Here is a 55,805-nt window from a genome sequence, read left to right as displayed (position 1 = left end):
GACGCGACAATCCTTGTCACAGGGTTTTTAATGCTGAATTCTTGCTGAATGAAAAGGTTTTTCTTGTGTTAAAAGAGTGTGATAGGCAAGATCGTCTGCTTGTTACCCTGGAGGTGTAGTGTGTCCGACTGGATTGATCCCGCCATCTTGGCGCTCTTTATTCCCACGTTCTTTTTTGTCTCAGTAACCCCCGGTATGTGCATGACCCTGGCGATGACCCTGGGCATGAGTCTGGGGGTGCGCCGTACCCTGCCCATGATGTGGGGGGAGCTTGTCGGCGTCGGCCTGGTCTCCGTGCTGTCGGTGGTCGGGGTGGCGGCAGTCATGCTCAACTACCCGGCCCTGTTCTCAGCATTCAAATATGTAGGTGGCGCCTACCTGGTCTGGCTTGGCATCCAGATGTGGCAGGCCAAGGGCAAGATGGCCATCCCGGCGGATCTCTCGGCGGGCCAGCAGACCAGCTCCATGGGGCTGGCCGTGCAGGGGTTCGTGACCGCCATCGCCAACCCTAAGGGGTGGGCCTTCATGGTCTCCCTGCTGCCCCCCTTCATCAATGCGGCCAAGCCGATGGCACCCCAGATAGGGGCCCTGGTCGCGCTCATCCTGGTCATCGAGTTCTCCTGCCTGATGCTCTATGCCAGCGGTGGCCGCACCTTGCGCCATTTCCTCGCCAAGAGCGGGAATGTCACTCTGATGAACCGGATCGCGGGCTCTCTCATGCTGTTTGTCGGGGTCTGGCTGGCCTTCGGCTAAACACCCGCTCCATCTGCCGCCCTATGTGACGCCATGGGGCACCTGAAGAGAGATCATGCAAAAAGGCCACCTCCCTGCCCGGGAGGTGGCCTTTTACATGGGCCCGTTTTTCATGGACTCATGGGGTCAGTCGGTCAGGCAGTCCGGATCGAACACGTATTCCCCGGCCAGCCAGCGCAGGATCTCGTTCACGCAGGCCTGATCCTGGAACGGCAGGTAGCGGCTCTTGAGGTGGATGACCTGCTCGGGGGTGAGCTGGGCCAGACCGATGTCCTGGAAGAGCGGCAGGTCGGCCTGGATCATGGCGGAGATCTGCGGCCCGCAGGTGGCGTTGAGAGAGGCGTGCAGCGCCTTGTCAGGATCGTACTGCTTGCCGAGCTTGTAGCTCATGGGCAGGGTGGCGAGCGGCAGGGCCGAGAGGGCCGCCTGCTTCATGGGATTGACCGCATGGCCGCTCACGAGATCCGCCAGCTCTGCCGGACGGTTTTCGAAGGCGCGCAGGTGCAGGAAGCTGCTCGCCTTGCTGCCGTCATTGACCGGATAGTTGTCCCACAGGAAGGGCTTGCGATGGAGCCAGTCGGCGGCCTGTTTGAGGTGGGCAGCCGGATACTCGGTGGAGCAGACTTTGGGGCCGGTCCAGAAGACATCGATGCGCTTGTCGAGCCCCTGACCCAGATCCTGCAGATAGTGGGGGGGCATGGCACCGAACACCTTCTCCAGCACGGGATCCGTGCTGTAGTAGCTGGGGCAGAACAGCAGGCGGCCTGCGTCGGTGTGGGCCGCGATGTCGTGGGCGATGGTGAGCTGCCAGTGGGCGAGATCCGGGGTGTCCCCCTTCATGTCGTCAAACAGGATCGCCAGGATATCGGGCTTGAGCGCCTCCTCGATGAGCCTCACCTTCTCCAGCAGGGCGGGTCGCTGGCGGGCATAGTCGTGATGGGCTCCCATGGGGCTCAGGCCCACCCCGAAGGCCAGACCGTTCTCCCGGCACTGGCGGGCGAGCTGGCACAGGGCTTCAAGCTGGTCGGCGGGCCAGGGTGTGGCCCAGTGCTTGCGCAGGTAGCCGTCTTCCTTGGGGGCGTAGAGGTAGAAGCCATAGCCGTGGCGGGGCAGCCACTGGGCGTAGCGGGCACGGGCTTCCCAGCTCCAGCCCTTGCCAAAGAAACCCTCGATGAGGCCCAGCTTGGGCGAGGGAGGATACAGACCGGACAACAGGGTTTGATAAGGCATGGTTCACTCCCTTCTCACACAAATGCGGGCTACGATGGCCGGCGCCTAGACGGGGTCTTCTTCCAGGAAGCGCACCCCTATCTTGCGGGGTTCACCCTCTTCCATTTCCGCCACCGTCCAGAGCAGTCCCTGCCAGGCGACATGGTCACCGACCACCAGATTATCGCCCAACTGATGGGCAATAAAATCGCCGAGGCTCTGATCCGCCACCTCGCTCACATCCAGCCCGTAGAGCGGGGCGAGATCCACCAGCCTGGCGTTGGCCTCCAGCAGGAAGTCACCGAAGAAGCGCGGGCCCAGATCCTGCTCCGGCGCCTGGCTGAAGAGCTGACCGAGGGCGGGCAGGTCGTGCTCGTGGCCGATGACGCACAGGATGTCATCGGATTGCAGGCAGGTACTGCCCGAGGGATGGAGCAGCTCCTGGCCGCGGAACAGGGCGCAGATGCGGGTGCCCTGGGGCATGCGCAGCTCCCGCAAGGGCGAACCGATGCACCACTTCTCGGCGCTCAGGCGATAGACGAAGGTCTCCCACTGGCTGTCGAGATCGATTTCCAGCCCAGAGCGGTTGATGGGAGAGGGCGGGGCGGGCACCTCCACTCGCGCCAGCTTTGATGCCAGCGGCAGCGAGCTGCCCTGCAGGATGAGCGAAACCAGCACCACGAAGAAGGCGACATTGAAGTAGAGCTGGGCATTGGGCAGCCCCGCCATCATGGGGAAGACCGCCAGGATGATGGGCACGGCGCCGCGCAGCCCCACCCAGGAGATGAACCAGCGCTCGCGGGGCGCGAAGTTCTTGAACGGCAGCAGGCCAATCCAGACCGACACCGGACGGGCAAACAGGATCATCCACATGGCCAGGGCCAGCGCCGGCAGGGCGATGGGCAGCAGCTTGTGCGGCGAGGCGAGCAGCCCCAGCACCAGGAACATGCCGATCTGGCTGAGCCAGGTCAGGCCGTCCAGCACGGAGAGGGTGGTGCTGCGGCTGCGCAGGGAGAGGTTGCCGAGCAGCAGGCCGGTGAGGTAGATGGCCAGGATGCCGCTGCCCCCCACCGCCGTGGTGAGGGCGAAGATGAGCAGGCCGCCGCTCACCGTGAGCAGGGGGTAGAGACCGGGGGCGAGCTTGGCACTGTTGATGAGCTTCCACAGCAGCCAGCCCCCGGCAAGGCCGATGCCAGCGCCCAGCCCGAACTGCTTGACGAGTTGCAACAGCAGGAAGCCAGCATCCAGCCCCTGCTGGGCGGTGGCCAGCACCTCGATCAGGGTGACGGTGAGAAAGACCGCCATGGGGTCGTTGCTGCCCGACTCTATCTCCAGGGTGGCGCTGACCCGCTCGTTGAGGCTGCGCCCGCCGAGCAGGGAGAAGACCGCCGCCGCATCGGTGGAGCCGACGATGGCACCGATGAGCATCCCCTGCATCAGGTTGAGGTCGAACAGCCAGGCGGCGGCGAGGCCCGTGAGGCCGGTGGTGATGGCCACCCCGACCGTGGCCAGCGAGAGCGCGGGCCAGAGCGCGACCCGAAAGGAGGAGACCCGGGTGCGCATGCCGCCGTCCAGCAGAATGATGGCCAGTGCCAGGTTGCCCACCAGGTAGGCGACCGAGTAGTCGGCGAAGTGGATGCCGCCGGGACCATCCTCACCCGCCAGCATGCCGACGGCGAGGAAGATGACCAGGATGGGGATGCCGACTCTGGAGGAGAGCGCGCTCAACAGGACACTGGCGCCCACCAACAGGGCACCGATGAAGAAGAAACTGTTGACGGTGGTGGCATCCAATGGCGAACTCCTTATGGCGGGCTGCAAAACAGGCACATTATATGCAGATTGACCCCCTTTGTGTGGCTTAATTGTGCATTGTTTTGCAGTTTTTTACGTTTGTTGCGCAGTTTTCAAGCAGGGCGAAGGCGAAGTGACCGCGCGGGAAAGCGAAGGGAAAGGGGGCAGTGGATGGGGCTTTCAGGGCCGGCTCAGGGGGCGGCAGAGGGCGGAAAAATGCCGTGGTCGGGAAGGGGGCAGGAGCGCCGAGGGGCTCCTGCGAGGAGGGTCAGTCGTCCTCGTCGTCCTTGACCTCCCGGATCTTGTCCTTGTACTTGGGCAGCTGTTTCTCGAGCTGCTTCATGTCCTTGATGGCGTTGAGAAACAGGCCGAGCAAAAACAGCAGCGGCAAGCCTATCCATAACCACAAGCTCATCAGAATCTCCTTTCGTGGTGTGCCGGGGTGACATAGCGGGCCAGGATCTCGTCGAGATGAGCCAGGATGCACTCCTTGCCTTCAATATCCGCCCGTTCCAGACAAAGCGCCAGCGCCGCCGGATCCAGGGCCAGCCCGTCGGATTCGGGCGCGAAGCTCAGGTGCCAGGGCTCGTAGGCCACCCCCTGATCCGGTTGCTCCCCTTTTGCATAGGGCAGGAAGAAGCCGAAGTCGTTCATGTGATCGTCCAGCCACTCGCGCAAATCGGCAAACCAGCCGCCCGCCTCGTACTCCCAGGGTTCCAGCGCGAGCCGGGTGCCGGCGGGCAGGCAGTCCGGATCGTAGATGTCGAGATCCGTGCCCCAGTGATGGCGGCTGGTGCCGGGCAGGGCACTCCAGTGCAGGATGGCGTGCAGTCGCTCGGTCTCGCCCAGTTGCAGGGCATCGAGGGGCTGGTTGTTCGCATCCAGCAGAGGGCGCTCCCCGCGCCATTTGCCGTTCCAGATGGCGAGCTGGCGCTCGAAGCCGCGCCAGCTGGAGGCCGCCTGCAGGTTGAAACCGGCATGGGCGGCAGCCACCTGCATGTCGTTGAAGGCCGCCGCGGTGGCGGCGGTCAGACGATGGGGGCCGCGCCCCACCAGGATGAGGTGGCTCTCATCCAGCCCAAGCAGTTGATCCTGATTCATGGTCTGGTCTCTCTTGTCCGGAGCGCCGCTCATGCCAGCAGTCGTGCCAGCACCCCTTGGTACATGTCCGCCAGCAGATCCAGATCGTCCGCCTTCACGCACTCGTTCACCTTGTGGATGGTGGCGTTGACCGGGCCGAGCTCGATGACTTCCGCCCCGGTGGGAGCGATGAAGCGCCCATCGGACGTGCCCCCCGTGGTGAGCAGGGCCGGCTGCTGGCCGTTCACTGCCGCCACGGCGGCGACGGTGGCTTCCAGCAGGGCGCCGGTGTCCGTCAGGAAGGGCTGGCCGGAGAGGGTCCACTTCAGCTCGAAGTCCAGGCCGTGACGGGTCAGCAGCGCCTCGACCCGCTCGCGGATAGCCGCATCGGTGAGCTCGGTGCTGAAGCGGAAGTTGAACTGGACCTGCAACTCCCCCGGAATGACGTTGGAGGCGCCGGTGCCGCCCTGGATGTTGGCGATCTGGAAGCTGGTGGGGGGGAAGTAGGCGTTGCCCTTGTCCCACTCGATGGCGGCGAGCTCCGCCAGCGCCGGGGCCGCCTTGTGGATAGGGTTGTCCGCCAGATGGGGGTAGGCGACGTGGCCCTGCACCCCGCGCACCAGCAGATCACCGGTGATGGAGCCGCGACGGCCGTTCTTCACCACGTCCCCGACCTGGGCGGTGGAGGAGGGTTCGCCGACGATGCACCAGCGGATCTTCTCGTTGCGTGCCTCCAGGGTGTCGATGACGCGCACCGTGCCGTTGATGAAGGGCCCCTCTTCATCCGAGGTGATGAGAAACGCGATGGAGCCCTTGTGGTCCGGGTGCTCGGCCACGAAGCGCTCGGTCGCCACCACCATGGCGGCCAGAGACCCCTTCATGTCGGCGGCGCCCCGGCCATGGAGCATGCCGTCCTTGATGGTCGGCTCGAATGGCGGGGTGTCCCACTTCTCCAGGGGGCCGGCGGGTACCACGTCGGTGTGGCCGGCGAAGCAGAAGAGGGGACCCTCGCTGCTACGGCGTGCCCAGAGGTTGGTGGTGTCCTCGAAGACCATGGGTTCGATGACGAACCCCAGGCGCGCGAGGCGCTCCGCCATCAGGGTCTGGCACCCTTCATCCAGGGGGGTCACGGAGGGGCGGCTGATCAGATCCTTGGCCAGTGTGATGACGTCCGACATCGGTGTTCCTTAACAGAAAAAGTTAACGGGAGAAGAGGGATTGATAGAGGTCTGCCTTGAAGCCCAGGGTCAGGGTGCCGTCCTGGTCCAGCAGCGGGCGCTTGATCATGGCCGGGTGGGCCAGCAGCAGGTCACGGGCCTTGGCGGTGTCGAGCCCCTGTTTTTCTGCTTCCGGCAGGGCGCGGAAGGTGGTGCCACGGGTGTTGAGCAGGGCTTCCCAGCCCAGCTTGGCGAGCCAGAGATCGAGCTGCTCCGGGCTCAGACCGTCGGCGCGGTGATCGTGAAAGCGGTAATCGATACCCGCCTCCTCCAGCCACTTGCGGGCCTTCTTGATGGTGTCGCAGTTCTTGATGCCATAGAGGGTGGTGGCCATGGGGGATCCTTTGTCTGCGGGCCTGCGGCCCTGAAATCGTGCAAGGGCCCGATTCTGGCATTGTGGCCCCCCCATGGCAACGCTCATGGCCGGATGGGCTGGTTTTACCAGTCAGGCCGAATGGAGAAGGGAGGGAGCCGCGCGCCAGCACACGCTGGTCTGGGACGGGATGCGCTGCGGTATCAAAGGGGGAGACCGGGGGCAGGAGGCCCTTATGCTGCACGCCTGGCCGGATAGGACGACAGGGGGCAGGGCGCCTCACAGGGACACACACCTGGCCTGGGGCCGGGGAAGAAACGGTGGGGGCCAAAAACCAGAACGCGCCTGCTGGTATGGGCGCGTTCCGGATTCAGGGGGCGGCACTCAGTGCAGGGTGGTCCACTCGTGATCGAAGACCCGTGCCCGCTCCCAGGGGGCATCCGGCAGGCTGGAGGAGAGGCCGGCGTATTTGCCCACGTCATCCATCACGATGGCGGAGAGAATGGGCAGGTGATTTTCGGTGCAATACATGCGGATGCGTTGCAGCAGGGTGCGCAGTTCATCCTGGCACTGCTCCAGCCCGGCCTGCCTGGCCAGTTTGGAGTAACGAATGGTGGTGCGTTCCTTTGCAGACTCGACGAGGATGTCCCACAGCTTGCAGTCGCAGGTCGGGGTGCCTGCGGTGGCTTGGTTTGTCATAACTCTCTCCGGTGCGAAATGGTCGCTCTGTGTCGACGGGCATCTTGGCCAGTTCACCCCGGCGGGATGTTGATCCAACGCAAACAAAGTGGCGGTTGTCGGTCAGGGATACCCTGGGGAGCATTCTAGATCCAGTTTCGTGATGTTAAATGTCGTTTTTAGTTTTATTTTTGGAGTAAAAATCTACAACCGTTTGCTTTTTCCATCTTTATTGATGGTGATCAAGAGGAAAGGGGAGATCCCCCACTAGATTGCGCCTCTCGATAATCTTGTCAGGAGTGCACATTGGAACTCGTCTTCGTCTTGCTCGTGCTGATCGCCGTGGTCTACGGCATCATCAAGGATTACAACCCGCAGGCGGTGCTGGCGCTGGCGGGCATGGCCCTCTTCACCGTCGCCTACTGGCTGGGATTGCACCCCATACTGCCCGCCGACAAGAGCACCGGCTTCGCCCTGTTCGATCTGTTTGAGGTGTTCAAGGGGATCTTCTCCTACCGGGCGGCCGGGCTCGGCCTCACCATCATGGCGGTGGCCGGCTTTGCCACCTACATGTCCCACATCGGCGCCTCCCAGGCCCTGGTGCGGGTGGCGGTCAAGCCGGTGGCGGGCATCCAGTCCAGCTACCTGATGCTGGCCATCTGCTACCTGGTGGCGGTCTTCGTCTCCCTGTTCGTCACCTCTGCCACCGGCCTCGGCCTGCTGTTGATGGTCACCATGTACCCTGTGATGCGCAACCTCGGCATCAGCCCGGCTTCCTCCTGCGGCGTCATCGCCACCTCCCAGGCGTTCGAAATCGGCCCGACCCAGACCAACGCCATCTTCTCCGCCGGTCAATCCGGCATGGATCCCACCAGCTATTTCGTTGACTACCAGATCTGGCTGGTGGCTCCCATGTTGCTGGTGACCATGGTGCTGCACTTCTTCTGGCAGCGGCACTGTGACCGCCAGGAGGGCTGGGATCCGGCCCTGCATCGCGGCGAACACGCGGAGCTTGACGAAAAAGGGGCAGATGAGGTGGCCGCGCCAACCTGGTACGGCCTGCTGCCCATCATCCCCTTCGTGCTGATGATGACCTTCTCCAAGCTGCTGGTGACCACCATCAGCGTCAGTGTGGAGGTGGCCATGCTGCTGTCGGTCTTTATCGGCATGCTGTGCGAGCTGCTGCGCACCCGCTCGGTGCGCACCGCCTTCGCGGGGCTGTCCAGCTTCCTCGACGGCATGGGCAAGGTGTTCGGCCCCGTGGTGGCGCTGATCGTCTGTGCCGAGCTCTTCGCCGAATCCCTCAAGGCCATCGGCGCCATCGACACCCTGCTGCACTCTGCCAGCAATGCCGGCATCGGCAGCGGCCTGATGACCCTGGTGATGGTGGGGCTCATCATGGTGGCGGCGGTCATCATGGGCTCGGGCAACGCGGCCTTCCTCAGTTTCTCCTCCCTGGCCCCCGCCGTGGCGGCCAAGTTTGGCGTGCCGGCGGTGACCATGCTGCTGCCGATGCAGCTCGCCTCCAGCATTGGCCGCACCGTCTCCCCCATCGCGGCGGTGCTCATCGCCTGTGCGGGCATCGCCAAGGTCTCTCCCTTCGTGGTGGTCAAGCGCACCAGCGTGCCCATGGCGGGGGCCCTGGTGACGGCGCTGCTCCTCAACTATCTGCTGTTCATGTAAAGGCTCTGGTGTAGAGGCGGCGGCCAGTCGATCCACGCTGGCCGACCGCCGTTGACGAGGCGGCGCCGAGTGCCCGCCCACTCTTATCGTTGCAAAAACAGTCTGTCTTTTACGCAGATTGTTCCATGGAGAAGACAATGAACGATCTCAAGCGCCCGTTCTCCCTCGATACCTATCTGGCGGATCTGGCCCCGCTCATCAACCTCGACTGCGGCACCCGCACCCCGGCCGGGGTGGCCCGGGTCGCCGACATCATGACGGAGAAATATGAGGCCATCGGCTGGCAGGTGACCCGCCACCAGTTCGCCGCCGAGTGCGGCCCTTGCCTGGAGGCAACCAATGCCCCGGGGGCGGAGCACTACGATGTCATGCTGGTGGGCCACATGGACACCGTCTTTCCCGAGGGGACGGCGGCCAAACGCCCGCTGAAAGTCGAAGGCAATCAGGCCTTTGGCCCCGGCGTCTCGGACATGAAGAGCGGCCTGCTCTCTACCTGGTATGCCTTGAAAGAGCTGGACCCGGCCGTGCTGGCCAGGCTCAAGGTGCTGGTCTGCTGCAACTGCGACGAGGAGATTGGCTCTCCCTGGTCCAAAGATTGGCTGGTGGAGCGGGCCAGACAGAGCGGCTGCGTGCTGGTGGCCGAAGCGGCGCGCCCGAGCGGGGATCTCATCAGCGCCCGCAAGGGCAATGCCAAGTACCGCATCACCTTCCACGGCAAGGCCTCCCATGCGGGCTCGGCCCTGGCACAAGGGATCTCCGCCATCACGGAGCTGGCCCACTGGGTGCTTGCCATCAACGAACAGGTCAACATGGAGACCGGCACCACCATGAACGTGGGGGTGGTGCAGGGGGGCACCGGCGTCAACGTGGTGCCCGACTTTGCCGAGGCGATCGTGGATTTGCGCTTCTGGCGCAACGAAGAGGCGCAGACGGTGCACGACCGGCTCACCTTCATGGCCAACAACCCCTTCCTCGCCGGTTGCCGGGTCGAGGTGGCGCGCCAGAGCTTCAAGCCCGCGATGCGCCCGAGCGGTGACACCGAGGCCCTGATGGCACTGGTGGAGGCGGCAGGCAGGGAGGAGGGCGTCCCCTTCACCTGGCTGGAGGCCGGTGGCGGCTCCGATGCCAACTTCACCGCGGCGGCCGGGGTGCCGTCCCTCGATGGCTTCGGCCCCATGGGGGGCGGCTTCCACTCGGAGGCGGAATTCCTGCTGCTAGACAGCATCGAACCGCGCATCCGCCTGCTTAAGCGGGTGCTGGGCAAGCTGGCCAAATAGGTCAACGTTAAGGACAAGCAAAACGGGAGGCCAACGCCTCCCGTTTTGCTTGTGTCGCCCTCGTGAGACGTCATTCCTCGTCCTCCAGCAGATAGGCGAGGTGCTCCTGGCGCGCCGCCTGCCAGTGGCCGAGCGTCAGCGGCGCCGCAAACCCGGGGCCGTCGGTCACCATGGTGTGGTATTCCCCCTGCTCGCCGCAGGCATCGAAGCCATCCCGATCCGCCAGTTGCTGCAGATCGCTGAGGGTGCCAGCATCGAGCCGGCGCCCCACCCACTCGGGGGCCAGTACCCGGGTATCGACGCAGGAGAGGTGGGCGACGATGCCGCGGGCCAGCATGTCCGCCAGCAACGCCTCGCGGGGTTGTTGCCAGAGCGGGGTGTGAACGGTGAGCCCCAGGGGGCGACAGCGCTCGCGGATCCAGTTCGGCGCGCCCCCCACGCTGTCGATGTCGCCGGTGACGACCCCATCGAGTTGCCACTCCTCTTTCAATGTCGCCAGGGCCCGCTCATAACCGAGATCGAACGGCGCTTCGATGGTGACCAGCCGATGGGGCAGTACGAGGGCCGCCGCCTGACGGCGAACCTGTGACAGGGGATGGGCGAGAAAGCGGGGCGCTGGCGGGGCAAAGGTGATCAGGGCCACCACCTGATGGCCCGCTTCCCGGGCGTGGCAGAGGGCCTGCATGGCATCTTTGCCGCCGCTCCAGAGCAGGATGACGCGAGACATGGGGGATTTCCGCAAAGAAAAGAGGGGTCATGCTACCCAGAGTGGGGGGCGATGGCAAAGCGCGGGTCGGAGATGCGGGGATAAAAAAGCGGCTCCCACGGGGGAGCCGCTCGCACTGGATGCCTGTTACAGCAGGATGCTGGTCAGGATGAAGCCCAGGGTACAGGAGGTCACCACCCCGATGAGGCCCGGAATGATGAAACTGTGGTTGATGATGAACTTGCCAATGCGGGTGGTGCCGGAGCGGTCGAAGCCGATGCAGGCGAGATCGCTCGGGTAGGTCGGCAGCACGAAGTAGCCGTAGCTCGCCGGCAGGAAGGCGATGAGCAGTTTGGGTTCGACCCCCAGCGCCAGCCCCATGGGGGCGATGGCGGTGAGCGCCGCGGCCTGGCTGTTCACCAGCTTGGAGATGAGGAAGAGCACCAGGGCGTAGGTCCAGGGCTGGGCCTGTACCACGTGGGCCAGGGTCTCCTTGAGCAGCGGCATGTGGGCCTGGAAGAAGGTTTCGCTCATCCAGGCGACCCCGAACACGGAGAAGATGGCGACCATGCCCGCCTTGAAGACGGCGCCGTTGGCGATCTCCCCCGGCTTGACCTTGCAGCGCATCAGGATGATGGCGCCGGCGATCAGCATCATCATCTGGATCACCAGGTTCATGGAGAGGGGGCCTGTCTTCTCCTTGATGGTGAAGACGGGGCGCAGCGCCTCATCGGCCCCCAGCAGCACCACGGCAGCGATGGCGGCGAAGAAGATCCAGGTGGACCAGTAGGCCTCTTTCGGGAACTTGGTGTTGAGCAGGGTTTCACCACCGCCGTAGATGAAGTCCCGCTGGGCAGGGTCCTTGATCTTGGCCTGGAACTCCTCGTCCTTGTCCAGATCCTTGCCGCGGCGCAGGCTCCACAGGGCCGCCATCATGACACCCATGAGAGAGGAGGGGATGGCCACCATCAGGATGTCGAGCAGACCGTAGGCCTGACCCACGCCGTGAGCCGCCGCCAGGATGGAGACCATGGAGACCACGGCCACCGAGACCGGCGAGGCGCAGATGGCCATCTGGGAGGCAACGGACGCCACTGCCATGGGGCGCTCCGGGCGGATGTTCTTCTGCAGCGCGATGTCGGCGATGATGGGGAACATGGTGTAGACCACGTGGCCGGTGCCGCACAGGAAGGTGAGGGTCCAGGTCGTGAGCGGCGCCAGCAGGGTGATGTACTGGGGGTGGCGGCGCAGCAGACGCTCGGCCACCTGCATCATCAGGTTGAGACCGCCGGCGGTCTGCAGGGTGGCGGCGCAGCCAATGACCGCCAGTATGGTCAGCATCACTTGCACCGGCGGCTCGCCCGGCACCAGACCGAAGACGAAAGTCAGCAGGAACAGACCGATACCGCTGATAAGACCCAGCCCCATGCCCCCGAAGCGGGTACCCAGCAGCAAGCAGCCGAGTACCACCAAAAATTCCATCAAGATCATTCCATTACCTCGTGTGTTTTATCCATGTCCCCATCGGCCAGCTGCCCGGGATCCGCTGTCATTAATTACCCCTGAAGGGTTAATGGATATTTTGTCACCCCTAAAGGGGTAAAAAATTGCGTTGCTTCAACAACCGGCTTTTTTCCGATTTAAGTGCATAAAAACTACGGTTCAGCCCTTGAACAGGGGGCCGCTTCCTGGCCCACACCAGATAAATGACGGGAAAGATGGGGAGATCACAGGGTTTGGAATGCAAAAGGCGGGAATGACACGTGCGGGAAGAGCGAGGCGGGCATAAAAAAAGCCGACCCCGGGGGTCGGCTTTTGCACGGTGCGAGTGGGCGGGTCGCCTTAGAACTCGGCGGTGCGGGGAGTACGGGGGAAGGGGATCACGTCGCGCACGTTGCCCATGCCGGTCACGTAGACCACCAGGCGTTCGAAGCCCAGACCGAAGCCGGAGTGCGGCACGGTGCCGTAGCGACGCAGATCGCGGTACCACCAGTAGTCTTCCTTGTTCAGGCCCATCTCGGCCAGACGGGCATCCAGCACCTCGAGACGCTCTTCACGCTGGGAGCCGCCGATGATCTCGCCGATCCCCGGAGCCAGTACGTCCATGGCGGCAACGGTCTTGCCGTCGTCGTTGAGGCGCATGTAGAAGGCCTTGATGTCTTTCGGGTAGTTCTTCACCACCACCGGGGACTTGAAGTGCTCCTCGGCCAGGTAGCGCTCGTGCTCGGAGGAGAGATCGATGCCCCAGGAGACCGGGAACTCGAAGCTCTTGCCGCAGTTTTGCAGCACGTCGATGGCGTCGGTGTAGTCAATCTGGGCGAAGTCGGAGGCGACGAAGCGCTCCAGACGGCCGATGGCGTCCTTGTCCACGTGCTGGGCGAAGAACTCCAGATCGTCGCGGCGCTCGGTCAGCACGGCGTTGAAGACGTACTTCAGCATGGCTTCGGCCAGGGCGGCGTTGTCTTCCAGATCGGCGAAGGCCACTTCCGGCTCCACCATCCAGAACTCGGCCAGGTGGCGGCTGGTGTTGGAGTTTTCGGCGCGGAAGGTCGGGCCGAAGGTGTAGACCTTGGACAGGGCGCAGGCGTAGGTTTCGACGTTCAGCTGGCCGGACACGGTCAGGAAGGTCTCCTTGCCGAAGAAGTCCTTGTCGTAGTCCACCTTGCCTTCGGGGGTGCGCGGCAGGTTTTCCATGTCCAGGGTGGAGACGCGGAACATCTCGCCGGCCCCTTCAGTGTCGGAGGCGGTGATGAGGGGCGCCGCGATCCAGAGGTAGCCCTGTTCGTGGAAGAAGCGGTGAATGGCCTGGGAGAGGCAGTTGCGCACCCGGGTCACGGCACCGACGATGTTGGTGCGGGCACGCAGGTGGCCCTGCTCGCGCAGGTACTCGATGCTGTGGCGCTTGGCAGACATGGGGTAGGTGTCCGGATCTTCGACCCAGCCCACCACCTTGACCTCGGTGGCCTGCAGTTCGAACGCCTGGCCGCTGCCCTGGGACTCGACCACGGTGCCGGTCACTTCGACGGAGCAAGCTGTGGTCAGACGTTGCACTTCATTCTCGTAATTGGCCAGGGTATTGGGGGCGACGGCCTGCACCGGATGGAAGCAGGAGCCATCGGAAACGGCCAAAAATGAGATCCCCGCCTTGGAATCGCGGCGGGTCCGGATCCACCCTTTCACAGTCAGGGTGGTGCCGACCGAATACTTACCGGCCAGCACATCAACTACGGATGCGTGCGTCATCGAAATATTGTCTCCAGCTTGTTCTTGCAGCGCTATTTGCAACACTAGGGGTCTGGCCCGGGCGCAGTTGGCCCACCATGGCAGACTAAGCCGTTCATCTTACCCGCGCAGGTTTGATAAACAAGCAAAAATGTCGGACCCTTGCGGGGATTTCCCCATGCATCGTGCATGGATCATGGCGGCTGGACGGGGGTGAGGGTGAAGGAGCGCAGGCGGGGGCCGGATGGCTGGATACGGGTGTTGCAGGGGCTGGTGATCCTCTGCTGGGGCGGCTTTGTCGCCCTGCTCTCCCTCTATCACTTCGCCCGGCCAGAGGTGGCTTACGGCTTTCTGGTCTATGGGGGCGTCAAGGTGCGCCAGAGCTGGGACCCCCTGCTCACCCCCTGGCTGGAGCGCGGGCTCTGGGGTTGCTGCCTGCTGACCCTAGTGGTGCTGGTGCTGGCCCGTGGCCGCAGCCGTCGGCAGGAAGATGCCCGCCACGTCAATCTCTTCATCCTGCTGCTGATCCTGGTGGCCTGCCTGCTGCTTTACTACCGGGGCTGAGGGCCGTCGCCGTCATCCTTCCCCTGAGAGGCGGGGCGCTTGCCTATCTGGCGCTCCACGCTGTCGAGCATCTGGTTGTAGGCGAGCGCCACCCGGCCAATCTCGTCCCCTTCATCCCCCTCCAGCCTGTGGCCGAAGTCGTTGCGATCGGTGGCCTCCTCCATGGAGCGGGTCAGCTGGTTGAGGGGGCGGACTATCCAGGTGCGGATGACCCAGAGGGTGAGCAGGAGTCCCAGCCCGAAGATGAGGGTGAGGCTCAGGGCCGAGGTGAGGATGTTCTGCTCCACCCGGGTAAACAGGGTGTCGAGGGAGTAGTCAAAACGCACCGCCCCCAGCACGGTGTTTTCCGGCACCTGGTGGCAACTGGTGCAGTCGGTACCGCGAAAATCCTTTCTGGCCAGCAGCGGGCGGGTCACCACCAGCCGGCTGTGCATGCCGTCATGCTCTACCTCCAGGCTCCCCTTGCCCGCCAGCGCCAGGGCATCAAACCTGTCCTTCGGGGCTTCGTCGTCACGGCCCGGCCCGTACTGCTTGTTGACCGCCGCCCCGCGCACGATGCGGGCATCTTCCACGTGGGCGTGATCGAGAAACTTGGCGCGCAGGGTGTCGCGGGCGTCCATCTTGCCGGTCAGCATCAGCATGTTGAGGCCGTCGAAGTAGGCCTCGGTCTGCTCGCGGCTCTGTTCCTTGATGAGGGTCAGGATGAGGTCACGCTCGCGCACCGCCTGATAGGCCGCGGAAAACACCAACACCATGGAGAAGATGAAGAGCAGGAAGAAGTTGATCTTGGCAGCAATGGAGAGGCGCATGGGACTGGTACATCTGTTGGGTAAAACCCGCGCAGTCTACTCTCCTCGCCGGACGGGTTTTGGTGTCTTGCTCACATTCTGATGAAAAAGCGCCAAAAGGCCCTGCGTTCTCATGCAGGGCCCGTTCAGCCGGACTCAATATTCGCCGCTGGTGATGGCCTCGTGGATGGCGCCGGTCAATACCCGCAGCTCTTCAGGGGTGATGACGAAGGGGGGCATCAGGTAGATGAGCTTGCCAAAGGGACGGATCCAGGCGCCCAGCTCCACGAACTTGCGCTGGATGCGCGCCACGTCCACCCGCTCCTTCATCTCCACCACCCCGATGGCGCCGAGCACCCGCACATCCGCCACCGCCCGGTGCAGGGTCAGCTCCACCAGTTCGGTTTTGAGTTGGTGTTCGATGGCTTGCACCCGCGCCTGCCACGGGGAGGCGAGCAGCAACTCGATGGAGGCGTTGGCTACCGCACATGCCAATGGATTGCCCATGAAGGTGGGGCCGTGCATGAAGACGCCCGCCTTTCCGTCACACACGGTGCGAGCCACATGCTCTGTAGTGAGCGTGGCCGACAGCGTCAGGTAGCCGCCGGTGAGCGCCTTGCCCAGGCACATGATGTCGGGGCTGATCCCCGCCCAGTCGCAGGCAAAGAGCTGGCCGGTGCGGCCAAAGCCGGTGGCGATTTCATCTGCTATGAGCAGCACGCCGAACTCGTCGCACAGGGCGCGCACCCACTGCAGGTAGCGGGGGTGGTAGAAGCGCATGCCGCCGGCCCCCTGGACGATGGGTTCGAGCACGATGGCGGCAATTTCCTCGTGATGATCCGCCACCAGGGTGGCCAGCTCCACCACGCTCTGCTCGTCCCACTGGGCGTGGAAGCGGCAGCTTGGCGCTTCGACGAAATGGTGCTCGGGCAGGAAGCCCTGGTAGAGCTCGTGCATGCCGCCATCGGGATCGCACACGCTCATGGCGCCGAAGGTGTCGCCGTGATAGCCGCCCCGAAGGGCAACGAATTTGGCGCGGGGCGTCCCTTTGGCATGCCAGTACTGCTGGGCCATCTTGAGGGCCACCTCCACCGCCACCGAGCCGGAATCCGCCAGAAAGACCCGATCCAGCCCCTTCGGGGTGATTTCCACCAGTTTGCGGCAGAGCTCGACCGCCGGGGCATGGGTCAGGCCGCCAAACATCACGTGGGACATCTTGCCGAGCTGGGCGGTGGCGGCCGCGTCCAGTTCCGGCACCTGATAGCCGTGAACGCAGGCCCACCAGGAGCTCATGCCATCCACCAGCTCGCGCCCGTCCGTCAGGGTGAGGGTTACCCCTTTGGCGCTGGCCACTTCATAGCAGGGCAGGGGATGGGTGAGGGAGGTATAGGGGTGCCAGACGTGGTGCAGGTCGAATTCTTGGTTGGTCATTTAATGTTCTGTTGTCAATTGATTTGATCTGGTCGGTGTTGACAGTCTACGCGTGCTCTCTACACTAGCCAACAATTTCAGCCACTTGGCTTCGCGCACGCCCTGGCGTCGCGCTGTCCAGCTGGCGGGTCTTGCGGCGAACGCTCTCTTGAGCGCGGCGCAGGATCCCACCAATAACAACCGGAAGCCATGTATGAATGCTCTCACCGCGGGCGCCCACGCCCTTCGTCACGACTGGACCCTGACCGAGGTTCAGGCCCTGTTCGCCCTGCCATTCAACGATCTGCTGTTCCAGGCCCAGACGGTGCACCGCGCCCATTTCGACCCGAACGAGGTTCAGGTAAGCACCCTGCTCTCCATCAAGACCGGGGCCTGCCCGGAAGATTGCAAATATTGTCCCCAGAGCGCTCGCTACCACACCGGGCTCGAGACCGAGCGGCTGATGGAGGTGGAAAAAGTGCTGGAGCGGGCCCGGGAGGCCAAGGCCAACGGCTCGTCCCGCTTCTGCATGGGGGCGGCCTGGCGCAACCCGAAAGAGAAGGACATGCCCTATATCCTGCGCATGATTGAAGAGGTGCGCGGGCTCGGTATGGAGACCTGCATGACGCTGGGGATGCTGACCGCCGATCAGGCGGCGCGTCTCGGGGCTGCGGGGCTCGATTACTACAACCACAACCTCGACACCTCGCCGGAGTTCTACGGCGACATCATCACCACCCGCACCTATCAGCACAGGCTCGACACCCTGGAGCATGTGCGCGGTGCCGGCATGAAGGTCTGCTCCGGCGGCATCGTCGGCATGGGGGAGCAGGCGAAAGATCGGGCGGGCCTCCTGATGGCGCTCGCCAATCTGCCGCGCCACCCGGAGAGCGTGCCCATCAACATGCTGGTCAAGGTGAAGGGAACGCCCCTGGAGAACCAGGAGAACCTGGACCCGTTCGAATTTATCCGCACCATCGCAGTGGCGCGCATCATGATGCCGGCCTCCCACGTGCGCCTTTCCGCCGGGCGGGAGAAGATGAACGAGCAGATGCAGGCCATGTGCTTTATGGCGGGGGCAAATTCGATATTTTATGGCTGCAAGCTGCTGACCACTCCCAATCCGGACGAGAACAGCGACATGCAGCTGTTCAAGCGCCTCGGCATTCGCCCCGCCCAGCGGGCCCAGAAGCCGGATCAGGTTCAAGAGGAAGAGCTGCTGGCCGAGGTGAGTCGCCAGAGCGAGTCCAGCGAGCTCTTCTACGACGCCACTCGTCCCCGCGCAGAAGCCGTCCGTACATGATGACGCCTGTTGTCACCGGCCCCTTTGCACTGGGGCAGGCCCTGGCCGAGCGTGAGCAGGCCGCCCTGCTGCGCCGCCGCACCCCGGTAGAGGTCGCGAGCGGCGGGCGGATCCGGGTCGGGGGGCGGGACTACCTCAACGTCTCTGGCAACGACTACCTGGGGCTCGCGGGCCATACCGCCATCAAGGCCGCCTTCGCGGCGGGCGTGGCGCAATATGGCGCGGGCGCGGGCGCCTCGCCCCTGGTGACCGGCTACAGCCGCGCTCACCAGCAGCTGGAAGAGACGCTGGCCGACTGGCTCGGGGTGGAGGCGGTGTTGCTGTTCAACTGCGGCTTCTCCGCCAACCAGGCGGTGCTCAAGGCCCTGCTCGGCAAGGAGCATCTGCTGTGGCAGGACAGGCTCAACCATGCCTCCCTGCAGGAGATGGGCAGCCAGCTCCCCTGCAGGATGAAGCGCTTCGGCCACAACGACATGGCGGCCCTTGAGCGTCAACTCGAGCCAAACCGGGGCCTGATCGTCTCGGAAGGGGTGTTCAGCATGGACGGGGATCAGGGGCCCTGGGCTGAACTTGCAACACTCGCAGCCCTAAGCGGCAACTGGCTGATGATCGACGATGCCCACGGTATTGGGGTGCTTGGGGCCGAGGGGCGCGGCACCCTGGCGGCCCAGGGGGTGAACCCGGCCAGCGTGCACATCCAGATGGGGACCTTCGGCAAGGCGCTCGGGGTGGCCGGCGCCTTTGTGGGTGGCAGTCGCGAGCTGGTGGAGTACCTGGTCAATTTTGCCCGCCACTATGTCTACAGCACCCATATGCCCCCCGCCCAGGCGTGCGCCGTGCGCCAGAGCATCGAGCTGGTACGCGTAGCCAACGAGGCCCGTGCCCACCTGGCTCGCCTTGTCGCCCGGTTCCGGCAGGGGGCGCAGGCGCTCGGCTGGCGGCTTGGGGCAAGCGATACCCCCATCCAGCCGCTGCTGGTGGGGGAGAGCGTCGCTGCTCTGCAACTGGCCGAGCGGCTGCGGGAGTGCGGTGTCTGGGCCGGCGCCATCCGCCCACCCACGGTGCCGCTCGGCACGGCGCGCCTTCGCATCACCCTGTGCGCCGCCCATGGCGAAGATGACGTGGATCGCCTGCTCGAGGCCCTGGGACCCCGCCCATCCACTGACGAGAGAGGGGGCACCCATGGTGCATGAGCGTTTCCAGTCGGTGGACAAGGCACAGCTCGCCCGCCGCTTCGGGGCGGCGGCCCGCCACTACGACGCCCACGCCCGCTTCCAGCAGGAGGTGGGGCAGTCGCTGCTGGCGCGCATGGACGAGGGGGGCGTGAAAGAGGTGCGCTCAGGGGCCGGGCTGGATCTGGGCTGCGGCACCGGTTTCTTCCTGCCTGCCCTGGCGCCGCGCTGCGAGACGCTGACCGGGCTGGATCTCGCTCCCGGCATGCTGGCCCAGGCGGCCCTTCGCGGCAGCGGAGCCCGCCTGGTGTGCGGCGACGCGGAGGGGCTGCCCTTTGCCGACCAGAGCCTGGACTGGGTTTTCTCCAGCCTGGCCCTGCAGTGGTGCGAGCGGCCGGCCCAGGCCTTTGCCGAGCTCAACCGGGTGCTCAAACCCGGTGGCCAGGTCTTCTTCTCGACCCTGCTTTCGGGGTCACTGTGGCAACTGCGGGAGGCCTGGCGGGCCGTGGATGGTCGTGACCATGTCAATCGCTTCCTGACGTTGCCCCAGTTGCAGCAGGCGGCCCGTGACGGGGGCTTCGAGGCCCCGGCACTCTGCCCGCTGACCTGGTCCCTCGCCTACCCGGCGCTCAGCGGACTGCTGCGCGACCTCAAAGGGATAGGTGCGAGCCAGGTCAACGACGAGCGGTCTGCGGGCCTGGGTCATCGCCAGCGCCTGGTGCGACTGGGGGAGGCCTACGAGCGCCACCGTCAACCGGACGGCCTGCTGGCCGCCAGCTACGAGGTCTGCTTCGGGCGCCTGGTGCGGCGCTGACACAAAAAGACCCGGCGCACCCACCCCTTCAGCGGCAGGACGCGCGCCTGCCTTTCACCATGGATATCGGGGTGCCTCTGCGCCCCTGCACTGCATCGAGGAATCATCATGGGGACATCCTATTTCATCACGGGCACGGACACCGACGTGGGCAAGACCCTGGTGGCTCGCACCCTGTTGCTGGCGCTTGCCGCCAGAGGCATTCGCTGCGCCGGGTACAAACCGGTGTCGGCGGGCTGCACCCGCACCCCGGAGGGGCTTCGCAATCTGGATGCCTTGCTGTTGCAGCGGGCGGCCACGGTTGCGCTGCCCTACGAGCAGGTCAATCCCTATGCCTTCGAGCCGCCCATCGCCCCCCATATCGCCGCCCGTGAGCGGGGGGTGAGCATCCCCTTCGAGGGGCTGTCCGCCGGCTTGCGGGAGATTGAGGGAGCTGGGGCCGATCTCGTCATTGTCGAAGGGGCGGGGGGCTGGTTCCTGCCGTTGGATCATCAGCGTCTGCTCTCGGAGTGGGTCGCCCAGGAGCGGCTGCCGGTGATCCTGGTGGTGGGGGCCAGGCTGGGCTGCCTCAACCATGCCCTGCTCACCGTCAGCGCCATTCGCCAGCAGGGGTTGACCCTGGCGGGCTGGGTCATCAACCGGGTGGATCCGCACATGAGCCGCTACGAGGAGAACCTGGACACCTTGAAAGCCATGTTGCCGGCCCCATTTCTGGGGGAGCTCCCCTTCGTGGACGCGGTGAATGAGGTGGATTTGCACCACTGTCTCGATGTGTCGCCCTTGCTCTGAGGCCAGACATTCAGCAAACATTCATCGAGTCTGTCTATTATCTGGGGCAAGTGTGGTATCGGTCGCCCCTGGGGCGCCCCGAACCATGCATCCATATCTCACAAGGAGTCAATATGAAGCGAATTATGCTATTCCTGGTGACCAACCTGGCCGTCATGCTGGTGCTGGGGGTGGTACTCAATATCCTGTTCTCGGTTCTGGGGATCAACAAGTCCAGCATTTCCGGTCTGTTGGTATTCTGCGCCGTGTTCGGTTTTGGGGGTTCCTTTATCTCCTTGCTGATGTCCAAGTGGATGGCCAAGCGCAGCTATGGCGTCCAGGTCATCGAGCAGCCCCGCAACGAGACCGAGCACTGGCTGGTGAGCACTGTTGCCCGTCAGGCCCGTGAGGCTGGCATCAAGATGCCGGAAGTGGGGATCTACGACTCCCCCGAGATGAACGCCTTTGCCACCGGCGCCCGCCGTGACGACTCCCTCGTCGCCGTCTCCTCCGGTCTGCTCTACAGCATGAGCCGCGACGAGGCGGAAGCCGTGCTGGCCCACGAGGTGAGCCACGTGGCCAACGGCGACATGGTGACCTTGACCCTGATCCAGGGGGTGGTGAACACCTTCGTGATGTTCTTCGCCCGCATCGTGGCCGGCGTCATCAGCAACTTCTTCAGCTCCAACAACGAGGAAGAGAGCAGCAGCACCGGCGGTTTCGCCTACATGATCACCGTGTTCGTGCTGGAGATGGTGTTCGGCGTGCTCGCCTCCATCATCGTCATGTGGTTCAGCCGTCAGCGCGAGTTCCGTGCCGACGCCGGTGCCGCCAAGCTGGCCGGCCGCGACAAGATGATTGCCGCGCTCCAGCGTCTCGCCCGCGGTGCCGAGCCGCAGATGGAGGGTTCCATGATGGCGTTCGGCATCAACGGCAAGCGCTCCATGAGCGAGCTGTTCATGAGCCACCCGCCCATCGAGCAGCGCATCGCCGCCCTGCGTGGCTGATAGCCAGTCATCTAAAGAAAACGGCTGCCCTCGGGCAGCCGTTTTGCATTCCGGGGACGGGGTTTTGCCCCCCGATCACCCTATTTGATCACCAGATCCGTCAGGGGCACGGCGCAGCAGGCGAGGATCTTGCCCTCGGCACGCTCGGCGGCGCTGATGGCGGGGGCATCGGGGTGATCCACCTCGCCCGAGACCAGAGTCTGCTTGCAACTGCCGCAGATGCCGGCACGGCAGCTCCAGGGCAGCTCTACCCCCTGCTTGTTGGCCTGATCCAGCACGGTGCCCTGGTTGTTGCCCGCAAACACCCGCTCGCCGATACGCAGTTGCACCGCCTGATGGGGGCGGGCCACCGAGAGCAGGGCCCCGCCAAAGCTCTCCTGGCGGATGCGCCCGGCCGGTACGCCGAGGGCGGTCAGCCGGTTGGCTGCATCGGCCATGAAGCCGTGAGGGCCGCAGATGAACACCTCCCGCTCCTGCAAACCTCGGATCCGGCCCAGGTGATCGTCTTTCAGACGGCCGCTGAGCCCCTGCCAGTGTTTGTCAGGCTGGCTCAGGATCAGGGTGAGGGTCATTCCCTGCTGCGCCATGGCGTGCAGCTCGCTGGCGGCAGGAATGTCTGCCTCGCTGCGGCACAGGTGCATGAAGTGGACGTCATCGAGCTCCCCCCGTAGTGCCAGAGTGCGGGCAATGGAGAGCATGGGGGTGACACCGGATCCCGCCGAGAGTAGCAGCAGCCTGCGCTCGGACCCTAAGTGAAACTCGCCGGCCGGGGGGGCGGCCAGCAACCGGTCGCCCACTTTCAACTCATGGTGCAGCCAGGGGGAGAGGCGGCCATCGGCCAGCTTCTTGACGCTGATGCTGTAACGCTCGGGCCGCTCCGGCGTGGAGCTCAGGGTGTAGCGGCGTTGAACCCGTGTGTTTTTGATATCGAGGCTGATGGGCAGGTGCTGGCCAGGCAGGTAGTCGGGCAGGGGCTCGCCGTCGGCGGCCTCGAACCAGAAGGTTTCCAGATCCCGGGCCAGGGGTTCCCGGGCGACGCACACCAGCTCCCGCTTTTTCGGGGCCGCGTTGGGGTAGACCGGCGCCCGGGCCTGCTCCAGCACCTCGATCTCGCTGCCCGCTTCAATCCACCCCTCGTTCAGGGCCACCAGATTCTGGCCGAAGTAGACCTCACCATCTTCGCCACGGCGGTAGCGGGTGAGGGTGGCCAGCGGCTCTTTCAGGGCATTGAAGCGCTCCGTGCCTGCCTCCACCGTGGTCATGATGCAGCGGCTGCACGGCTTGTCCACCCGAAACTCCACCTCGCCGATGCGGATCCGTTTCCAGCCGTCCTCCTCGAAGGGGCGGGTGCCGCTCGCCACCAGGTTGGTACGAAATTGGCTCATCTGGTGCAAGGCATCGGATCTCAGGTTGAGATCCTCAAGGGAAGCCTGGCTGATGAGCAGCAAGGGGTAGCCGTCCGCAAAGCTCACCCGGGTGCCGGTCTTCTCCCGAAAACGATCGGATGCCTCCCCGAGCCAGAGCAGGCGCACCGGCTCCCTCGCCACCCGGCTCAGCCACTCATCGGCGTCGGGCCCGGTGTGCAGGGCGGTAAAGCGATCCCCCCAGACTCCGGTGTGCTGAGGGGCGCGACTGAACGCCGCCTCCATGAGGGCAAGGGGGGGCAGACCCGGATAGCGCAGTTGCAGCCCCCCCTCGACGGGGGTGGCCACCACCTGCTGCAACTGGGGATGGGTGCGGGCGGTGATAAAGGTGCCATCCGGTTTGACCACCATGTAGCGGCGATCCCCGGCAAGTCCCTCCTGGGTCACCCGGGCGCGCTCCAGCGGCATGCCTGCCGTCGATTTGATGGGGTAGAGATGTATGCTGGCGAGGGTCGGCATGTCCTGGTCCTTGTGCTGTGGCGATTCCTGTGAAGAGGGGAAGATAACGATTCCTGTCCCGGGCGGCAATCTTCTCCTGCTGCCCATGTCGAGGGCGGCGAGGGGGCTCGGGCGACAGGCCCGAATGGCTGCGGGGTGTGACGGGGATCCGGTTGTGAAGGGGGCGACCCATAAAGCGCAACATTTATTGATCCTGATCCACCATGTCGTACAAAAAACGGCCCATCATCGGGCCAGCTTCCAGTTTCTGACGCTTTCGCTTCTTCCCTCTCCGGCCACCGTCTGCCCAGGCAACACGGTATCAAGCGCATTCGGATGGGGCCTGTCACACAAAAAGAAGAAAGCAATGTATGAGCAAACAACTGGATATGACCCCACAGCCGGATCTCTCCCAGAAAACGGGAACAGGCCCGGTCCGCACCCGGCTGCCCGTCTGGCGGCCGGCCCTGCCACCTTGCAACCACGCCTGCCCGGCTGGCGAGAACATCCAGGCCTGGCTCGCCCTGGCCGAAGCGGGCCGCTTTGAGGCGGCCTGGCAACGACTCATCGAAGAAAATCCCCTGCCTGCGGTCCACGGGCGGGTCTGCTATCACCCCTGCGAAACGGCCTGCAACCGTGCCCAGGTGGATGATGCCGTCTCCATCCACGCCATCGAGCGCTTCCTTGGCGACGAGGCGCTGGCCCGGGGCTGGCTGCCTGTGCCACCTGCCCCTGCCAGCGGCAAGAAGGTGCTGGTGATCGGTGCCGGTCCCTCCGGCCTCTCCTGCGCCTGGCACCTCAATCGGCTCGGCCATCAGGTGGAGATCCGCGAGGCAGGGCCGCTGGCGGGCGGCATGCTGCGTTTCGGCATTCCCGCCTACCGCCTGCCTCGCGATGTGCTGGATCGGGAGGTGGCCCGCATCGTCGCGGCCGGTGTCACCCTTACCCTCAACCACAAGGTGGAGGATGTGCTGTGCGAGCGCGACCAGGGGGGCTTTGACGCCGTCTTCATGGCCATCGGTGCCCATCTGGCAAAGCGGGTCGATATTCCGGCCCGGGAGGCGGGCAAGATCCTCGATGCGGTGAGCTTCCTAGAACAGGCGAGTCTGGCCGAAGAGAAAGGACTGCCACCGCCAAAACTGGGACGGCGGGTGGCCATCTACGGCGGCGGCAACACCGCCATGGATGCGGCCCGTACCGCTCGTCGCCTCGGGGTCGAGGAGGCGATGATCATCTACCGCCGCGACCGGGACCATATGCCGGCCCACGCTTTTGAAGCCGATGAGGCCGAGGAGGAGGGGATCAAGATCAACTGGCTGCGCACCATCCGCCAGCTCGACAGTACCAACATCGAGGTGGAGGTGATGGCGCTGGATGCTGAGGGCAAGCCGGTGCCCACCGGCAAGTTTGAAACCCTCGAAGCAGACTCCCTCATTCTGGCGCTGGGTCAGGAGGTCGACCTCTCGGTGCTGGAGAGCATCCCCGGCGTGCGGGTCAACAAGGAGGGAGTAGTACAGGTTGGCGAGAACCTGATGACGGATGTGCCGGGCCTCTTTGCCGGTGGCGACATGGTGCCCTCCGAGCGCACCGTCACCATCGCCACCGGCCACGGCAAGAAGGCGGCGCGCCATATGGATGCCTGGCTGCGCGGTCGCCTCTACCACAAGCCGCTCTCCTATTCATTGGTGGGGCCCGAGCAGTTGCAGCTCTGGTTCCAGACCCATGCGCCGGCCAGCAGCCAGCCGGTCAAACCGCCCTCGGCGCGGGACGACTTTGGCGAGATCATCGGCGGACTGGATGAGGTGGCCGCCCGCTACGAGGCGGCGCGTTGTTACTCCTGCGGCAACTGCTTCGAGTGTGACGGTTGCTATGGCAGCTGCCCCGAGCAGGCCATCGCCAAGCTGGGGCCGGGTCTGGGGTATCAGGTGGATGCCGAGCGTTGCACCGGCTGCGGTGCCTGCCACGACCAGTGTCCCTGCCACGCCATCGAGCTTCGCCAACCGGAGGAGTCCCAATGAAACATGAATTGATCATGGTCGACGGCAACGAAGCCGCGGCCCGGGTGGCGTACCAGCTGAGCGAAGTGTGTGCCATCTACCCTATTACCCCGAGCTCGACCATGGCCGAACTGGCCGATGCCTGGGCGGCACAGGGGCAGACCAACCTGTGGGGCAACATCCCCACCGTGGTAGAGATGCAGAGCGAAGGAGGAGCGGCTGGCACGGTACACGGCGCCCTGCAGGCGGGGGCGCTCGCCACCACCTTCACCGCCAGTCAGGGACTGATGCTGATGCTGCCCAACATGTACAAGATCGCCGGTGAACTGACTTCGGCGGTGTTCCATGTGGCGGCCCGATCCTTGGCGGCGCAGGGGCTGTCGATCTTTGGCGACCATCAGGACGTGATGGCGGCGCGCAGCACCGGCTTTGCCATGCTCGCCTCCGGCTCGGTGCAGGAGGCGCAGGACCTGGCCCTGGTCGCCCACAGTGTCACCTTGCAGTGCCGGGTGCCCTTTATCCACTTCTTCGACGGGTTCCGTACCTCCCACGAGGTGAACAAGATCACCGCGCTGCACAAAGATGAGATCCGGGCGCTGATCGACAACGACTGGGTGCGGGCCCACCGTGCCCGGGCGCTCAACCCGGATCATCCGGTGATGCGTGGCACCGCCCAGAACCCGGATACCTATTTCCAGTCCCGCGAGAGCGTCAACCCCTTCTACGAGGCGGTGCCGGCCCGGGTGCAGCAGTGCATGGAGAGCCTCGGTGAGCTGACCGGCCGCCACTACCGGCTGGTGGAGTATCACGGCGCCCCGGATGCCACCGACGTCATCGTGCTGATGGGCTCGGGGGCCGCCACCGCCCGCACGACGGTGGATTGGCTCAACCGGCAGGATCGCAAGACCGGGGTGCTGGTCATTCGCCTCTATCGCCCCTTCCCGGTACAGGCGCTGCTCGATGCGCTGCCCGCGAGCGTGCGGCGCATGGCGGTGCTGGATCGCACCAAGGAGCCGGGTGCCGGTGGCGAGCCGCTGCTGCTGGATGTGCAGAGCGCGCTGATCGACGGTTTGCAGCGCGGCCTTATCAAGCGGCTGCCCTGGCTGAGCGGCGGTCGCTACGGCCTCTCTTCCAAGGAGTTCACCCCCGCCATGTGCGCGGCCGTGTTTGAGGAGCTGGCCTCCGATGCGCCGCGCCCCCGCTTTACCGTGGGGATTGTGGATGATGTGTCGGGCCTCAGTCTGGCCTGGCACCCCATCGGCGATCTGGAGCCCGCCAGTCGGGTGCGGGCGCTCTTCTTCGGCCTCGGTGCCGACGGCACGGTGGGCGCCAACAAGAACAGCATCAAGATCATCGGCGAGCTGGAGGGCTTCCACGCTCAGGGCTACTTCGTCTACGACTCCAAGAAGTCGGGCTCGCGCACCGTCTCCCACCTGCGCTTTGGCCCCGAGCCCATCGATGCCCCCTGGCTTGTCGAGCAGGCGAGCTTTATCGGCTGCCACCAGTGGGGCTTTGTCGAGTCAGTGGATCTGCTGGAGCATGCCGCCGAAGGGGCGACCCTGCTGCTCAATGCTCCCTATGAGCCTGAGCGGGTCTGGGCCGAGCTGCCCGAGCGGCTGCGTGCCCGCATCCGCACCCTCGATATCCGGCTCTATTGCATCGATGGGGATCGGGTGGCCGAGCGCAACGGCATGGGCAATCGCATCAACACCATCATGCAGACCTGCTTCTTCGCCCTGGCTGGCATCTTGCCGCGGGATGAGGCGATTGCGCTGATCAAGGAGAGCATCGAGAAGAGCTATGCCCGCAAGGGGCCCGAAGTGGTCGAGCGCAACTTCGCGGCGGTGGACGACACTCTGGCTCATCTCCATCAGGTGGCCATCCCGGCCGGTGAGGAGCAGATCAGCGACTATCCGCTGCCACTGGCACCGGGTGGCAGCGAATTTGTCCAGCGGGTCACAGGCCCGATGCTGGCGGGGCGCGGCGATCGCATCCCGGTCTCCATGCTGCCGGTGGATGGCACTTACCCCACCGCCACCAGCCGCTTCGAGAAGCGGGATATCGCCTGCGAGATCCCCATCTGGCACTCCGATATCTGCATCCAGTGCGGCAACTGCGTCTTTGTTTGCCCCCATGGGGCGCTGCGGGCCAAGTTCTACCATCAGGACTGGCTGGCAACGGCCCCCGAGGCAGCGCAGTCGGTGCCCGTCACCGCCAGGGGTTTCCCCGACAGCCGCTACACATTGCAACTCTATCCGGAGGATTGCACCGGTTGTGGCCAGTGCGTGCAGGCTTGTCCGGTGCGGGCCGGAGCGGATGCCCGCCATCAAGGCGAGAGTGCAGAAGGAGAGAGCCATGAAGGCGAGCGTGCCATCGTCATGATGGACAAGGCGCCCCATCTGGCTGGCCAGAAACAGGCGCTGTGCTGGTTCGAGAGCCTGCCGTGGCCTGCCCGCGAGCGGGTGGACTTCTCCACCGTGCGCGGCACCCAGTTCCTCGAACCCCTGTTCGAGTTCTCCGGTGCTTGCGCCGGCTGTGGCGAGACCCCCTATCTCAAGCTGCTGACCCAGCTGTTTGGTGATCGCATGCTGGTGGCCAACGCCACCGGTTGCTCCTCCATCTACGGCGGCAACCTGCCGACTACCCCCTGGGCCAAAAACGGTGAAGGGAAGGGGCCGGCCTGGTCGAACTCATTGTTTGAGGACAACGCCGAGTTCGGCTTTGGTTTTCGCCTCACCGCCGATCAGCACCACGGTCAGGCAGTGGCAGCCTTGCAGGCGATGAAGGGGGAGATCGGGGAAGCGTTGGTCGAGTCGCTGATCAGCGCCCCGCAGCGGCTGGAGTCGGAGATCCGCGCCCAGCGGGGCCGAGTGGCGCAAGTGCGGGAGCGGCTGGAAGAGGTGAAATCCGGCAAAGCTCGCGAACTGCTCTCCTTGATTGATCAGCTGGTGCGCCGCTCGGTCTGGATAGTGGGCGGCGATGGCTGGGCCTATGACATCGGCTCGGCGGGGCTCGATCATGTGCTCGCCTCCGGCCGTGATGTGAACGTGCTGGTGATGGATACCGAGGTCTACTCCAACACCGGCGGTCAGATGTCGAAATCGACCCCGCTCGGTGCCGTCGCCAAGTTTGCGGCGGGGGGCAAGACCCTGGCCAAGAAGGATGTAGCCTTGCAGGCCATCTCCTACGGCAACGTCTATGTTGCCCGCATCGCCTTTGGGGCCAATCCGCAGCAGGCGCTGCAGGCCTTGCGTGAGGCCGAAGCCTATCCGGGCCCGTCCCTTATCATCGCCTACAGCCACTGCATCGCCCACGGCCTCGACATGGAGCAGGGATTGGCCCAACAGAAGCGTGCGGTCGATTCGGGCCACTGGCCGCTGATGCGCTACAACCCGGTACTGCGCAGCGCCGGGCAGAACCCCTTCAGCCTCGACAGCCTGCGCCCCTCCATCCCCCTTGCCGAATATCGGCAGCAGGAGACCCGTTATAGGGTGCTGGCCCAGAGCCATCCACAGGAGGCCGAGCGGCTGATGCAGGTGGCGCAACAAGTGGCGTGGCAGAAGTGGGCCACCTACGAGGAGATGGCCACCCGCGAGGCCAGCCATTTCCATCCGCCGGTGTGATCATGGGATGAAACAGGTAAGACAAAGCGGGCCATTGGCCCGCTTCGTTTTCCGGTGCCAAGGGAAGTGGCCGTTGCCGCGCCTTGGGGCGGCCAACAAAAAGCCCGGCGTCGGGCCGGGCTGGCAGGATAAGTTGCTTATCCAGGTATTCGTCGAGGCGTCTAGTGTGGATGTTGTTTGAGGATGTCGTATATCTCCTCTTTCAGTTTAAGTTTCTGTTTTTTCAGATCCTTCACCTCGGAGCTGTAGTCGCTGGCGTGGTGTTTCTCCAGCTTTCTGATCTCCGCATCCAGGTCGTTGTGCAAGTCAAACTTCTTCTGGAAATGGACATCACTGCTCTTCAGTTTCGAGATGAGATCTCTGTACTCCGGAAACATGTAATGAAGCCTCCTTGTTGTCGTTTGATTGTGCCTGCAAGACCAAAGTACCCCTTACTGCCGGGGAGAAACGTGATCCCGATCCAATTCGGGGCCACGGATTTGCTGCATGGGAAGGGCGATTTTTAACTGTTTGAATTACAAGATGATTGCCTGCTGACCCAGGGGCAGCAGAGGAAAGAAGCGGGATCCGCTTCACATTCGGGAGAGGGGGTCTGCAACGGGGCGGGCAACAGAAAGGGGCGCGAGGCCCCTGACTGGAAACGGGTGAGCCGTTTACTCTTTTTTCTTTTTCTTCTCGGGCAGGGGCTTGCCGTCTCTGGCAATCACCTTGCCTGCCTCGAAACCGATCTGCGCCGCCAGCTCTTCCAGATCCGGCGCCTTGGCCTCGTTGCCGATGGCGTACTGGTAGTTGGCGATGGAGATCTTCTCCGCCACCGGTGTGCCCGGCACGATGGGTTCGCGCCAGCCCTGACCGATGTGGGCCACCAGGGTGCCGTTCATGATGAGCTCGCCGACGATCTCCTGGGTGGGGATGCCCTTGCCGTAGGTGAGGCCCTGCGGGTGCTTCTTGCCAACCAGGGGCTCTTGGCTTGCGGGCATCAGCTTGGTGCGGATCAGCCACTTGGGCGATTTGGTCTTGCCCACCGCCTTGCCGGTCTGGTACTCGTTGATCTTGATGGTCTTGATCATCTGGGCCGTGAACTCCTTGGTCAGGGCCTTCTGGGCTTCGCTGGTCTCGTCGATGACGATGGGGGCCACATACCAGGTCTGGGGAGCCTGCGCCTTGGGAGTCGCCGGGGCGGTTTGCGCCATGGCGAGCGGGCTGAGCAGGATGGCCGTCAACAAGAGTCCGATTTTCTTCATGGTGATTCCGCTTATGTTTCGACAAGAATTTTGTTTTGCCAGCGACGACTGCGCCAGCGCCAGAACATGGCCAGACCGCGCACCCACTCGTCGCAGGTGAGGGCCAGCCAGATGCCTACCAGGCCATAGCCCTGCATGATACCAAGGAAATAGGCCAGGGGAACGGCAATGCCCCACATGGAGACGAGCGCCATGTAGAGTGGGAAACGGGCATCCCCGGTGGCGCGCAGGGCGTTGATCACCACCAGATTGAAGGTGCGACCGGGTTCGAGGATGAGGCTGATGAGGAAGAGCTGCGCCACCTGGGTGATGATGTCGGCGTCGTCGGTGAACAGGCTGATGATGGCGCGGCCGTTGAGGGCGGCGGCGATGGCGATGGCGGCGGTGACGATGAGGCCGAGTTTCAGGCTCTTCATCAGTTGGCGATAGGCCTGATCGAAGCGTCGGGCCCCCGCCAGGTGGCCGATGATGATCTCGTTGCCAAGGCCGATGGAGAGGCCGAACAACAGGATGAACAGGCAGATCTGGAAGAAGTAGGACTGGGTCGCCAGCGCCTTGTCGCCGAGCAGGCCGACGAAGGCGGTCACCACCATGAACTGCAGCATCCAGGAGAGGTTCTCCCCCGCCGCCGGCAGACCGATGTGCAGCACCTTGTCCAGCATGGCGCGGCTTGGGCGGACGATCTCGGGCAGACGCAGCCGGATGCCGGTCTTGCGCGCCACCAGCCATACCAGCAGCGCCACCCCGACGATGCGCCCCGCCACCGTGCTGATGGCGACCCCGGCGACCCCGAGCTGGGGCAGGCCGAACCAGCCATAGAGCAGCAGCAGGTTGCCGACGAAGGTGATGAGGTTGACGATGAGGGTCACGTACATGGCCTGGCGGGTGTGGCCGTGGGCACGCAGGGTGGCGGCCAGACAGAGGGCCGCCGCCTCCGGCAGCAGGCAAAGCCCGATGATCTGCAGGTAGAGGCTGCCGTCGCTCATCAGGTGGGCAGGCAGGTTCATCAGCGCCAGCATGGTGCCGGCCCCCGCCATGACGCCGACCGCGGCCACCAGTCCCACCAGCAGGTTGAAACCGATGGCGGTGTGGATGACGACGCGGGCTTTTTCCTTGTCTCCCGCCCCCAGATACTGGGTGATCACCACGCTGGTGCCGATGCTGACGAAGCTGAACAGGGTGATGGCGAGATCGAACACCTGGTTGCCCACCGCGAGGGCCGCCACCCCCTGATAGGAGACGTGGCCCACCATGAAGGTGTTGAGGGCCCCGGTCAGAAAGTGAAGGGCCAGATCGATGAACAGTGGCCAGGTCAGGGCGAAGAGGGAGCCCGGGCCTGCGTGGGATTGAGTCTGCATGGGATATCCAGGTGCTGGCGATGGCCCTCGTCAGGGCCAACTGGAGGGGCATTTAACACCAAGCGGGGGCGGGGTGCAATCCTGGTCGCAGGAGGAGGGGCCTGTGACCGGGGGATGTCTCTCAGACCGGCGTGGCGCCGGCCTCCTGCTCGCTGGGGCGGGTGAGGCGCGCCGAGTCGGGCAGGTCGTCATCGTGCGGCCAGCGGGTGAGCAGGGCATCCGTGGTGCTCTCCACCCCCTCGTCGTCCCGGAACACCGGCTCCCGGTAGCAGCGGGTCATGCGCAAGGCCTGGTACATGTCGGGGCAGAGGATGATGCCATCCTCGCCAACCCGGATCCCCGCCTGTTTGAACCACTGGCTCATCTGGCCGTGCCGACCGGCCATCACCATGTGGATGCCGCGCCGCTTGAGCTCCTTGTGCAGCTCTCCCACCATGCTCATCACGCTGATGTCCTGATGGGTGAAGCAGGCCACCGCATCCACCACCAGGCACCTGGGATTGTGGGGATCCTGCACCAGCAGTGCCAGCACCCGCCGCTTGAAGTAGGGGGCGTTGAAGTAGGTGAGCGGGGAGTTGAAGCGATAGACCAGGATGCCGGGAATCGCCTTGGCCTGCTCGTTGTCCCCCAGGGTGCGCACCACGCCCTCGTCGTCCATGCCGAGCAGCTGGTCGGTGGGGCGCATCACGTTGCGCAGGAACTGGAACAGCCCCAGCAGGACTGCGAGGGTGATGCCCGGAATGACCCCCATGGTGAGCACGCTGACAAAGGTCACCAGGGCGAGCCAGAAGGCGGCGCGGTCCGAGTCGCGCAGGGCCAAGAGGCCGCGAAAATCCGTGAGCGACAGGGAGGCCATCACCAGCACCACGCCGAGGGCGGCGGTGGGAATGTATTGCAGCGGTGCCGTCAGGTAGAAGGTGACCAGGGCGATGACGGCGGCGGCGATGATGGAGACCAGCTGGCTTTTGCCGCCGTTGGCGTCGTTCACCGCGGTGCGCGAATCCGCCCCGCTGATGGCAAACCCCTGGGAGGCGGCCGCCGCCAGGTTCGCCATGCCCAGCGCCCTAAACTCCTTGTCCGCATCAATCTCGTAGCCATTCTTGGCGGCGAAGCTGCGGGCGGTGAGCATCATGGAGACGAAGCTCACCATGGCGAGGTTGAGGGCGGGCAGCACCAACTCACGGATAAGCCCGGGGGGAAAGTCCGGCATCTGGAAGGCGGGCAGCCCCGAGCCGATGGTCCCCAGGGTGGCGATGTCGACACGGCCGAGATTGAACAGCCACACCAGGGCCGCCGTCACCACCATGGCCACCATGGAGGAGGGCCAGGCCGGTCTGTAGCGCTTGGCCAGCAGCAGGGTGAGCAGGGCGGTCAGGCTCATGGCCAGGGTGGGCAGATGGGTCTGGGTAATGTAGCTGGTGCCGTTCAGGATCCGCTCTATCAGGTAGCGCTCGCTGAAGGTGAAGCCGAAGATCTTGGAGAGTTGGCCCACCATGATGGTGATGGCCACCCCGTTGAGCAGCCCCATCAGGATGGGGCGGGAGAGAAAGTCTGCCAGCACCCCCAGTTTGAAGCGGCTGGCGATGAGGCACCAGAAGCCGGTCATGGCGGTCATGGTCATCACCAGTTGCCAGTGACGGGTGGGATCCCCGGCGGCGAGCGGCGTTACCACGGCGGCGATCACCGCGCAGGTGGCGGCATCCGGACCGACGATGAGCTGACGGGAGGTGCCAAAGAGGGCGTACACCACCATGGGCAGGATGCAGGAGTAGAGGCCGACGATGGCGCCCACCCCGGCGAGCTCCGAATAGGCGATGGCCACGGGCAGGGCCACGGCCGCGACCGAGAGGCCAGCGCGAAGATCCGGCATCAGCCAGGCCCGCTGGTATTGCAGCAAGGCGGCGAGCCCCGGCAGCCAGCGCTCGAGAGAGAAGAAGTCGCGCATTATTTAACCCATTGAGTTACAAACATCTTTTTCTTAGTGTGCCCAAGGTTGTCGATCCTTTGCAATCCGCTCATGGCCAGTTCACCACAAGGTCAGGCCAGATGCGTTGCCACTCCTTGGCCCTGACCCGTTCGCTAAAGATACGGCTCTCCTGGCGACAGCGCGGATTGGGGCTCACCACCAGGGACCAGTTGGGGGCAAAGCCGTAGGGGGCCAGCCACTCGAACGCATCATCTGCCAGCAGGCGGACCCCGATGCAGGTGGGTATCTCCACCCAGTGGCTGAGGGCCGACAGCGAGCTGGCAAAAGGAGGCACCTGCTGGCGCAGATGCATGCGGGCCTGGTTGCGCACCTCCCACTGCTGGCCCGGCATCCTGGCGGCGAGCCAGGCTTCGTGATCGGCCTCCTTCAATCCAGTCGGATCAGCGCTGTCCAGATAGATAAGATCGATGTCGTTGAGCGGGGTGGGCTCGGCCTTGTGATGGAGGTGATCCCAGATGAGGTTGCGCACAAACCCCGCCCCCAGGGCCCAGTCGGGCAGGGCCAGCTCCCGCGCAGCCCGGAGGCAATCCATGCGCGGGTGATCAGCCCGCAGCAGGGCCTCGGTGCAGGCCCGCAGGTGCGCCTCCCGCAGCGCCCCGGCTTCAACCGGCATTGCGGCGCAACCAGACGTCGATGTAGCTGCAGCTCGGCACTATGGTGAGCCCCTCGGAGAGGGTCCACTCGTAGAAGCGGCGGGCCAGCTTGTCGGCAATCCCCTGTCCGCGCAGCTCGGGGGGAACCTGGGTGCTGTAGGCGTCCACCGTGGTGGCGTCCAGCCGGCGATAGGCAAGGCGGGAGAGCTTGCCGTCCACGGTGCAGACAAACTGCTGCTGATCGGCCTGGTGAAGGATGTCGCTCATCGGGAGTCCTCTCTGGGTGAATGGGAAGATCAGAACATGGCGGACAGGGTTTGCCAACGCCATTCTTTGCGCCCATGGCGGGCTCGCTTACACTGGCCGGCCTGCGAATGGTCGCAAGGCAAGGTATAGAACATTGAGAGAGGATGGATCCGTCATGGCCTTCGCCACCCTGGACGATCTGATAGGCAACACCCCGCTGCTGGCGCTGCGCCGCATCAATCCGCACCCCGGCGTCACCCTGCTGGCGAAGCTGGAGGGCAACAACCCCGCCGGCTCCGTCAAGGACAGGGCGGCGCTGAACCTCATCAGACAGGCAGAGGCGAGTGGTCACTTAGCGCCAGGGGCCCGGCTCATCGAGGCCACCTCCGGCAATACCGGCATCGCGCTGGCCATGGTGGCGGCGTCCCGGGGTTACCGGATGCGGCTCATCATGCCGAGCAACATGAGCCAGGAGCGGCGCGACGCCATGCAGGCCTACGGCGCCGAGCTGGTGCTGGTGGAAGAGGGTATGGAAGCGGCGCGAGACCTCGCCCTGGCCATGCAGGCGCGGGGGGAAGGACTGGTGCTCGATCAGTTCAACAACCCCGCCAACCCGGATGCCCACTACCGCTCCACCGGCCCCGAGATCTGGCGCCAGAGCGGCGGGGCGGTCACTCACTTCGTCTCGGCCATGGGCACCACGGGCACCATCATGGGGGTCTCCCGCTACCTCAAGGAGCAAAACCCGGCGGTGGCGGTGATCGGCCTGCAACCGGCCGAGGGGAGCCAGATCCCCGGCATTCGCCGCTGGCCCGAGGCCTACCGGCCCGCCATCTTCGAGCCTGCGCGGGTCGATGGGGTGCTGGATGTGACACTGGAAGAGTCCCTCGTCATGATGCGCCGCCTGGCGCGGGAGGAGGGGATCTGCTGCGGTGTCAGCTCGGGTGGCGCCGTGGCCGGGGCCTTGCGGGTGGCGGCGGAGATCGGGCAGGGGGTGGTGGTGGCGATCATCTGCGATCGGGGGGATCGCTATCTCTCCACCGGGGTCTTCACCCCCGATGTCTGACGGGCAAGGGGCCTGCTACTCCCAGGCCCGCTCCAGCAGGGCCAGCAACTGGTCCCTGTCCGCATCCTTGCGGTTGTAGAGCAGGGCGCCGTCGTTGATGGCGAGATCCCGGATCCCGGGCAGCAGCGCCTTGTCGGTGAGGCCCGCCTCCCGCAGGGTGCGGGGCAGCTTGACCGTCTGCCACAGGGTATCGCGCAGTGCCTGCAACGCCTCGATGGTGGCCTGGGGTCTCCCCTCGGCCGGGGTCGCGGCAAAGCGCTCCGGCCCCACCAGGGGCAGCAGCAGGCGGGCCAGCTCGGGGTCGATGCCGGGCCGGTTGTAGTCGAGCACGGTGGGCAGGAAGAGGTTCATACAGAGGCCATGGGGCAGGTGGCAGCGCGCCCCCAGACTGTGGCCAAGGGCGTGTACCAGCCCCACCATGGAGTTGGAAAACGCCATGCCCGCCAGGGTGGAGCCCTCCGCCAGTTGCAGCCGCAGGCCCTTGTCCGTCGGGTGGGCCAGCACCCTGGGCAGGGCGGTGGCAATCTTCTCCACCGCCATCAGGGCCAGGGCGTCACTGACCGGGTTCTTGCCGTTGCCGATGAAGGCCTCGATGGCGTGGGTCATGGCATCCATGGCGGTGGCGGCGGTGATGGGCAGCGGCAGCCCCTGGGTGAAGCGGGGATCCAGCACCGCCAGCCGGGGCAGCAGGAAGGGGGAGGTGAAGGGCACCTTGCGCCCGCTCCCTTCGTCCTTGATCACTGCCACCAGCGTCACTTCGGAGCCGGTCCCCGCCGTGGTGGGGACCACCGCCAGGGGGTTGAGGGGACGGGTCAGGCAATCCGCTCCGGCATAGTCGAGCAGTCGCTCGCCCCCCAGGGTCGCCAGTATGTTCACCGCCTTGGCGGTGTCGATGACGGAGCCGCCGCCAAGGGCGAGCAGGCTGTCACAGCCCAGCTCCCGGTAGTGGCGGGCGATCCGCTCCACCACGGCGGTGGAGGAGTCCGCCGGGATCTCGTCCCAGATGGCGGCGACCGGCAAGGCCCCTTCGGCCATCACATCGGCCAGCAGGGTGGCGAGCCCGCTGCCGCTGACCCCCATGTCGGTGAGAAGCAAGGGGCGGCCAGCTCCCAATCCCCTCAGGGCATCCGGCAACTGCTCCAGTGCCTGCTCCCCCGCCATCAGCTTGACCGGGCAGAAAAAATCGTAATAACGGCTCATCCCGTTCTCCTCGTGTTCAACCGGTCAGAAGACCCAGATAGATGTGGCAGGCCCGCGCGAGCTTGCGATGCGGGTCCGGGTAGTGGCGAAGCAGGGGCCGCGCGATGAAGGCGGGCAGGATCAGGCTCTGCAACTGCTCAAGCGCTCGCACCAGGTGCATGGCCGCGTCGAGATCCCCATCCACCAGCAGCCGGTTTTCGCAAAAGGCCTGGTTGATGCCGAGGCGAAAACTGAGGGCGCGAAAGGCGACGGCGGGATGCTTGAAGCGCACCCGCAGGGGGTGGGGGCCGTCATGGGCACAGGTCGAGTGCGCCCTGCCAGCCTCCTCACCGCAGTGCCAGCGCCCCGCGAACTTGTAGAGACTCAGCCCCCGGGTCATGCCGTTTACCTCCAGCCTGATGGTGAGGCCGTCCGGCAGGGGGGCAAGCTCGCGGCGCACCGCCTCGTCGACCCGGGCGGCGCGGCACAGGGTGCGGCCGATGATCCAGAGCAGGCTGCCAATCCAGAGGCGCCTGCCGGTGGCAAGCAGGGCGTCAGGGCGCATGGGAACCTCCACTGATGGCGGACCAGAAGAGGGCGAAGGCGCTCTCCTGCCAGTGGGGGTCTTCTCCCAGTTCAGGCTGATCGACAAAGAGGGAGGCGCAGGCCAGAAACTGGCCCTGGCACACCTCCAGCATCAGGGCAGGCGGGGCCGACATCAGCTCGCCGCTGGCCTGGCCCCGGGCGAGCAGGCCCGGCAGAAAATGCAAGGTCTCAGCCAGGATCTGGCTGCGCAGGGGGCGGGCCAGCAGGGGGGAGTGGAAAAAGCCCAGCACGAACCTGAGCTCACGGGGGTGGGCCTGCATCCAGCCCATGGCCTGGTGCCAGTAGTGGCGGGCCTGCTCCTGGAGCGGCAGGGCGGCATCGGCCTCGGTGATGGCGGCGCCAAGGCGTGTCTTGATCTCCTGGTAGAGGCACTGGATCAGCACCTTCTTGCTGGGAAAGTGATGAAACAGGGTGCCATTGGCCACCCCGGCCGCCTTGGCGATGCGAGCGGTGGCGGCGCCCTGCAGGCCATCCTCCGCGCACAGGGCCAGGGCGGCATCCAGGATCTGGCGGCGTTTGTCGGTCATGGTCTCTCGCATCTCGCCTCCTAGCGCAGGAACAGGGCCATCATCAGCCGCTGGTACCAGCGCCGATAGGGGGGGTGAATGAGGGAGCCTGTGCTGAAGCGCCCGCGGCGCAGCACGGTCTTGGCCTTGGAGAAGGTGAGAAACCCCTCGCGGCCGTGATAGTGGCCCATGCCGGAGGGACCGATGCCGCCGAAGGGGGCATCGTCCGCCGCCACCTGGAACAGACTCTCGTTGATGGCCATGCCCCCAGCGTGGGTCTCCCGGATGAGGCGGCGCTGCAGCGTCTCGTCCAGGCTCATCAGATAGAGCGCCAGGGGGCGGGGGCGGGCCGCCACATAGGCCAGGGCCTCCTCGATGTCGTCATAGGGCACCAGGGGCAGCAGGGGGCCGAAGATCTCCTGCTGCATCACCTGGCAGTGGCCGGGCACCTCGGTCAGCAGGTGGGGCACCAGCTTGCGGGTGGCGTCATCCCGGGCGGGCGTGACGCAGGGGTGGATCTGGGCGCCGGCCTGCCTCGCCTCCTCCAGCCAGGCGGTGAGCCGCTCGTACTGGGGAGCGTTGATGATGGCGCCATAATCCGGGCTCTCGAGCCCTTTGGGGTAGAGGCGGCGAAAATGGGCCTGATAGGCCTCGATAAAGGCCTGCTCCTGCCCCCTCGGCAGCAGTACGTAGTCGGGGGCCACGCAGATCTGGCCGGCGTTGAGGCTCTTGCCGAAGATCATCCGCTCTACCGCCAGGGCCAGGGGCATGTCGGGGGCGATGAGACAGGGGCTCTTGCCGCCGAGCTCCAGGGTGAGAGGGGTGAGCTGGGGGGCGGCCGCGGCCATCACCAGCCGACCCACCGCCGTGGAGCCGGTGAAGATGAGATGGTCGAAGGGGAGGGCGCTGAAGGCGGCCGCGATCCCTGCATCCCCCTCGATGACCACCACCTCGTCACTGCCGAGGGCCTCATCGAGCAGGATGCGCAGCACGGCGTTGGTGTGAGGGGTGAACTCGGAGAGCTTGATCATGGCGCGGTTGCCGGCGGCGAGGGCGCCGATGAGGGGCCCGAGGCTCAGCATCACCGGGAAATTCCAGGGCACCATGATGCCGACCACGCCGAGGGGCTGATAGTGCACCTCGACCCTGGCGGGGGCCAGCAGCAGGCCGGAATGACGGCGCTCCGGTTTCATCCACCCCTTGAGCCGTTTCAGGGTGTAGTTGATCTGCATGACGCAGGGGAGCACATCGGCGATCAGGCTGTCGTAGTCGCTGCGCTGGCCGTAGTCCCGGGCCAGGGCCTGACACATTGCCTGTTTGTGGCGCAGCAGCCCCTGCTTGAGGGCGTCAAGTCTGGCGCGGCGGGACGCCAGATCCGGCATGGGAGTGGCCTGGCTGGCCTGCCTGAGCCGATGCAGTTGCTCGGGGAGGGAGAACTTGTCCGGTGAGGCGGGGGTGACGGTGGTGTCCATGGCATGCTCCGCACGAAAAGTGACCGACTGATTAGTCGGTCCAAATCTAGCGATTCGTTGCCGACTTGTAAACCGGGCGGGGGCAGAGGGTGGCTGCCAGTGGGGAGCGTTGTCCGGAACTGTGTCCGGGCTCCCATTTTTGAGGCATTCGGATTGGTCTTATATCCAATAAGGGGTAATTGTGGGGCACCAACTCGGAGGGAGAACCGCACATGACCAGGGAATTGCATAGCCTGCTGGCCCGGCTGGATGACGTGATCGCGCGCATGCCGGACAGTTTCAACACCTATGAGTTTGCCCAGAAGCTGGCGCTGCAACATCAGCAGGAGTATTTCGCCGCGGGCCACTCCCTGGCGGGCCAGGAGAAGAACCTGCTGCGCCTGCTCCACGAGAAGATTGCCCTGGCGCTGGCGAGCCATGAGGACGTCATCGAGGGGGCCCTGCTGCCCTGCATGACCCCCTGGGGAGAGCGCGCCACCTCGCCCCGCTGGCACCGCAAGCACTGACCCGGCAACAACATGAAAAGGCCCCGAGGGGCCTTTTCATGTTTGGGGTCGCACCTACTGGACCAGCCTGCGGGCCTGCCAGTAGCGGCTGTTCCAGTAGACGTTGTCGAGGCGCGAGCGGATCACGCCCTTGCTGGTGGAGGCGTGGATGAACTCACCTGCCCCGGTGTAGACCCCGACGTGGTACTGCTGCCAGCCGGTCTTGAAGAAGACCAGGTCCCCGTGCTGGAGACGGTATCTGTCCACCGGGCGGCCGAGGCTCGCCTGGGATTCCGTGGTGCGGGGCAGGGTGAAGCCCAGCACCTGGCTGTAGGCGAGCTGGGTGAAGGCGGAGCAGTCGAGACCGGCGCGGCTGGTACCGCCCATGCGATAGGGCACGCCGCGCCACTGCTGATAGAAGTTGTCGAATGCGCCGCTCTGGCGCACGGGAGGGGGAGGCTCCGGCGTGCTGGAGCAGGCGGCGAGAAGCAGGACCAGCAGGGGCAGCAGCAAGGTGCGAAACATCTCAACTCCTTGATAGGGCACGGGGTTCATCATAGACGATGATCCTGCCTGGAACCTGAATGACAACGGCATTGACGAGTGGCCGCCTGTGGGGGCAGCCACTGGATCACCCCGCCGGTTTGGGGGTAATGAGCGGCGTCAGCAGCTCGGCAATCTTGTAGAAGGTCTGCACCCGGGTGGTGCTGGGACGCCACACCAGGCCTATCTCCCGATAGGGTTTCTCCCCGGGCAGGGGGATGGCCACCAGGTCCGTGTTGTCGAGGATGCCCGCATCTATGGCCATCTGGGGCAGGAAGGTGGTGCCAAGACCGGCCCCCACCATCTGCACCAGGGTGTGCAGACTGGTGGCGGCGAACGGGTTGATCTTGCTCTTGTCCCGCAGCCGGCAGGCGCTCACCGCGTGCTCCGTCAGGCAGTGCTCCCGCTCCAGCAGGAAGATGCTCTGGTTGGGCAGCTCCTTGTAGTCGAACGGCATGTGCAGGCCCGCAGCCATGTGGGAGGGCATCACCATGTGGAAGGGATCCTGGCCGACGGTCTTGCTGTGGAAGCCGCCGATCTCCACCGGCAGCGCCAGGATCAGCAGATCGAGCTGCCCCTGCTCCAGCTGCTTGAGCAGATTGGTGGTGGTGTCTTCCCGCAGCAGCAGCTCCAGATCCGGATAGGCCTTGCCGCACACCTGCAGCAGCTTGCTCAGCAGGAAGGGGGCGATGGTGGGGATGCAGCCCAGGCGCACCGTGCCGTGCATGACGCCCCCCTGCTGCTGCCCCAGCTCCATCAGATCCCGGGCGTCGGAGAGCAGGTTGCGCGCCCGCGCCACGATTTCCATGCCGACCGGCGTCATGATGAAGCTCTTGTGATCCCGCTCCACCAGTTGCAGGTTCATCATGTCCTCCAGAGTCTGGATCCCGGTACTCAGGGTCGACTGGCTGACATGGCAGGCCTTGGCGGCGCGGTTGAAATTCTTGTGCTCGTCCAGAGCGACCAGATACTGGAGCTGCTTCAGGCTGGGCCAACGTTGCATAGGAGAAACCCGATCGATGCTATCTATTTGATTTGATTAATCTACCATCGAGAAGCCCCGTTGTCGCCGACAAATCGGTGCCCCCTGGCAGGCGCACTGCTTCACGCACATGGGGTGGCCTGCGCCGATGGGCTGGTCACCCCTCATTGGTCAGGAGCTTATCCCCTTGTGCCGCGCCATTGAAGGGGTGCCGCCATGGGATGTGACGGGGATCGGCCTTCGGGCGGGGCGCCCTGCGCGCAGGGGCGGCCATAAAAAAACGCGCCGGTGGGCGCGTTTTTGCAGAAGGGGGGCGGACTATTCGTCGAAGATACCGAAGTGATCCTTGGCGAAGTTGACCCGCTGCTCCACGTTCATCTTGACCTGACCCAGCTTCTCGATGGTCTTGAGGTTGGGCACCAGGCCGCGACCGTTGGCGATCTGGATGGCAAGGCCCGGACGGGCGTTGAGCTCCAGCAGCATGGGGCCGCGGAACTTGTCCAGCACCATGTCGGTCCCGATGTAGCCAAGACCGGACATCTCGTAGCAGGAGGCCGCCAGGTTGAGCAGGGTGTCCCAGTGGGGCACCTTGAGATCGTAGAGATCCAGACCGGTGTCCGGGTGGTGGCGCAGAGGGTTGCCAAACTGCACCGCCCGCAGGGCGCGACCGGTACGCAGGCACAGACCCACCCCCACGGCGCCCTGGTGCAGGTTCGCCTTGCCGTCGGAAGCCGAGGTCGAGAGGCGCATCATGGCCATCACCGGGAACCCCTTGAAGATGATCACCCGGGCATCGGGGACCCCTTCGAAGGAGTAGCCGTCGAACACGTCGTCGAAGTTGATGAGCCCTTCCACCAGCGCCACGTCGGGCTTGCCGCCGAGGGAATAGAGCCCTGCCAGGATGTTGGAGACATGGCGCTCCAGATCCTGGCCGTTGGCGGCGCTGCCGTTGGGCTTGTAGAAGAGGCCGTCCTCCTGGCGCAGGATCACCAGGATCCCCTTGCCGCCGGAGCCGCGGGCCGGCTTGATGCAGAAACCCGGCCAGTCCTTCACCAGCTCGGTGATGCGAGTCACGTCGTGCTGCTCGCGGATGGTGCCGATGAGTTCAGGCACCGTCACCCCCGCATCCAGCGCGATGCGCTTGGTCTTGAGCTTGTCATCCACCAGCGGATAGAGGCGGCGCGGGTTGTAGCGGCTGATGTAGGAGTGGTTGCGCTTGTTCATGCCGAGGATGCCTGCCTGGGACAGGCTCCACGGACTGGTGTATTTCTGCCAGAACCACATCTGTTACTTGTCCTTACCCGGGGTGGCACCAGACTTCATCTCGTCCACCAGCGGCTTGAAGCGCTTGAGCTCGCTCAGCTTGTAGCCGGTGTAGTTACCCATCAACAGCACGGTCGCCATCAGCACCAGCTGCAGGCCGAGGAAGTTGAAGGTGAGGTGACGAATGAGCTCGTTGTCCATGGCCAGGTAGGCGATGACCGCCACCAGCAGGGAGCCGCCGCCCTGGCGGAACACCTCTTTGGGACCCTCTTCTTCCCACAGGATGGACATGCGTTCGATGGTCCAGGAGAGAATGATCATCGGGAAGAAGGTGATCTTCATGCCGTCGGTCAGCCCCAGCTTGAAGGCGAACGCCGAGAAGATGCCGATCATCGAGATCACCATGATGATGATCGCCGATATTCGGGCGACCAGCAGCAGGTTCAGCCTCGAGAGGTAGGAGCGGATCACCAGGCCGGTGCCGACGATCAGCAGGAAGCCGATGAGGCCGGTGACCAGCGAGGTCTGGATGAAGGCGACCGCGATCAGCACCGGCATGAAGGTGCCGGAGGTCTTGATCCCCACGATGACCCGCAGGAACACCACCATCAGCACGCCGATGGGGATGAGCAGCAGACCCTTGAACAGGGCTTGCTCTTCCAGGGGCAGGCTGTGGATGGAGAAGTTCATCATCTCGGATTTTTCGAACTTCTGGGCCAGGGCCACGTTGACCGGTTGCTCCTGCTCGATCATCGAGAAGGTGACGCGGGAGTTGTGACCGCCGGTGACGTCCAGGAGGGCGCCGGAGTTGTACTCCCACAGCAGCAGGTTGGCCGGTTGACCCTGTTCACCGCTTTGCGGGTTGAACAGCTTGTAGTCGGTCGGGCTGTTGAAGACCTGCAGGTAATCCACCAGCTCCTGACGGCGACGGCCATCTTCCAGGCTGAGGGCGTGAACCACCCGGGCCGGGACGTCCGCGTTGTTGAGCAGCTCGGCAATCAGATTGGCGCGGCTCTTGTGGGACTTGAGCAGCTCGGCGTTCTGTTCCTGCTTCTCGATCTCCTTGATGATCTCGCGGGTCAGGGTGTAGCCGTCGGCGGAGCGCTCCTGGGCGCGCTCCAGGATCTGCTTCATGGCCGTGGCGTAGGGCTCGCTCTCGATCTGCTTCTCGATGGCGGGCGGCTGCGGGTTGGCGGCGGGCTTGGCATGGGCATCGGCCATCATGTCGACCCGGTAGTAGAGCTCCTGACGGCCGGAGGCGGTGCGGATGGACCACTCGGCGCGGGCATCCCCGTCTTTTTCCACGAACGACAGGCCATAGCCCGGGCTCGCGGCGTTCTCGTTCATCAGGGTGAAGCCGGGCTGGGTGCCCGGAATGGCCAGGGAGGCGATCACCGGCTCGCCGGTGGCCTCGAACTCGAGCTTGGCTTCGATGGACCAGATCTGGCGCTTTTCACCCGGCGTGAGCGGGACGTCCAGCGCGATGTGATGATAGAAGGTCATCCCCAGGCCGACGATGTAGAGCAGGGCGACCAGCAGATAGAACGGCTTACGGGAAACCATGGATTATTTCACATCCTTGAGCTTGGGTTTGGGTTGGATATATTCGCGGGCCACGTCGACCACGGCGATGTCTTTGAGGAATTCACGGCCCAGCAGCACGGGGAAGGTCATGTCGCTGCGGTCCTTCAGGGTAAATTCGGCCTTCTCGGTCATGTCGCCGATGCGCACGGCGAGGCGGACCACGGGGCGACGGTCGAGATCGTCGGCGGAAGCCTGACGGACCCGCACGTGACGCACCAGGGGCGCTTCAATCTGGATCTTGTCGTCCATCTCCTGGTGGCTCAGGAAGAAGCGCACCCAGTTCTTGCCGTTGCGCTCGAAGATGGTGATCTCCTGAGCGCTGATGGAGGAGGTGGTGGCGCCGGTGTCGACCCGGGCCTGGAAGGCGTCGTTGGCGGCGTCAACCCAGATCCACTCCGCTTCACCCACCAGCAGCTTGCCATCGACGGTGTGGCCCTGGCTCGGCGCCGGGCACTTCTCGGTGGGAATGGGCATGGCCTTGGGCGGCTCGGGAGGCAGGGTAGCCAGCTTGCTGTCGACTTTCTTCACGGACTCTTTCATGTTGGTGACATCGGTGTTGAGCTGAACCAGCAGGTGCTGTTGCTGCACATACTGCTTCTGTTGCTGTTCCATGGATGTTTGCAGACGTTGCTCGCTCAACGAGATCTCGTTGCGCAGCTCGGCCAGCGTCAGGGTCGGGGCCGGGGGGGCTTTTTCCATACTGACACACCCGCCGAGACTGAGCAGGGAGAGCAGGGTCATTCCTTTTAATTTGCTTTTCATGTCATTCATTTAACTGTGCTTCCTGGAATTGGGTCAGTGTAACTTCCACAGCCGCTATCGGCTAGTCTTTGGCCTTTCTGGCGATCAGTACGGCACGTTTGGGTGCCGGGTATCCTTCGACCGTGAGTGCAGGATTGTGTGGATCCAGATAGTCACTCAGGGACTCGTTAATCATCCAGTCGGTACGACGCTGTTCGTCGGTGCTGGTCATATTCTCGTCGACGATGCGCACCTCGGTGAACCCGCAGCGCTCGACCCAGCGTGTGAGGGCCGCGCTCGAGGGGAGGAACCAGACGTTGCGCATCTTGCCGTAGCGATCGGAGGGCATCAGCACCTGGTTTTCGTCGCCGTCCACCACCAGGGTCTCGAGCACCAGCTCCCCATCGTCTTTGAGCTGGTTGCGCAACTGCTCGATGTGCTCGATGGGGGACTTGCGATGATAGAGCACCCCCATGGAGAAGACGGTGTCAAAGGCCCGCAGCGCCGGCAGCTCCTGGATACCGAGGGGCAGCAGGTGGGCGCGCTGGTCGTTGTCCATGAAGTGGCGAATGGCTTCGAACTGGCAGAGGAACAGCGGGCTCGGGTCGATGCCGACCGCCAGTTTCGCCCCTTCCCCCACCATGCGCCAGAGGTGGTAGCCGCTGCCGCAGCCCACGTCCAGCACGTAGCGGCCCTGGAGCGGGCTGATGTGGGGCAGCACCCGATCCCACTTCCAGTCGGAGCGCCACTCGGTGTCGATGTGGATGCCGTGCACATGGAAGGGGCCCTTGCGCCAGGGCATGAGCTGGCGCAGCAGGCTCTCGGTCTTCTTGCGCTCACCCTCTCCCAGGCTATCGGGGCCGCCGATGGCGACCCGCTCTTTGAGCTCGATCCGGCCGGGGGCCACGACGGGCAGCTTGGCGAGGGCGCGGTTCCAGCGCGGCAGATCCCCGTGCAGGTTGTCGTGCTGCCAGGCGTGCAGCTGGGCGGGCAGGGTGTGCAGCCAGTGGCTCAACCTGTTCTTGGCGATCAGTTGATAAAAATGGGCGAAATCGATCATGGCTTAGTTGGTGTCGCTGGCTTTGATGGCAATCATGGAGCCGAAGTTGAAGCACTGGAACCAGAGGTCCAGGTGGGTGAAGCCGGCGTCCCGCAGGCGCGCCTGATGGACCGCCAGGGTGTCGGTGCGCATCACGTTCTCAAGGGCGGTGCGCTTCTGGCTGATTTCCAGCTCGCTGTAGCCGTTGGCCCGTTTGAAGTCGAGGTGCAAGTCGATGAGCAGCTCGTTGACCTGCTTGTCATCGAAGCGGAACTTCTCGCTCAGGATGAGGATGCCGCCGGGGCGCAGGCCGTCAAAGATGCGCGCGATGAGGGCGGCCCGCTTCTCGGGGGCGACGAACTGCAGGGTGAAGTTGAGCACCACCACGGAGGCGTTCTCGATGGGGATGTCGCAGATGTCCGCCTCCACCAGCTCCACCGGCACCTCGGACTTGAAGCCCGAGAGGTGAGCGCGGGCCCGCTCGATCATGGGGTGGGAGAGATCCACCGCCGTGATCTGGCAGCCGGGCTGGGTGACGTGGCGGCGCATGGCCTGGGTCGCGGCGCCGAGGGAGCAGCCGAGATCGTAGAGGCGGCTCTGGGGCTGGGCGTAGCGGGCGGCCATCATGCCGATGGCGGAGATGATGTTGCTGTAACCGGGCACCGAGCGCTGGATCATGTCGGGGAAGACGTCGACGACCTGCTCGTCAAAGCAGAAGTCTCCCAGACGGGCAATGGGGGCGGCAAAAATCTGATCGTGCATGCTGACGCAACCTGACAGCCGGTGTGGTGGGCGGCTGTTTTATTCAATTGAATCTTGGGTGGACGGGCATCGAAATGGCGTCGTCACCGGTTGACGAACGGGGTGGCTTGCTCCGGGATCCTTCGGGCTGCCCCTGTTCGCAACGGGCCATGGTCCGGGCCCTCAGGGTGCCGGGCTGGGGTGGGCAACGCATTGCCATGCACCCAGGCCCGGGACCTTACTTGGGGCGCTAGTGTAGAGGAAAGGCGGGCGTTTGTCTTGACGCCAACCCCGGTGGGACCACAAAAAAAGCGGCTTTTTTTGGGGATGGAGAAGGGGCGGGGAGGGGGCCGCTCAAAAGGGCAGCACCCCCTGGCGGGCGCGATCGTTTTCTCCCGGCCAGGGGGCCATCTCCTGGCCGAGCAGGCGGCTGATCTGCCGTGCGAGTTCGGGGGCCCGGGCATTGTCGGCGGTGTGAACAAAGAGGTAGAGATCCTTGCCCTCCTGAAGCCATTGTTTCCAATGTGGCAACCATGGTGGCAAAAATGGGTGATTGTCCTCGATTTGAGGCAAACCAATCAGGCGCACCACCGGGGCACCCCCCGTGGCCAGCAGATGGACCGGCAACCTGGGTTTCTTGCCCTGGGCATCGATCATGGCGGCCGTGGTGGCGGGCACCGAGAAGAGCGGGCGGCTGTCGAGCATGATGCGATTGATGCCCCGCGCCATCAGCATCCGGTTGAGGGCCCGTTCCGCCTCCCCCTTGGCGAAGAAATCGGGGTGGCGCACCTCGAGGGCATAGGTGAAATCCTGGGGCAGCCGCGCGAAGAAGGCATCCAGACGGGCCAGCCCCTCTGGCCCGAAGCGGGCGGGCAGTTGCAGCTTGAGCAGCCCCAGCTTGTCATGCAGGGGGGCCAGCAGGCGGATGAAGGCCGTCACCTGTTTGTCCGCGCTCACCAGATCGCTCTGGTGGCTGATCTCCTTGGGAAACTTGAAGCTGAAGCGAAAGTGGTCGGGGACCGCATCGGCCCAGCGCTGCACCGTCTCCGGGGTCGGCGAGGCGTAGAAGGTGGTGTTGCCCTCCACGGAGTTGAACACCCGGGCATAGTCGGCGAGGTGCTCGGCGGGCCTGGCATTCATCCCCAGCAACTGGCCGGGCCAGGCCGGGTGTGACCACTGGGGCAGGCCCAAATAGAGGCTCATGATGGTTCCTGTCGGCAGGTTGGCGCACTTTTGCCCTCCTTTTTGCGCCAGAACAACAAAAAACAGGGTAAAGGGGGCTGCGGGCCATTTTACCCAAATGGAGGTTTTCCTCTATAATGCCAACCCTTTTGTTTGCCACATTGTCGTAATGCGCGCGACCGAGCCCCCGGGTGACGATGATCGCGGCCCGGCAGTGGCCAGACAACGACGCCAGCCGATACCCCGGCGCCCACTCGTCATCCCGGTCGGGAGCGGGGGCATGCCTGGGGCGGCGGCAAGAATCCGGCTCGGGGAGCCGGATGACCCGAGACAGATTTCAAACCGGGCAAGAAGCAGGATCTGGCCAGCTGTGAGACAGACGGTGCTTGCCAGTCGTGCCCGGCGACCCAGGATGAACCGTCTCTCTACCATTTCGAAGGAAGAAGTCCATGCGCTCTATCTATTGCGGACAGGTCAATGAGGCCCATGCCGGGCAGACCATTACATTGTGCGGTTGGGTCCATCGTCGTCGTGATCTCGGCGGCCTCATCTTTATCGACATGCGCGACCGCGAGGGCATCGTGCAGGTGTTCTTCGATCCGGACAAGCCGGACGCCTTTGCCCTGGCCTCCGAGCTGCGCGGCGAGTTCTGCATCCAGGTGACCGGCGTGGTGCGTACCCGCCCCGACTCCCAGCGCAACAGCGACATGGCCACTGGTGCCATCGAGGTGTTCGCCCACGAGCTGACCATCATCAACCGTGCCGAGCCGCTGCCCCTTGACTTCAACCAGGTCAACAGCGAAGAGGTGAGCCTCAAGTACCGCTACCTGGACCTGCGTCGTCCCGAAATGGCCAAGTACCTGAAGACCCGTGCCAAGGCCAGTGCCTTCGTGCGCCGCTTCATGGACGAGCACGGCTTCCTCGACATCGAGACCCCGATGCTGACCAAGGCGACCCCGGAAGGGGCCCGTGACTACCTGGTGCCGAGCCGCGTGCACAAGGGCAAGTTCTACGCCCTGCCGCAGTCCCCCCAGCTGTTCAAGCAGCTGCTGATGATGTCCGGCTTCGACCGCTACTACCAGATCGTCAAGTGCTTCCGCGACGAAGACCTGCGTGCCGACCGCCAGCCGGAATTCACCCAGATCGACGTGGAGACCTCCTTCATGACCGCGCCCCAGGTGCGTGAAATCATGGAAGAGATGATCCGCAAGCTCTGGCTGCACATCCTGAACGTGGACCTGGGTGACTTCCCCATCATGACCTTCGACGAAGCCATGCGCCGCTTCGGCTCCGACAAGCCGGACCTGCGCCTGCCGATGGAGCTGGTGGACGTGGCAGATCTCTTGACCGAGGTGGAGTTCGCCGTGTTCGCCGGCCCCGCCAAGGATCCGAAAGGCCGTGTGGCGGCCCTGAAGGTACCGGGCGGCGCGGAGCTGTCTCGCAAGCAGATCGACGAGTACACCAAGTTCGTCGGCATCTACGGTGCCAAGGGCCTGGCCTGGATGAAGGTCAACGAAGCCGGGAGCGGCCTCGAAGGGGTGCAGTCCCCGGTGGCCAAGTTTCTCTCTGACGCCATCGTGCGCGAGATCCTGGCCCGCACCGGCGCGATGGATGGCGACATCATCTTCTTCGGCGCCGACTCCAAGAAAGTGGTGTGCGATGCCATGGGCGCCCTGCGCCTGAAGGTGGGCCGCGATCTGGGCCTGGTGGAGAACGTCTGGAAGCCCCTGTGGGTCATCGACTTCCCCATGTTCGAAGAAGATGGCGAAGGCGGCCTGGCGGCCATGCACCACCCCTTCACCGCCCCGAGCAACCTGGGCCCGGCCGAGCTGAAAGCGAACCCGGTGGGCGCTTACGCCAACGCCTACGACATGGTGATCAACGGTTACGAAGTGGGTGGCGGCTCTGTGCGTATCCACAACAGCGAGATGCAGTCCACCGTGTTCGACATCCTGGGGATCACCCCGGACGAGCAGCGCCTGAAGTTCGGCTTCCTGCTGGATGCCCTGAAATACGGCACCCCGCCCCACGCCGGCCTGGCCTTCGGTCTGGACCGCCTCAGCATGCTGCTGACCGGCACCGACAACATCCGGGATGTCATCGCCTTCCCGAAAACCACGGCGGCCGCCTGTCTGATGACAGACGCCCCGAGCTTTGCCAACCCGGCCCAACTGGGCGAGCTGGCGATTGCGACCACCGTCAAGGGTGACGAATAAGCCGTTATCGGCAACAAAGGCCGCAGCGATGCGGCCTTTCCCGTTTCCCCCTGGGCGCAACCAGTGTTACTGAAATTTCCAACTATAACGGAGAGTCCCTATGGCAGGTCACAGTAAATGGGCCAACATCAAACACCGCAAGGCGGCGCAAGACGCCAAGCGCGGCAAGATCTTCACCAAGCTGATCCGCGAAATCACCACCTCCGCGCGTCTGGGTGATGCCGATCCTGCCAACAACCCCCGCCTGCGTGCGGCGGTGGCGGCAGCCCTGACCAGCAACATGACCCGCGACACCATCAACCGCGCCATCGCCCGTGGGGCCGGCGGCGGTGACGGTGAGCAGCTCGAGACCATCGTGTACGAAGGGTACGGCCCGGCCGGTTCCGCCGTCATGGTGGAGTGCCTGACCGACAACCGCAACCGTACCGTGGCCGAAGTGCGTCACGCCTTCAGCAAGTGCGGCGGCAACCTGGGGACCGACGGCTCCGTGGCCTATCTGTTCACCAAGAAGGGGGTGCTGACCTTCGTGGGCGCCGATGAAGACGCTCTGATGGACGCCGCGCTGGAAGCCGGTGCCGACGACGTGGTGACCGAAGAAGATGGCACCATCGAGGTCTACACCACCCCGAACGACTTCGGCACCGTGCTGGACGGTCTGGAAGCTGCCGGCTTCAAGCCCGAGAGCGCCGAAGTGACCATGATCCCCTCCACCGAGGCGGAACTGGATGCCGAGACCGCGCCCAAGCTGATGCGCCTCATCGACATGCTGGAAGATCTGGACGACGTGCAGGAGGTGTACCACAACGGCTCCATCTCCGACGAGATCGCCGCGACCCTGTGATCCCCCAGAGCAAAGGGGAGGGCGATCACAACGGTCCTCTTCCCCGGCTCCGACGAGATCGCCGCGACCCTGTGATCCCCCAGAGCAAAGGGGAGGGCGACCACAACGGTCCTCTTCCCCTGCTCCGACGAGATTGCCGCGACCCTGTAATTGTCTCTCGTGACCCTGTTCAGGTTCGCGAACACACAGGTGCGACACCTTGTTCACCTTCGCAAAAACGGCAGCCCGGGCTGCCGTTTTTTTATGTGCCAGACCGCGCACCTCCTCCTTGTGGTTCGATTTCCTCTCTTAATGTTCGCTTAAGTTTGCCGTCCTAGGATGACCCCGTATCTGGACCTCCCTGGCTCTTGTCCTGTTTATCAGGGCCAAGTGTCGGGATGGTCACCACGAAGCCTGCTGGCAGGTTGTTAGTTCCACTGGTTTGTCGGAGTCTCTCTATGCGTCTCACTCTGGGAGTGATGAAGGTCAATCTGTTGCTGGTGCTGCTGTTTGCACTGGTCTTCAACTGGCCCATTTTCCTGCACTTTTATCGCATTCTCAGCGCCCTTGAACACGTCAAGGCGGGGTTTGTCCTCTCCATTCCCCTGGTACTGGTGGCGGCCCTCAACGCGGTGTTCCTGCCCTTTACCTTCCGTTATCTGCTCAAGCCCTTTTTCGCCTTGCTCATCCTGACCGGCTCCCTGGTCAGCTACGCCATGCTCAAGTACGGGGTGATCTTCGACATGGGCATGATGCAGAACATCATCGAAACCAACAGCGGGGAGGCGGGCTCCTACCTCAACGGCTCCGTGGTGCTCTGGTTCCTGCTGACCGGCCTGCTGCCGGTGCTGGTCCTGCTGTGGGTGAAGATTGAGTATCCCCGTCCCTGGTACAAGGGGCTGGGTCTGCGCCTCGGTTCCATCGCCCTCTCCTTGCTGTTTCTGATGGGGGCTGCCGCCCTCTATTACCAGGATTACGCCTCGGTCGGGCGCAACAACAAGTCCCTCGGCAAGGAGATAGTGCCCGCCAACTATGTGCACGGGCTCTACAAGTACGCCAGGGATGTGGTCTTCGCCACTCCCATTCCCTACCAGCAGATCGGCACCGATGCCAGGGTGATCGGCCAGCATGAGAAGCCGACCCTGATGTTCCTGGTGGTGGGGGAGACGGCCCGCAGCCAGAACTACTCCCTCAACGGCTACAAGAAGGAGACCAACGGCTTCACCGAGAAGGAGGCCAATGTCGTCTCGTTCAGGAACGTGCGCTCCTGCGGCACCGCCACTGCGCTCTCCGTGCCCTGCATGTTCTCGAACATGACCCGGCGTGGCTATGACGAGGCTAGGGCCCAGTCCCAGGACGGCTTGCTGGACGTGCTGCAACATGCCGGGATCTCGGTGCTCTGGAAGGAAAACGACGGCGGCTGCAAGGGGGTGTGCAAAAACGTCCCCACCATCGAGATTGAGCCCAAGGCATTCCCCGCATACTGCTCCGGTAATGCCTGTCATGACGAGGTGCTGTTGCAGGGGCTGGATCAGCAGATCGCCGACATGCAGGGCAAGCAGGGCAGCAAGCTGGTGGCCTTCCACCTGATGGGCAGCCACGGTCCGACCTACTATCGCCGCTACCCGGCCGCCGATCGCGTCTTCCTGCCGGACTGCCCGCGCAGCGACATCGAGAACTGCAGCAACGAAGAGCTGGTGAACACCTATGACAACACCATCCGCTACACCGACAAGGTGCTGGCCCAGCTCATCGACAAGCTCAAGAGCCTGGAGAGCCAGTACAACGTGGGGCTGGTCTATCTGTCGGATCACGGTGAATCCCTCGGCGCCATGGGGCTCTATCTGCACGGCACCCCCTACAAATTCGCACCGGACGATCAGACCCGGGTGCCGCTCCTGACCTGGTTCTCTCCCCAGTTGCAGGCAGACCGTCAGCTCAATCTGGATTGCCTGCAACAGGAGGCAGCCAGCAAGCGCTTCTCCCACGACAACCTGTTTCACTCCATGCTCGGCATCATGGACGTGCAGACCCAGGTCTATGACGGCAAGCTGGATCTGTTCAAGCCGTGCCGGGCAGGGTGAACCACGGCGTCCGATTACGCCGCTACGGGGCTAATCGAACCTACGCTCTGTTCAAACCTTGTAGAGCGGGGTGAACCGGCGAAAACAGACCATAAAAAAACGGCAGCCACTGGCTGCCGTTTTCGTATCCGAAGGGGTGGGCCTACTTCTGCTCCATGATGATCTGCAGCAGATCCCCTTCCAGCAGGGAGCGCTTGACCAGGGCGAAGCCGCCGATGGTGGGCTGGTTCTGGAAGCGCGCCTTCACGATGGGCAGGCCGCGATGGAAACTTGGCAGAGACTGGTGTTCGACGCAGCGGCGGATGGCCGGGATCAGGATCTCTTCGGCGGCGGTGATTTCACCGGCGATGAGCACCTTCTGGGGGTTGAACAGGTTGACCGTGATGGCGATGGCGCGCCCCAGGTGCTCCCCCACGTTCTCGATCACGCTGCGGGCCAGCTCGTCACCGGCCACCGCCGCCTTGCACACCTCCTGGATGGTGATGTGCTTCTCTTGCAGCGAACTCAGGTGACCGCGGCTGATGAGCTCCTTCACCTTGTCGACGATGGCCTCGTTGGAGGCGATGGTCTCGAGGCAGCCGAAGTTGCCGCAGTGGCAGCGCTTGCCGAGCGGTTCGACCTGGATGTGGCCTATTTCACCGACGTTGCGGTTCTGGCCGAGAAACACCTTGCCCTTGGTGATGATGCCAGATCCCGTCCCTTGGTGGACACTCACCAGGATGGAGTCCATGCAGTCGCGGGACTCGCCGAAGAAGTGTTCGGCCAGCGCCAGCGAACGGGTGTCGTTGCCCACGTAGCAGGGGAGGTTGAAGTGGTGCTCCAGGAGCTTGGCGAGCCCCAGGTTGCGGATCTGGTAGGTGGGGGTGTAGATGACCATGCCGGATTCCGGGTTGACCAGACCCGGCATGGTCAGCGCGATGCTGATGAGGTTGCGGCTGCGATCCTGATTGGCGTCGATGAAGGCGCCAATCTCCCGCAGCAGCATGTCCACCACGGGTTGCTGCTCGATCTCGGTCACCTGGGTGATGTGTTGATCGAGCTCCTTGCCGTCGAGGTCATACAGGGAGAGCTGCAGGTAGCCGCGACCCAGCTTGGCGGACACAAACTGGAAGCGATGCTTGATGGTGGTCAGGGAGATGGCGCGGCGCCCGCCAGTGGAGGCTTGCGGCGAGGTTTCCCTGATGAGACCGTGCTCGATCAGTTGCCGGGTTATCTTGGTCACGCTGGCCGGGGCCAGCTGACTCAACTCGGCAATTTTGACCCGCGAGATGGGCCCCTGCAGGTCAATGAGGCGATAGACGACCGCACTGTTTACCTGCTTGATAAGATCTACGTTTGCTATTTGTCCGCCAGTCATAGTGTCACTGTGTTGTGTAGTGTCCGTTAACCACGGTCCCGCAGACCGCGAAGGCCTGATCAAAGACGGTGAGGTTGGCAATTTTTCCGACCTGGATACTACCGAGACGCGAGTCCCATCCAATGGCGCGAGCGGGGTAAAGGGTGGCCATTCTCAGTGCTTCGTCGAGCGGCAATCCGACCTGTTTGACCAGATTTTCCACCCCTTCGATCATGGTGAGGGCGGAGCCGCCGAGTGTACCATTCTCATCGACGCACTGACCATCGCGGAAATAGACGGTTGCGCCGCAAAAATCAAATTTCTCAAAGCCTTCCGGTGCACCTGCCGCCGCGGTGGCATCGGTGACCAGCACCAGCCGCTCCCCCAGCATCCTGTGCGCCAGGCGCACGTTGGCCCAGTGTACGTGGTGGCCGTCGACGATGATGCCCGCATAGACATCCTTGCGATCGTAGATGGCACCGACCACGCCGGGCTCGCGACCGTTCAGGGTCGGAGTCATGGCGTTGTAGAGGTGGGTGGCAAAGCGCATGCCGTTGTCAAAGCCCGCCATGGCCTGGTCGTAGTTGGCGGCGGTGTGGCCGGCGGAGACCAGGATGCCGGCTTCCACCAGACGGCGGATGTGCTCGGGCTTGTTGCGCTCCGGCGCCAGGGTGATCTTGGCGATGGCGTCCGCGTTGTCGCAGAAGAAGTCGATCATCTCGTCGGCGGGCTGGCGGATCTGTTCGGCCGGGTGGATCCCCTTGCGCTTGAGGTTGGTATAGGGCCCTTCCAGATGGACGCCAAGCACCTCGTTGGGGTGGGCGGCCATGTAGTCGCGGGTGACGGCGACGGCCTGCTTCATGTCCGCATCCGGGCTGGTGATCAGGGTCGGCAGGAAGCTGGTGGTCCCGGATTTCAGGTTGGCCGCCTGCATGGTGGCCAGGGTGTCCGTGGTGATGTGACCGTTGAACATGACGCCACCGCAGCCGTTGAGCTGCACGTCGATGAAGCCGGCGCTGAGGTTGGCGCCCTGGAGGTCAATCTGCTCGATGCCGGCGGGCAGTTCTGCCTGGCGGGAGATGGCGACAATCTTGTCGCCATCGATGACCACGCCATAACCGGTCAGCACGCAGCTGCCGGTGTAGAGAGTGCAATTAGTCAGAGCGTACATGGGGGCTCCTCAGAGGTGTTTGATGTTGTCGGCTTCCAGTTGCTGGAAGTAGCGCACCGTCTTGACCTTCAACTCCATGGTGGAAGGTTCGTCGCACACCACAATCCCTTTCGGATGCAGT

At 64.3% G+C, this 55,805-nt stretch carries 50 protein-coding genes (1 of these 50 running past the window's edge); 16 read left to right on the top strand and 34 right to left on the bottom strand.

Annotated features, from left to right (window positions below; all coding sequences use genetic code 11):
• Window positions 1–120: 120 nt before the first annotated feature.
• Window positions 121–753 carry a LysE family translocator gene (locus tag ACPW74_RS12990; RefSeq protein ID WP_113977937.1) on the top strand — a complete coding sequence of 211 codons (633 nt, stop codon included), beginning with the start codon at window positions 121–123 and terminating at the stop codon, window positions 751–753.
• Window positions 754–879: 126 nt separating this feature from the next.
• Here ACPW74_RS12990 and ACPW74_RS12985 read toward each other — a convergent pair whose 3' ends face one another.
• The 7 genes from ACPW74_RS12985 to ACPW74_RS12955 all read right to left on the bottom strand — a co-directional run bounded on the left by ACPW74_RS12985 (window position 880) and on the right by ACPW74_RS12955 (window position 7,065).
• A complete protein-coding gene (locus tag ACPW74_RS12985) occupies window positions 880–1,983 on the bottom strand; it encodes a beta-N-acetylglucosaminidase domain-containing protein (protein WP_102948164.1) in 1,104 nt (367 codons plus the stop codon).
• Window positions 1,984–2,028: 45 nt separating this feature from the next.
• On the bottom strand, window positions 2,029–3,756 hold the full coding sequence (locus ACPW74_RS12980; RefSeq protein WP_010674047.1) for a potassium/proton antiporter: 1,728 nt from the start codon (window positions 3,754–3,756) through the stop codon (window positions 2,029–2,031).
• A 268-nt stretch (window positions 3,757–4,024) separates the two neighbouring features.
• The gene (locus tag ACPW74_RS12975) at window positions 4,025–4,171 is read right to left on the bottom strand and encodes a hypothetical protein (protein WP_010674048.1); all 147 of its coding nucleotides are present in this window, start codon (window positions 4,169–4,171) and stop codon (window positions 4,025–4,027) included.
• A complete protein-coding gene (locus tag ACPW74_RS12970; RefSeq protein WP_039039936.1) occupies window positions 4,171–4,857 on the bottom strand; it encodes a M15 family metallopeptidase in 687 nt (228 codons plus the stop codon). Before ACPW74_RS12970 ends, ACPW74_RS12975 begins: the two co-directional genes overlap by 1 nt.
• Before the next feature lie 29 nt (window positions 4,858–4,886).
• The gene (gene dapE, locus ACPW74_RS12965) at window positions 4,887–6,014 is read right to left on the bottom strand and encodes a succinyl-diaminopimelate desuccinylase (RefSeq protein WP_113977938.1); all 1,128 of its coding nucleotides are present in this window, start codon (window positions 6,012–6,014) and stop codon (window positions 4,887–4,889) included.
• Between the two features lie 22 nt (window positions 6,015–6,036).
• The gene (locus ACPW74_RS12960; protein WP_039039874.1) at window positions 6,037–6,387 is read right to left on the bottom strand and encodes an ArsC family reductase; all 351 of its coding nucleotides are present in this window, start codon (window positions 6,385–6,387) and stop codon (window positions 6,037–6,039) included.
• Between the two features lie 363 nt (window positions 6,388–6,750).
• Window positions 6,751–7,065, bottom strand: a complete 315-nt coding sequence (locus ACPW74_RS12955) for a hypothetical protein (protein WP_010674057.1) — start codon at window positions 7,063–7,065, stop codon at window positions 6,751–6,753.
• Between the two features lie 285 nt (window positions 7,066–7,350).
• Between ACPW74_RS12955 and dcuC the strand changes: the two genes are divergently transcribed.
• Together dcuC and ACPW74_RS12945 are read left to right on the top strand one after the other, a co-directional pair.
• Window positions 7,351–8,727 carry a C4-dicarboxylate transporter DcuC gene (gene dcuC / locus ACPW74_RS12950; protein WP_113977940.1) on the top strand — a complete coding sequence of 459 codons (1,377 nt, stop codon included), beginning with the start codon at window positions 7,351–7,353 and terminating at the stop codon, window positions 8,725–8,727.
• Between the two features lie 137 nt (window positions 8,728–8,864).
• A complete protein-coding gene (locus ACPW74_RS12945; RefSeq protein ID WP_113977942.1) occupies window positions 8,865–10,004 on the top strand; it encodes a M20 family metallopeptidase in 1,140 nt (379 codons plus the stop codon).
• A gap of 70 nt (window positions 10,005–10,074) precedes the next feature.
• Here the strand turns inward: ACPW74_RS12945 and ACPW74_RS12940 are convergent, their stop codons facing one another.
• From ACPW74_RS12940 to asnS, 3 genes are all read right to left on the bottom strand, one after another.
• A complete protein-coding gene (locus tag ACPW74_RS12940; RefSeq protein WP_113977943.1) occupies window positions 10,075–10,731 on the bottom strand; it encodes a hypothetical protein in 657 nt (218 codons plus the stop codon).
• Window positions 10,732–10,857: 126 nt separating this feature from the next.
• A complete protein-coding gene (locus ACPW74_RS12935) occupies window positions 10,858–12,201 on the bottom strand; it encodes an anaerobic C4-dicarboxylate transporter (RefSeq protein ID WP_041215561.1) in 1,344 nt (447 codons plus the stop codon).
• A 351-nt stretch (window positions 12,202–12,552) separates the two neighbouring features.
• On the bottom strand, window positions 12,553–13,953 hold the full coding sequence (gene asnS, locus ACPW74_RS12930) for an asparagine--tRNA ligase (protein WP_039039869.1): 1,401 nt from the start codon (window positions 13,951–13,953) through the stop codon (window positions 12,553–12,555).
• Between the two features lie 240 nt (window positions 13,954–14,193).
• Between asnS and ACPW74_RS12925 the strand changes: the two genes are divergently transcribed.
• Window positions 14,194–14,496 (top strand): hypothetical protein, encoded by a 303-nt coding sequence (locus ACPW74_RS12925; protein ID WP_010674063.1) that lies wholly within the window; start codon window positions 14,194–14,196, stop codon window positions 14,494–14,496.
• On the opposite strand, the gene ACPW74_RS12920 is transcribed toward ACPW74_RS12925, so the two are convergent.
• Complete coding sequence (locus tag ACPW74_RS12920) at window positions 14,484–15,305, bottom strand: HAMP domain-containing protein (protein ID WP_039039868.1); 822 nt, start codon at window positions 15,303–15,305, stop codon at window positions 14,484–14,486. The genes ACPW74_RS12925 and ACPW74_RS12920 overlap by 13 nt on opposite strands.
• Before the next feature lie 135 nt (window positions 15,306–15,440).
• Window positions 15,441–16,715 (bottom strand): adenosylmethionine--8-amino-7-oxononanoate transaminase, encoded by a 1,275-nt coding sequence (gene bioA, locus ACPW74_RS12915; RefSeq protein WP_113977945.1) that lies wholly within the window; start codon window positions 16,713–16,715, stop codon window positions 15,441–15,443.
• A gap of 193 nt (window positions 16,716–16,908) precedes the next feature.
• Here bioA and bioB point away from each other — a divergent pair, with 193 nt between their 5' ends.
• The 5 genes from bioB to htpX all read left to right on the top strand — a co-directional run bounded on the left by bioB (window position 16,909) and on the right by htpX (window position 21,758).
• Window positions 16,909–17,997, top strand: coding sequence for a biotin synthase BioB (gene bioB, locus ACPW74_RS12910; protein WP_113977947.1), 1,089 nt, complete (start codon window positions 16,909–16,911; stop codon window positions 17,995–17,997).
• Window positions 17,994–19,190, top strand: coding sequence for an 8-amino-7-oxononanoate synthase (gene bioF, locus ACPW74_RS12905; RefSeq protein ID WP_113977948.1), 1,197 nt, complete (start codon window positions 17,994–17,996; stop codon window positions 19,188–19,190). Before bioB ends, bioF begins: the two co-directional genes overlap by 4 nt.
• Entirely contained in the window at window positions 19,180–19,983 is an 804-nt protein-coding gene (bioC, locus tag ACPW74_RS12900; protein ID WP_113977950.1) for a malonyl-ACP O-methyltransferase BioC, read from the top strand. The genes bioF and bioC overlap by 11 nt, the downstream gene beginning before the upstream one ends.
• Before the next feature lie 108 nt (window positions 19,984–20,091).
• On the top strand, window positions 20,092–20,772 hold the full coding sequence (bioD, locus tag ACPW74_RS12895; protein ID WP_113977952.1) for a dethiobiotin synthase: 681 nt from the start codon (window positions 20,092–20,094) through the stop codon (window positions 20,770–20,772).
• Between the two features lie 113 nt (window positions 20,773–20,885).
• A complete protein-coding gene (gene htpX / locus ACPW74_RS12890) occupies window positions 20,886–21,758 on the top strand; it encodes a protease HtpX (RefSeq protein ID WP_010674070.1) in 873 nt (290 codons plus the stop codon).
• Window positions 21,759–21,838: 80 nt separating this feature from the next.
• On the opposite strand, the gene ACPW74_RS12885 is transcribed toward htpX, so the two are convergent.
• On the bottom strand, window positions 21,839–23,641 hold the full coding sequence (locus ACPW74_RS12885) for a hybrid-cluster NAD(P)-dependent oxidoreductase (RefSeq protein ID WP_113977953.1): 1,803 nt from the start codon (window positions 23,639–23,641) through the stop codon (window positions 21,839–21,841).
• Between the two features lie 350 nt (window positions 23,642–23,991).
• Here ACPW74_RS12885 and ACPW74_RS12880 point away from each other — a divergent pair, with 350 nt between their 5' ends.
• Entirely contained in the window at window positions 23,992–25,638 is a 1,647-nt protein-coding gene (locus ACPW74_RS12880; protein WP_113977955.1) for an NAD(P)-binding protein, read from the top strand.
• Window positions 25,635–29,240 carry a pyruvate:ferredoxin (flavodoxin) oxidoreductase gene (nifJ, locus tag ACPW74_RS12875; RefSeq protein WP_425858166.1) on the top strand — a complete coding sequence of 1,202 codons (3,606 nt, stop codon included), beginning with the start codon at window positions 25,635–25,637 and terminating at the stop codon, window positions 29,238–29,240. Before ACPW74_RS12880 ends, nifJ begins: the two co-directional genes overlap by 4 nt.
• A gap of 161 nt (window positions 29,241–29,401) precedes the next feature.
• Here the strand turns inward: nifJ and ACPW74_RS12870 are convergent, their stop codons facing one another.
• The 6 genes from ACPW74_RS12870 to ACPW74_RS12845 form a co-directional block, all read right to left on the bottom strand.
• Window positions 29,402–29,617, bottom strand: coding sequence for a YdcH family protein (locus ACPW74_RS12870; protein ID WP_005313020.1), 216 nt, complete (start codon window positions 29,615–29,617; stop codon window positions 29,402–29,404).
• A 276-nt stretch (window positions 29,618–29,893) separates the two neighbouring features.
• Window positions 29,894–30,484 (bottom strand): hypothetical protein, encoded by a 591-nt coding sequence (locus ACPW74_RS12865; RefSeq protein WP_039039859.1) that lies wholly within the window; start codon window positions 30,482–30,484, stop codon window positions 29,894–29,896.
• An 11-nt stretch (window positions 30,485–30,495) separates the two neighbouring features.
• On the bottom strand, window positions 30,496–31,842 hold the full coding sequence (locus ACPW74_RS12860) for an MATE family efflux transporter (RefSeq protein ID WP_113977958.1): 1,347 nt from the start codon (window positions 31,840–31,842) through the stop codon (window positions 30,496–30,498).
• A 121-nt stretch (window positions 31,843–31,963) separates the two neighbouring features.
• Complete coding sequence (locus ACPW74_RS12855) at window positions 31,964–33,787, bottom strand: SulP family inorganic anion transporter (protein WP_041212698.1); 1,824 nt, start codon at window positions 33,785–33,787, stop codon at window positions 31,964–31,966.
• A 70-nt stretch (window positions 33,788–33,857) separates the two neighbouring features.
• The gene (locus ACPW74_RS12850; protein ID WP_113977960.1) at window positions 33,858–34,442 is read right to left on the bottom strand and encodes a nucleotidyltransferase family protein; all 585 of its coding nucleotides are present in this window, start codon (window positions 34,440–34,442) and stop codon (window positions 33,858–33,860) included.
• The gene (locus ACPW74_RS12845; protein WP_113977962.1) at window positions 34,432–34,689 is read right to left on the bottom strand and encodes a GNAT family N-acetyltransferase; all 258 of its coding nucleotides are present in this window, start codon (window positions 34,687–34,689) and stop codon (window positions 34,432–34,434) included. The genes ACPW74_RS12850 and ACPW74_RS12845 overlap by 11 nt, the downstream gene beginning before the upstream one ends.
• 154 nt (window positions 34,690–34,843) lie before the next feature.
• On the opposite strand from ACPW74_RS12845, the gene cysM reads away from it, so the two are divergent.
• A complete protein-coding gene (cysM, locus tag ACPW74_RS12840) occupies window positions 34,844–35,734 on the top strand; it encodes a cysteine synthase CysM (protein ID WP_113977963.1) in 891 nt (296 codons plus the stop codon).
• A 15-nt stretch (window positions 35,735–35,749) separates the two neighbouring features.
• Here cysM and ACPW74_RS12835 read toward each other — a convergent pair whose 3' ends face one another.
• The 4 genes from ACPW74_RS12835 to ACPW74_RS12820 are packed head-to-tail and all read right to left on the bottom strand — an operon-like array spanning window position 35,750 to window position 39,497.
• Entirely contained in the window at window positions 35,750–36,934 is a 1,185-nt protein-coding gene (locus tag ACPW74_RS12835) for an iron-containing alcohol dehydrogenase (protein WP_210537948.1), read from the bottom strand.
• A gap of 16 nt (window positions 36,935–36,950) precedes the next feature.
• Entirely contained in the window at window positions 36,951–37,478 is a 528-nt protein-coding gene (locus ACPW74_RS12830; RefSeq protein WP_210537947.1) for a hypothetical protein, read from the bottom strand.
• A complete protein-coding gene (locus ACPW74_RS12825) occupies window positions 37,468–38,058 on the bottom strand; it encodes a TetR/AcrR family transcriptional regulator (protein WP_223924472.1) in 591 nt (196 codons plus the stop codon). Before ACPW74_RS12825 ends, ACPW74_RS12830 begins: the two co-directional genes overlap by 11 nt.
• Window positions 38,059–38,066: 8 nt before the next feature.
• Window positions 38,067–39,497: a coniferyl aldehyde dehydrogenase gene (locus ACPW74_RS12820; protein WP_210537946.1), complete on the bottom strand. Its 1,431-nt coding sequence runs from the start codon at window positions 39,495–39,497 to the stop codon at window positions 38,067–38,069.
• Window positions 39,498–39,709: 212 nt separating this feature from the next.
• Between ACPW74_RS12820 and ACPW74_RS12815 the strand changes: the two genes are divergently transcribed.
• Window positions 39,710–40,003, top strand: a complete 294-nt coding sequence (locus ACPW74_RS12815) for a hypothetical protein (RefSeq protein ID WP_041212706.1) — start codon at window positions 39,710–39,712, stop codon at window positions 40,001–40,003.
• A 54-nt stretch (window positions 40,004–40,057) separates the two neighbouring features.
• On the opposite strand, the gene ACPW74_RS12810 is transcribed toward ACPW74_RS12815, so the two are convergent.
• The 8 genes from ACPW74_RS12810 to ACPW74_RS12775 form a co-directional block, all read right to left on the bottom strand.
• The gene (locus ACPW74_RS12810; RefSeq protein WP_143237323.1) at window positions 40,058–40,507 is read right to left on the bottom strand and encodes a C40 family peptidase; all 450 of its coding nucleotides are present in this window, start codon (window positions 40,505–40,507) and stop codon (window positions 40,058–40,060) included.
• 106 nt (window positions 40,508–40,613) lie between these two features.
• Window positions 40,614–41,528, bottom strand: a complete 915-nt coding sequence (locus ACPW74_RS12805; protein ID WP_010674086.1) for a hydrogen peroxide-inducible genes activator — start codon at window positions 41,526–41,528, stop codon at window positions 40,614–40,616.
• Window positions 41,529–41,825: 297 nt separating this feature from the next.
• Window positions 41,826–42,791 (bottom strand): alpha-L-glutamate ligase-like protein, encoded by a 966-nt coding sequence (locus tag ACPW74_RS12800; protein ID WP_039039849.1) that lies wholly within the window; start codon window positions 42,789–42,791, stop codon window positions 41,826–41,828.
• A gap of 3 nt (window positions 42,792–42,794) precedes the next feature.
• Window positions 42,795–44,333 carry an inactive transglutaminase family protein gene (locus ACPW74_RS12795; protein WP_010674088.1) on the bottom strand — a complete coding sequence of 513 codons (1,539 nt, stop codon included), beginning with the start codon at window positions 44,331–44,333 and terminating at the stop codon, window positions 42,795–42,797.
• Window positions 44,334–44,336: 3 nt separating this feature from the next.
• Window positions 44,337–45,095: an ATP-dependent zinc protease family protein gene (locus ACPW74_RS12790; protein WP_010674089.1), complete on the bottom strand. Its 759-nt coding sequence runs from the start codon at window positions 45,093–45,095 to the stop codon at window positions 44,337–44,339.
• A gap of 82 nt (window positions 45,096–45,177) precedes the next feature.
• Window positions 45,178–46,155 (bottom strand): tRNA 5-methoxyuridine(34)/uridine 5-oxyacetic acid(34) synthase CmoB, encoded by a 978-nt coding sequence (cmoB, locus tag ACPW74_RS12785; protein ID WP_201900786.1) that lies wholly within the window; start codon window positions 46,153–46,155, stop codon window positions 45,178–45,180.
• A 3-nt stretch (window positions 46,156–46,158) separates the two neighbouring features.
• Window positions 46,159–46,896 carry a carboxy-S-adenosyl-L-methionine synthase CmoA gene (gene cmoA / locus ACPW74_RS12780; RefSeq protein WP_128274261.1) on the bottom strand — a complete coding sequence of 246 codons (738 nt, stop codon included), beginning with the start codon at window positions 46,894–46,896 and terminating at the stop codon, window positions 46,159–46,161.
• A 333-nt stretch (window positions 46,897–47,229) separates the two neighbouring features.
• The gene (locus tag ACPW74_RS12775; protein ID WP_010674092.1) at window positions 47,230–48,078 is read right to left on the bottom strand and encodes a DUF72 domain-containing protein; all 849 of its coding nucleotides are present in this window, start codon (window positions 48,076–48,078) and stop codon (window positions 47,230–47,232) included.
• Window positions 48,079–48,506: 428 nt separating this feature from the next.
• Between ACPW74_RS12775 and aspS the strand changes: the two genes are divergently transcribed.
• The 3 genes from aspS (at window position 48,507) to ACPW74_RS12760 (ending at window position 53,177) form a co-directional block, all read left to right on the top strand.
• Window positions 48,507–50,273, top strand: coding sequence for an aspartate--tRNA ligase (aspS, locus tag ACPW74_RS12770; protein WP_045525291.1), 1,767 nt, complete (start codon window positions 48,507–48,509; stop codon window positions 50,271–50,273).
• Between the two features lie 100 nt (window positions 50,274–50,373).
• A complete protein-coding gene (locus ACPW74_RS12765; protein ID WP_010674094.1) occupies window positions 50,374–51,114 on the top strand; it encodes a YebC/PmpR family DNA-binding transcriptional regulator in 741 nt (246 codons plus the stop codon).
• A 437-nt stretch (window positions 51,115–51,551) separates the two neighbouring features.
• Window positions 51,552–53,177 (top strand): phosphoethanolamine transferase, encoded by a 1,626-nt coding sequence (locus tag ACPW74_RS12760; protein ID WP_041212708.1) that lies wholly within the window; start codon window positions 51,552–51,554, stop codon window positions 53,175–53,177.
• Between the two features lie 142 nt (window positions 53,178–53,319).
• Here ACPW74_RS12760 and nagC read toward each other — a convergent pair whose 3' ends face one another.
• The 3 genes in view from nagC to nagB are tightly spaced (at most 9 nt apart) and all read right to left on the bottom strand, a layout consistent with a single transcriptional unit that may run on beyond the window.
• Entirely contained in the window at window positions 53,320–54,534 is a 1,215-nt protein-coding gene (gene nagC / locus ACPW74_RS12755) for a DNA-binding transcriptional regulator NagC (protein ID WP_010674096.1), read from the bottom strand.
• Between the two features lie 4 nt (window positions 54,535–54,538).
• A complete protein-coding gene (nagA, locus tag ACPW74_RS12750; protein ID WP_039039842.1) occupies window positions 54,539–55,684 on the bottom strand; it encodes an N-acetylglucosamine-6-phosphate deacetylase in 1,146 nt (381 codons plus the stop codon).
• 9 nt (window positions 55,685–55,693) lie between these two features.
• A protein-coding gene (nagB, locus tag ACPW74_RS12745) for a glucosamine-6-phosphate deaminase (RefSeq protein ID WP_010674098.1) crosses the window boundary here: on the bottom strand, window positions 55,694–55,805 show its 3' portion. The gene runs 689 nt beyond the window's last position; 112 of the gene's 801 nt are visible here — the last part of the coding sequence; its start codon lies off the right edge, out of view — the gene reads right to left on this strand; the stop codon is at window positions 55,694–55,696.

Source organism: Aeromonas sp. INTO2 (genome assembly GCF_049860605.1).
Taxonomy (GTDB): domain Bacteria; phylum Pseudomonadota; class Gammaproteobacteria; order Enterobacterales; family Aeromonadaceae; genus Aeromonas; species Aeromonas caviae.
Note: the sequence above shows the minus strand (reverse complement) of the source record. Positions and strands in the feature narration are given on the sequence as shown.

What these genes read in the sequence shown, in the direction of transcription:
- ACPW74_RS12985 (WP_102948164.1), bottom strand. Translation starts at nt 1,983, where the DNA reads ATGCCTTATCAAACCCTGTTGTCCGGTCTGTATCCTCCCTCGCCCAAG.
- ACPW74_RS12975 (WP_010674048.1), bottom strand. Translation starts at nt 4,171, where the DNA reads ATGAGCTTGTGGTTATGGATAGGCTTGCCGCTGCTGTTTTTGCTCGGC.
- ACPW74_RS12970 (WP_039039936.1), bottom strand. Translation starts at nt 4,857, where the DNA reads ATGAATCAGGATCAACTGCTTGGGCTGGATGAGAGCCACCTCATCCTG.
- dapE (WP_113977938.1), bottom strand. Translation starts at nt 6,014, where the DNA reads ATGTCGGACGTCATCACACTGGCCAAGGATCTGATCAGCCGCCCCTCC.
- ACPW74_RS12960 (WP_039039874.1), bottom strand. Translation starts at nt 6,387, where the DNA reads ATGGCCACCACCCTCTATGGCATCAAGAACTGCGACACCATCAAGAAG.
- ACPW74_RS12955 (WP_010674057.1), bottom strand. Translation starts at nt 7,065, where the DNA reads ATGACAAACCAAGCCACCGCAGGCACCCCGACCTGCGACTGCAAGCTG.
- ACPW74_RS12945 (WP_113977942.1), top strand. Translation starts at nt 8,865, where the DNA reads ATGAACGATCTCAAGCGCCCGTTCTCCCTCGATACCTATCTGGCGGAT.
- ACPW74_RS12940 (WP_113977943.1), bottom strand. Translation starts at nt 10,731, where the DNA reads ATGTCTCGCGTCATCCTGCTCTGGAGCGGCGGCAAAGATGCCATGCAG.
- ACPW74_RS12935 (WP_041215561.1), bottom strand. Translation starts at nt 12,201, where the DNA reads ATGATCTTGATGGAATTTTTGGTGGTACTCGGCTGCTTGCTGCTGGGT.
- asnS (WP_039039869.1), bottom strand. Translation starts at nt 13,953, where the DNA reads ATGACGCACGCATCCGTAGTTGATGTGCTGGCCGGTAAGTATTCGGTC.
- ACPW74_RS12920 (WP_039039868.1), bottom strand. Translation starts at nt 15,305, where the DNA reads ATGCGCCTCTCCATTGCTGCCAAGATCAACTTCTTCCTGCTCTTCATC.
- bioA (WP_113977945.1), bottom strand. Translation starts at nt 16,715, where the DNA reads ATGACCAACCAAGAATTCGACCTGCACCACGTCTGGCACCCCTATACC.
- bioB (WP_113977947.1), top strand. Translation starts at nt 16,909, where the DNA reads ATGAATGCTCTCACCGCGGGCGCCCACGCCCTTCGTCACGACTGGACC.
- bioF (WP_113977948.1), top strand. Translation starts at nt 17,994, where the DNA reads ATGATGACGCCTGTTGTCACCGGCCCCTTTGCACTGGGGCAGGCCCTG.
- bioC (WP_113977950.1), top strand. Translation starts at nt 19,180, where the DNA reads ATGGTGCATGAGCGTTTCCAGTCGGTGGACAAGGCACAGCTCGCCCGC.
- bioD (WP_113977952.1), top strand. Translation starts at nt 20,092, where the DNA reads ATGGGGACATCCTATTTCATCACGGGCACGGACACCGACGTGGGCAAG.
- htpX (WP_010674070.1), top strand. Translation starts at nt 20,886, where the DNA reads ATGAAGCGAATTATGCTATTCCTGGTGACCAACCTGGCCGTCATGCTG.
- ACPW74_RS12885 (WP_113977953.1), bottom strand. Translation starts at nt 23,641, where the DNA reads ATGCCGACCCTCGCCAGCATACATCTCTACCCCATCAAATCGACGGCA.
- ACPW74_RS12880 (WP_113977955.1), top strand. Translation starts at nt 23,992, where the DNA reads ATGAGCAAACAACTGGATATGACCCCACAGCCGGATCTCTCCCAGAAA.
- nifJ (WP_425858166.1), top strand. Translation starts at nt 25,635, where the DNA reads ATGAAACATGAATTGATCATGGTCGACGGCAACGAAGCCGCGGCCCGG.
- ACPW74_RS12870 (WP_005313020.1), bottom strand. Translation starts at nt 29,617, where the DNA reads ATGTTTCCGGAGTACAGAGATCTCATCTCGAAACTGAAGAGCAGTGAT.
- ACPW74_RS12865 (WP_039039859.1), bottom strand. Translation starts at nt 30,484, where the DNA reads ATGAAGAAAATCGGACTCTTGTTGACGGCCATCCTGCTCAGCCCGCTC.
- ACPW74_RS12860 (WP_113977958.1), bottom strand. Translation starts at nt 31,842, where the DNA reads ATGCAGACTCAATCCCACGCAGGCCCGGGCTCCCTCTTCGCCCTGACC.
- ACPW74_RS12855 (WP_041212698.1), bottom strand. Translation starts at nt 33,787, where the DNA reads ATGCGCGACTTCTTCTCTCTCGAGCGCTGGCTGCCGGGGCTCGCCGCC.
- ACPW74_RS12850 (WP_113977960.1), bottom strand. Translation starts at nt 34,442, where the DNA reads ATGCCGGTTGAAGCCGGGGCGCTGCGGGAGGCGCACCTGCGGGCCTGC.
- ACPW74_RS12845 (WP_113977962.1), bottom strand. Translation starts at nt 34,689, where the DNA reads ATGAGCGACATCCTTCACCAGGCCGATCAGCAGCAGTTTGTCTGCACC.
- cysM (WP_113977963.1), top strand. Translation starts at nt 34,844, where the DNA reads ATGGCCTTCGCCACCCTGGACGATCTGATAGGCAACACCCCGCTGCTG.
- ACPW74_RS12835 (WP_210537948.1), bottom strand. Translation starts at nt 36,934, where the DNA reads ATGAGCCGTTATTACGATTTTTTCTGCCCGGTCAAGCTGATGGCGGGG.
- ACPW74_RS12830 (WP_210537947.1), bottom strand. Translation starts at nt 37,478, where the DNA reads ATGCGCCCTGACGCCCTGCTTGCCACCGGCAGGCGCCTCTGGATTGGC.
- ACPW74_RS12825 (WP_223924472.1), bottom strand. Translation starts at nt 38,058, where the DNA reads ATGCGAGAGACCATGACCGACAAACGCCGCCAGATCCTGGATGCCGCC.
- ACPW74_RS12820 (WP_210537946.1), bottom strand. Translation starts at nt 39,497, where the DNA reads ATGGACACCACCGTCACCCCCGCCTCACCGGACAAGTTCTCCCTCCCC.
- ACPW74_RS12815 (WP_041212706.1), top strand. Translation starts at nt 39,710, where the DNA reads ATGACCAGGGAATTGCATAGCCTGCTGGCCCGGCTGGATGACGTGATC.
- ACPW74_RS12810 (WP_143237323.1), bottom strand. Translation starts at nt 40,507, where the DNA reads ATGTTTCGCACCTTGCTGCTGCCCCTGCTGGTCCTGCTTCTCGCCGCC.
- ACPW74_RS12805 (WP_010674086.1), bottom strand. Translation starts at nt 41,528, where the DNA reads ATGCAACGTTGGCCCAGCCTGAAGCAGCTCCAGTATCTGGTCGCTCTG.
- ACPW74_RS12800 (WP_039039849.1), bottom strand. Translation starts at nt 42,791, where the DNA reads ATGTGGTTCTGGCAGAAATACACCAGTCCGTGGAGCCTGTCCCAGGCA.
- ACPW74_RS12795 (WP_010674088.1), bottom strand. Translation starts at nt 44,333, where the DNA reads ATGGTTTCCCGTAAGCCGTTCTATCTGCTGGTCGCCCTGCTCTACATC.
- ACPW74_RS12790 (WP_010674089.1), bottom strand. Translation starts at nt 45,095, where the DNA reads ATGACCCTGCTCTCCCTGCTCAGTCTCGGCGGGTGTGTCAGTATGGAA.
- cmoB (WP_201900786.1), bottom strand. Translation starts at nt 46,155, where the DNA reads ATGATCGATTTCGCCCATTTTTATCAACTGATCGCCAAGAACAGGTTG.
- cmoA (WP_128274261.1), bottom strand. Translation starts at nt 46,896, where the DNA reads ATGCACGATCAGATTTTTGCCGCCCCCATTGCCCGTCTGGGAGACTTC.
- ACPW74_RS12775 (WP_010674092.1), bottom strand. Translation starts at nt 48,078, where the DNA reads ATGAGCCTCTATTTGGGCCTGCCCCAGTGGTCACACCCGGCCTGGCCC.
- aspS (WP_045525291.1), top strand. Translation starts at nt 48,507, where the DNA reads ATGCGCTCTATCTATTGCGGACAGGTCAATGAGGCCCATGCCGGGCAG.
- ACPW74_RS12765 (WP_010674094.1), top strand. Translation starts at nt 50,374, where the DNA reads ATGGCAGGTCACAGTAAATGGGCCAACATCAAACACCGCAAGGCGGCG.
- ACPW74_RS12760 (WP_041212708.1), top strand. Translation starts at nt 51,552, where the DNA reads ATGCGTCTCACTCTGGGAGTGATGAAGGTCAATCTGTTGCTGGTGCTG.
- nagC (WP_010674096.1), bottom strand. Translation starts at nt 54,534, where the DNA reads ATGACTGGCGGACAAATAGCAAACGTAGATCTTATCAAGCAGGTAAAC.
- nagA (WP_039039842.1), bottom strand. Translation starts at nt 55,684, where the DNA reads ATGTACGCTCTGACTAATTGCACTCTCTACACCGGCAGCTGCGTGCTG.